Origin of the sequence: Sphingomonas sp. A2-49, assembly GCF_025548555.1 — a bacterium.
Taxonomy (GTDB): Bacteria; Pseudomonadota; Alphaproteobacteria; order Sphingomonadales; family Sphingomonadaceae; genus Sphingomonas.
Window position 1 is genome coordinate 1 of sequence record NZ_JAJLPA010000008.1, and the last position, 55,469, is coordinate 55,469.

58 protein-coding genes (1 of these 58 running past the window's edge) are annotated in these 55,469 nt (G+C 70.0%); 33 read left to right on the forward strand and 25 right to left on the reverse strand.

Features of this window, described 5'->3' with window-relative positions:
* The 5 genes from LPN01_RS08885 to LPN01_RS08905 form a co-directional block, all read left to right on the forward strand.
* Positions 1-429: DUF6504 family protein (locus LPN01_RS08885; protein ID WP_410482822.1), on the forward strand; the 429-nt coding region annotated here is incomplete at its 5' end.
* The gene (locus tag LPN01_RS08890; protein WP_262828028.1) at positions 426-3,755 is read left to right on the forward strand and encodes an error-prone DNA polymerase; all 3,330 of its coding nucleotides are present in this window, start codon (positions 426-428) and stop codon (positions 3,753-3,755) included. The genes LPN01_RS08885 and LPN01_RS08890, both read left to right, overlap by 4 nt.
* Before the next feature lie 115 nt (positions 3,756-3,870).
* The gene (locus LPN01_RS08895; protein WP_262828147.1) at positions 3,871-4,764 is read left to right on the forward strand and encodes a tetratricopeptide repeat protein; all 894 of its coding nucleotides are present in this window, start codon (positions 3,871-3,873) and stop codon (positions 4,762-4,764) included.
* Complete coding sequence (locus LPN01_RS08900; protein ID WP_262828029.1) at positions 4,761-5,387, forward strand: LON peptidase substrate-binding domain-containing protein; 627 nt, start codon at positions 4,761-4,763, stop codon at positions 5,385-5,387. Before LPN01_RS08895 ends, LPN01_RS08900 begins: the two co-directional genes overlap by 4 nt.
* A complete protein-coding gene (locus tag LPN01_RS08905) occupies positions 5,384-5,548 on the forward strand; it encodes a Trm112 family protein (protein ID WP_262828030.1) in 165 nt (54 codons plus the stop codon). Before LPN01_RS08900 ends, LPN01_RS08905 begins: the two co-directional genes overlap by 4 nt.
* Before the next feature lie 14 nt (positions 5,549-5,562).
* Here LPN01_RS08905 and LPN01_RS08910 read toward each other — a convergent pair whose 3' ends face one another.
* Both LPN01_RS08910 and LPN01_RS08915 read right to left on the reverse strand, forming a co-directional pair.
* The gene (locus LPN01_RS08910) at positions 5,563-6,105 is read right to left on the reverse strand and encodes a hypothetical protein (protein WP_262828031.1); all 543 of its coding nucleotides are present in this window, start codon (positions 6,103-6,105) and stop codon (positions 5,563-5,565) included.
* Complete coding sequence (locus LPN01_RS08915) at positions 6,102-7,316, reverse strand: UbiH/UbiF/VisC/COQ6 family ubiquinone biosynthesis hydroxylase (RefSeq protein WP_262828032.1); 1,215 nt, start codon at positions 7,314-7,316, stop codon at positions 6,102-6,104. The genes LPN01_RS08910 and LPN01_RS08915 overlap by 4 nt, the downstream gene beginning before the upstream one ends.
* A 179-nt stretch (positions 7,317-7,495) precedes the next feature.
* On the opposite strand from LPN01_RS08915, the gene LPN01_RS08920 reads away from it, so the two are divergent.
* The 4 genes from LPN01_RS08920 to ribA all read left to right on the forward strand — a co-directional run bounded on the left by LPN01_RS08920 (position 7,496) and on the right by ribA (position 12,661).
* The gene (locus tag LPN01_RS08920) at positions 7,496-9,805 is read left to right on the forward strand and encodes a DNA translocase FtsK (RefSeq protein ID WP_262828033.1); all 2,310 of its coding nucleotides are present in this window, start codon (positions 7,496-7,498) and stop codon (positions 9,803-9,805) included.
* Positions 9,806-9,936: 131 nt separating this feature from the next.
* Positions 9,937-10,542, forward strand: a complete 606-nt coding sequence (locus tag LPN01_RS08925) for a LolA family protein (protein WP_262828034.1) — start codon at positions 9,937-9,939, stop codon at positions 10,540-10,542.
* Between the two features lie 278 nt (positions 10,543-10,820).
* Positions 10,821-11,603 carry an exodeoxyribonuclease III gene (locus LPN01_RS08930; RefSeq protein WP_262828035.1) on the forward strand — a complete coding sequence of 261 codons (783 nt, stop codon included), beginning with the start codon at positions 10,821-10,823 and terminating at the stop codon, positions 11,601-11,603.
* Positions 11,600-12,661: a GTP cyclohydrolase II gene (gene ribA, locus LPN01_RS08935; RefSeq protein ID WP_262828036.1), complete on the forward strand. Its 1,062-nt coding sequence runs from the start codon at positions 11,600-11,602 to the stop codon at positions 12,659-12,661. The genes LPN01_RS08930 and ribA overlap by 4 nt, the downstream gene beginning before the upstream one ends.
* 7 nt (positions 12,662-12,668) lie before the next feature.
* Here the strand turns inward: ribA and LPN01_RS08940 are convergent, their stop codons facing one another.
* The 11 genes from LPN01_RS08940 to LPN01_RS08990 all read right to left on the reverse strand — a co-directional run bounded on the left by LPN01_RS08940 (position 12,669) and on the right by LPN01_RS08990 (position 19,549).
* Entirely contained in the window at positions 12,669-13,160 is a 492-nt protein-coding gene (locus LPN01_RS08940) for an MmcB family DNA repair protein (RefSeq protein WP_262828037.1), read from the reverse strand.
* A 49-nt stretch (positions 13,161-13,209) separates the two neighbouring features.
* Positions 13,210-13,890 carry a cell wall hydrolase gene (locus LPN01_RS08945; RefSeq protein WP_262828038.1) on the reverse strand — a complete coding sequence of 227 codons (681 nt, stop codon included), beginning with the start codon at positions 13,888-13,890 and terminating at the stop codon, positions 13,210-13,212.
* A gap of 152 nt (positions 13,891-14,042) precedes the next feature.
* A complete protein-coding gene (locus LPN01_RS08950; protein ID WP_262828039.1) occupies positions 14,043-14,369 on the reverse strand; it encodes a DUF1491 family protein in 327 nt (108 codons plus the stop codon).
* Positions 14,366-14,821: a PaaI family thioesterase gene (locus LPN01_RS08955; RefSeq protein WP_262828040.1), complete on the reverse strand. Its 456-nt coding sequence runs from the start codon at positions 14,819-14,821 to the stop codon at positions 14,366-14,368. Before LPN01_RS08955 ends, LPN01_RS08950 begins: the two co-directional genes overlap by 4 nt.
* A complete protein-coding gene (locus tag LPN01_RS08960) occupies positions 14,811-15,275 on the reverse strand; it encodes a PTS sugar transporter subunit IIA (protein ID WP_262828041.1) in 465 nt (154 codons plus the stop codon). Before LPN01_RS08960 ends, LPN01_RS08955 begins: the two co-directional genes overlap by 11 nt.
* Positions 15,276-15,340: 65 nt before the next feature.
* A complete protein-coding gene (hpf, locus tag LPN01_RS08965) occupies positions 15,341-15,961 on the reverse strand; it encodes a ribosome hibernation-promoting factor, HPF/YfiA family (RefSeq protein ID WP_262828042.1) in 621 nt (206 codons plus the stop codon).
* Between the two features lie 50 nt (positions 15,962-16,011).
* Positions 16,012-16,704 (reverse strand): DNA polymerase III subunit epsilon, encoded by a 693-nt coding sequence (gene dnaQ, locus LPN01_RS08970; protein ID WP_262828043.1) that lies wholly within the window; start codon positions 16,702-16,704, stop codon positions 16,012-16,014.
* Between the two features lie 7 nt (positions 16,705-16,711).
* Complete coding sequence (coaE, locus tag LPN01_RS08975) at positions 16,712-17,317, reverse strand: dephospho-CoA kinase (protein ID WP_262828044.1); 606 nt, start codon at positions 17,315-17,317, stop codon at positions 16,712-16,714.
* Positions 17,314-18,129: a shikimate dehydrogenase family protein gene (locus tag LPN01_RS08980; protein ID WP_262828045.1), complete on the reverse strand. Its 816-nt coding sequence runs from the start codon at positions 18,127-18,129 to the stop codon at positions 17,314-17,316. Before LPN01_RS08980 ends, coaE begins: the two co-directional genes overlap by 4 nt.
* Positions 18,126-18,719, reverse strand: a complete 594-nt coding sequence (locus LPN01_RS08985) for a Maf family protein (protein WP_262828046.1) — start codon at positions 18,717-18,719, stop codon at positions 18,126-18,128. Before LPN01_RS08985 ends, LPN01_RS08980 begins: the two co-directional genes overlap by 4 nt.
* Positions 18,716-19,549, reverse strand: a complete 834-nt coding sequence (locus LPN01_RS08990) for a pyruvate, water dikinase regulatory protein (RefSeq protein ID WP_262828047.1) — start codon at positions 19,547-19,549, stop codon at positions 18,716-18,718. The genes LPN01_RS08985 and LPN01_RS08990 overlap by 4 nt, the downstream gene beginning before the upstream one ends.
* Before the next feature lie 315 nt (positions 19,550-19,864).
* Here LPN01_RS08990 and hemE point away from each other — a divergent pair, with 315 nt between their 5' ends.
* The 4 genes from hemE to LPN01_RS09010 all read left to right on the forward strand — a co-directional run bounded on the left by hemE (position 19,865) and on the right by LPN01_RS09010 (position 23,732).
* Positions 19,865-20,905 (forward strand): uroporphyrinogen decarboxylase, encoded by a 1,041-nt coding sequence (gene hemE / locus LPN01_RS08995; protein ID WP_262828048.1) that lies wholly within the window; start codon positions 19,865-19,867, stop codon positions 20,903-20,905.
* Positions 20,905-21,351 carry a CopD family protein gene (locus LPN01_RS09000; protein WP_262828049.1) on the forward strand — a complete coding sequence of 149 codons (447 nt, stop codon included), beginning with the start codon at positions 20,905-20,907 and terminating at the stop codon, positions 21,349-21,351. Before hemE ends, LPN01_RS09000 begins: the two co-directional genes overlap by 1 nt.
* A gap of 186 nt (positions 21,352-21,537) precedes the next feature.
* Positions 21,538-22,794, forward strand: a complete 1,257-nt coding sequence (gene rho, locus LPN01_RS09005) for a transcription termination factor Rho (RefSeq protein WP_163957295.1) — start codon at positions 21,538-21,540, stop codon at positions 22,792-22,794.
* Between the two features lie 233 nt (positions 22,795-23,027).
* Entirely contained in the window at positions 23,028-23,732 is a 705-nt protein-coding gene (locus LPN01_RS09010) for a TerC family protein (protein WP_262828148.1), read from the forward strand.
* Between the two features lie 69 nt (positions 23,733-23,801).
* Here the strand turns inward: LPN01_RS09010 and LPN01_RS09015 are convergent, their stop codons facing one another.
* On the reverse strand, positions 23,802-24,524 hold the full coding sequence (locus LPN01_RS09015) for a dienelactone hydrolase family protein (RefSeq protein WP_262828050.1): 723 nt from the start codon (positions 24,522-24,524) through the stop codon (positions 23,802-23,804).
* 73 nt (positions 24,525-24,597) lie between these two features.
* Here LPN01_RS09015 and LPN01_RS09020 point away from each other — a divergent pair, with 73 nt between their 5' ends.
* Genes LPN01_RS09020 through LPN01_RS09050 form a run of 7 tightly spaced genes read left to right on the forward strand, consistent with a single transcriptional unit; the run spans position 24,598 to position 31,042 of the window.
* A complete protein-coding gene (locus tag LPN01_RS09020) occupies positions 24,598-24,843 on the forward strand; it encodes a DUF6489 family protein (RefSeq protein WP_262828149.1) in 246 nt (81 codons plus the stop codon).
* On the forward strand, positions 24,843-26,117 hold the full coding sequence (mnmE, locus tag LPN01_RS09025) for a tRNA uridine-5-carboxymethylaminomethyl(34) synthesis GTPase MnmE (protein WP_262828051.1): 1,275 nt from the start codon (positions 24,843-24,845) through the stop codon (positions 26,115-26,117). The genes LPN01_RS09020 and mnmE overlap by 1 nt, the downstream gene beginning before the upstream one ends.
* A 54-nt stretch (positions 26,118-26,171) precedes the next feature.
* Positions 26,172-28,004 carry a tRNA uridine-5-carboxymethylaminomethyl(34) synthesis enzyme MnmG gene (mnmG, locus tag LPN01_RS09030; protein ID WP_262828052.1) on the forward strand — a complete coding sequence of 611 codons (1,833 nt, stop codon included), beginning with the start codon at positions 26,172-26,174 and terminating at the stop codon, positions 28,002-28,004.
* Positions 28,001-28,615, forward strand: a complete 615-nt coding sequence (gene rsmG, locus LPN01_RS09035) for a 16S rRNA (guanine(527)-N(7))-methyltransferase RsmG (protein WP_262828053.1) — start codon at positions 28,001-28,003, stop codon at positions 28,613-28,615. The genes mnmG and rsmG overlap by 4 nt, the downstream gene beginning before the upstream one ends.
* A complete protein-coding gene (locus LPN01_RS09040; protein WP_262828054.1) occupies positions 28,612-29,394 on the forward strand; it encodes a ParA family protein in 783 nt (260 codons plus the stop codon). Before rsmG ends, LPN01_RS09040 begins: the two co-directional genes overlap by 4 nt.
* Entirely contained in the window at positions 29,391-30,302 is a 912-nt protein-coding gene (locus LPN01_RS09045; RefSeq protein ID WP_262828055.1) for a ParB/RepB/Spo0J family partition protein, read from the forward strand. Before LPN01_RS09040 ends, LPN01_RS09045 begins: the two co-directional genes overlap by 4 nt.
* Positions 30,302-31,042: a dienelactone hydrolase family protein gene (locus LPN01_RS09050; protein ID WP_262828056.1), complete on the forward strand. Its 741-nt coding sequence runs from the start codon at positions 30,302-30,304 to the stop codon at positions 31,040-31,042. The genes LPN01_RS09045 and LPN01_RS09050 overlap by 1 nt, the downstream gene beginning before the upstream one ends.
* A gap of 27 nt (positions 31,043-31,069) precedes the next feature.
* Here LPN01_RS09050 and holA read toward each other — a convergent pair whose 3' ends face one another.
* The 4 genes from holA to LPN01_RS09070 all read right to left on the reverse strand — a co-directional run bounded on the left by holA (position 31,070) and on the right by LPN01_RS09070 (position 35,624).
* The gene (gene holA, locus LPN01_RS09055; protein ID WP_262828057.1) at positions 31,070-32,089 is read right to left on the reverse strand and encodes a DNA polymerase III subunit delta; all 1,020 of its coding nucleotides are present in this window, start codon (positions 32,087-32,089) and stop codon (positions 31,070-31,072) included.
* Positions 32,090-32,111: 22 nt separating this feature from the next.
* The gene (gene lptE, locus LPN01_RS09060) at positions 32,112-32,615 is read right to left on the reverse strand and encodes an LPS assembly lipoprotein LptE (RefSeq protein ID WP_262828058.1); all 504 of its coding nucleotides are present in this window, start codon (positions 32,613-32,615) and stop codon (positions 32,112-32,114) included.
* Positions 32,612-35,113, reverse strand: a complete 2,502-nt coding sequence (leuS, locus tag LPN01_RS09065; protein ID WP_262828059.1) for a leucine--tRNA ligase — start codon at positions 35,111-35,113, stop codon at positions 32,612-32,614. Before leuS ends, lptE begins: the two co-directional genes overlap by 4 nt.
* A 67-nt stretch (positions 35,114-35,180) precedes the next feature.
* Positions 35,181-35,624: a DUF3576 domain-containing protein gene (locus LPN01_RS09070; protein WP_262828060.1), complete on the reverse strand. Its 444-nt coding sequence runs from the start codon at positions 35,622-35,624 to the stop codon at positions 35,181-35,183.
* A gap of 277 nt (positions 35,625-35,901) precedes the next feature.
* Between LPN01_RS09070 and LPN01_RS09075 the strand changes: the two genes are divergently transcribed.
* Positions 35,902-36,582: a hypothetical protein gene (locus LPN01_RS09075; protein ID WP_262828150.1), complete on the forward strand. Its 681-nt coding sequence runs from the start codon at positions 35,902-35,904 to the stop codon at positions 36,580-36,582.
* Here LPN01_RS09075 and LPN01_RS09080 read toward each other — a convergent pair.
* Positions 36,555-37,109: a thiamine phosphate synthase gene (locus LPN01_RS09080; RefSeq protein ID WP_262828061.1), complete on the reverse strand. Its 555-nt coding sequence runs from the start codon at positions 37,107-37,109 to the stop codon at positions 36,555-36,557. The two genes, LPN01_RS09075 and LPN01_RS09080, sit on opposite strands and share 28 nt — an antisense overlap.
* A gap of 21 nt (positions 37,110-37,130) precedes the next feature.
* Between LPN01_RS09080 and LPN01_RS09085 the strand changes: the two genes are divergently transcribed.
* Positions 37,131-37,820, forward strand: coding sequence for a YggS family pyridoxal phosphate-dependent enzyme (locus LPN01_RS09085; protein ID WP_262828062.1), 690 nt, complete (start codon positions 37,131-37,133; stop codon positions 37,818-37,820).
* Positions 37,817-38,488, forward strand: a complete 672-nt coding sequence (locus LPN01_RS09090) for an HAD family hydrolase (protein WP_262828063.1) — start codon at positions 37,817-37,819, stop codon at positions 38,486-38,488. The genes LPN01_RS09085 and LPN01_RS09090 overlap by 4 nt, the downstream gene beginning before the upstream one ends.
* Here LPN01_RS09090 and LPN01_RS09095 read toward each other — a convergent pair.
* Complete coding sequence (locus LPN01_RS09095; protein WP_262828064.1) at positions 38,485-39,081, reverse strand: ankyrin repeat domain-containing protein; 597 nt, start codon at positions 39,079-39,081, stop codon at positions 38,485-38,487. The genes LPN01_RS09090 and LPN01_RS09095 overlap by 4 nt on opposite strands.
* 63 nt (positions 39,082-39,144) lie before the next feature.
* On the opposite strand from LPN01_RS09095, the gene LPN01_RS09100 reads away from it, so the two are divergent.
* The 3 genes from LPN01_RS09100 to LPN01_RS09110 are packed head-to-tail and all read left to right on the forward strand — an operon-like array spanning position 39,145 to position 40,841.
* On the forward strand, positions 39,145-39,732 hold the full coding sequence (locus tag LPN01_RS09100) for an SCO family protein (protein WP_262828065.1): 588 nt from the start codon (positions 39,145-39,147) through the stop codon (positions 39,730-39,732).
* Positions 39,733-39,741: 9 nt separating this feature from the next.
* A complete protein-coding gene (locus LPN01_RS09105; RefSeq protein WP_262828066.1) occupies positions 39,742-40,170 on the forward strand; it encodes a YcgN family cysteine cluster protein in 429 nt (142 codons plus the stop codon).
* Complete coding sequence (locus LPN01_RS09110) at positions 40,167-40,841, forward strand: M48 family metallopeptidase (protein WP_262828067.1); 675 nt, start codon at positions 40,167-40,169, stop codon at positions 40,839-40,841. Before LPN01_RS09105 ends, LPN01_RS09110 begins: the two co-directional genes overlap by 4 nt.
* Here LPN01_RS09110 and LPN01_RS09115 read toward each other — a convergent pair.
* From LPN01_RS09115 to LPN01_RS09135, 5 genes are all read right to left on the reverse strand, one after another.
* The gene (locus LPN01_RS09115; RefSeq protein ID WP_262828068.1) at positions 40,817-42,997 is read right to left on the reverse strand and encodes a transglycosylase domain-containing protein; all 2,181 of its coding nucleotides are present in this window, start codon (positions 42,995-42,997) and stop codon (positions 40,817-40,819) included. The genes LPN01_RS09110 and LPN01_RS09115 overlap by 25 nt on opposite strands.
* Before the next feature lie 82 nt (positions 42,998-43,079).
* A complete protein-coding gene (gene msrB / locus LPN01_RS09120) occupies positions 43,080-43,478 on the reverse strand; it encodes a peptide-methionine (R)-S-oxide reductase MsrB (RefSeq protein ID WP_262828069.1) in 399 nt (132 codons plus the stop codon).
* Between the two features lie 38 nt (positions 43,479-43,516).
* A complete protein-coding gene (locus tag LPN01_RS09125; protein ID WP_262828070.1) occupies positions 43,517-44,599 on the reverse strand; it encodes an NAD(P)/FAD-dependent oxidoreductase in 1,083 nt (360 codons plus the stop codon).
* Positions 44,578-45,282, reverse strand: coding sequence for a methyltransferase domain-containing protein (locus tag LPN01_RS09130; protein WP_262828071.1), 705 nt, complete (start codon positions 45,280-45,282; stop codon positions 44,578-44,580). The genes LPN01_RS09125 and LPN01_RS09130 overlap by 22 nt, the downstream gene beginning before the upstream one ends.
* A complete protein-coding gene (locus tag LPN01_RS09135) occupies positions 45,279-46,349 on the reverse strand; it encodes a type III polyketide synthase (RefSeq protein WP_262828072.1) in 1,071 nt (356 codons plus the stop codon). Before LPN01_RS09135 ends, LPN01_RS09130 begins: the two co-directional genes overlap by 4 nt.
* A 190-nt stretch (positions 46,350-46,539) precedes the next feature.
* Here LPN01_RS09135 and LPN01_RS09140 point away from each other — a divergent pair, with 190 nt between their 5' ends.
* The 7 genes from LPN01_RS09140 to LPN01_RS09170 form a co-directional block, all read left to right on the forward strand.
* Positions 46,540-47,007 (forward strand): hypothetical protein, encoded by a 468-nt coding sequence (locus LPN01_RS09140; RefSeq protein ID WP_262828073.1) that lies wholly within the window; start codon positions 46,540-46,542, stop codon positions 47,005-47,007.
* Between the two features lie 268 nt (positions 47,008-47,275).
* On the forward strand, positions 47,276-48,268 hold the full coding sequence (locus LPN01_RS09145; RefSeq protein ID WP_262828074.1) for a hypothetical protein: 993 nt from the start codon (positions 47,276-47,278) through the stop codon (positions 48,266-48,268).
* An 11-nt stretch (positions 48,269-48,279) separates the two neighbouring features.
* Positions 48,280-48,774 carry a hypothetical protein gene (locus tag LPN01_RS09150; RefSeq protein ID WP_262828075.1) on the forward strand — a complete coding sequence of 165 codons (495 nt, stop codon included), beginning with the start codon at positions 48,280-48,282 and terminating at the stop codon, positions 48,772-48,774.
* A gap of 38 nt (positions 48,775-48,812) precedes the next feature.
* Complete coding sequence (locus LPN01_RS09155) at positions 48,813-49,931, forward strand: hypothetical protein (protein ID WP_262828076.1); 1,119 nt, start codon at positions 48,813-48,815, stop codon at positions 49,929-49,931.
* 69 nt (positions 49,932-50,000) lie between these two features.
* The gene (locus tag LPN01_RS09160; protein ID WP_262828077.1) at positions 50,001-55,004 is read left to right on the forward strand and encodes a hypothetical protein; all 5,004 of its coding nucleotides are present in this window, start codon (positions 50,001-50,003) and stop codon (positions 55,002-55,004) included.
* Positions 55,005-55,016: 12 nt separating this feature from the next.
* Positions 55,017-55,229, forward strand: a complete 213-nt coding sequence (locus LPN01_RS09165; protein ID WP_262828078.1) for a hypothetical protein — start codon at positions 55,017-55,019, stop codon at positions 55,227-55,229.
* 32 nt (positions 55,230-55,261) lie between these two features.
* Positions 55,262-55,469, forward strand: partial view of a PilZ domain-containing protein gene (locus LPN01_RS09170; RefSeq protein ID WP_262828079.1) — the beginning only. The gene runs 404 nt beyond the window's last position; 208 of the gene's 612 nt are visible here — the first part of the coding sequence; the start codon lies at positions 55,262-55,264; its stop codon lies beyond the right edge, outside the window.

Sequence of the window (55,469 nt, forward strand, 5' to 3'; positions counted from 1 at the left end):
CGGCTGGGACGCAACCGCGTCCGCCGCTTCGGCGCGCGCGACAGCCATATCCCCGAACAGGCGGAGCTGATGCTGCCCGCGACCGCCTATCCGCCCGCCGCGGCGTGGCCCGCGGTGGAGGCGGGCGAGCCGCCGCTGCGCCCGATCTATCTGTTCGATCCGCCACAGCCGATCGAGAGCGTCATGGCGGAGGTGCCGGACGGCCCCCCTGCTCGCTTCCGCTGGCGCCGCCGGGTGCACGAGATCGCGCGGTCGGAAGGGCCGGAGCGGATCGCGGGCGAATGGTGGCGGCGGCACGACGCGGTCATCCCGACGCGCGACTATTACCGGGTCGAGGACCGCCGCGGCCGCCGCTTCTGGATCTTTCGCCACGGCCTCTACAGCGAGGCGGAAACGCCCAACTGGTACATCCACGGCCTGTTCGCATGACCGGCTTCGCCGAACTCGTCGCGGCGACCAACTTCTCGTTCCTCGACGGCGCCAGCCATGCCGAGGACATGGTGCGCGAGGCGATATCGCTGGGCCATGCCGGAATCGGCATCGCCGATCGCAACACCGTCGCCGGCGTGGTGCGCGCGCATCGCGAGCTGCGGCTGATCCGTGAGCGGTTCGCCGAACAGGGCATCGCCGACATCGGTTTCCGGCTGGTGGTGGGCGCACGGCTGGTCTTCGCCGACGGGACGCCGGATATCGTCGCCTATCCGGTCGACCGCCATGGCTGGGGACGGCTGACGCGGCTGCTGACCACCGGCAACCTGCGCGCGCAGAAGGGCGATTGCATCCTCGGGCTGGGCGACCTGCTGCGCCATTGCGACGGCCTGATCGCGATCGTGCGGCCCCAATCGAGCGCGCGTCCGGCGACCGCCCGCCCCGATGCGCTGCTGCCGCCGATGCGTACCGACGCCGACCTGTCGACGACGCTCGAGCGCCTTGCGGCGGCAATGCCGGGGCGCGTCTGGCTGGGCGTGGACATGCCGCGTGGCGGGCGCGACCAGCGCCGGCTGGCGGGGCATGCGCGACAGGCGGCGGCGGCGGGCGTGCCGCTGCTCGCCACCTGCGACGCGCTCTATGCCGCGGCCGACGCGCGACCGCTGCACGACGTGCTCGCCTGCATCCGCCAGGGCACGACGATCCGCGCCGCCGGCCGGACGCTCGCCGCCAATGCCGAACGCCACCTGAAACCCGCCGGGGAGATGGCCCGCCTGTTCGCGGCGCAGCCGCAGGCGGTGGCGGCGAGCGGCGAGATCCTCGACCGGATCGGCTTCGCGCTGACCGACCTCGCCTACGAATATCCGCACGAGCCGGTGCCGGAGGGCTGGGACGCGCAGGGGTGGCTGGAGCACATCACCTATGCCGCGGCGCGGGACCGCTTTCCCGACGGGATTCCCGACCGGTTGCAGAAGCTGCTCGACGAGGAGCTGCCGCTGATCGCGGCGCGGCAATATGCCTATTACTTCCTGACCGTGCACGACATCGTCCGCTTCGCGCGCGAGGAATGCCGGCCGCCGATCCTGTGCCAGGGGCGCGGATCGGCGGCGAATTCGGCGGTCTGCTGGCTGCTCGGCGTCACCTCGGTCGATCCGATGCGCTACGACCTGCTCTTCTCGCGCTTCGTGTCGGCGGAGCGCGACGAGCCGCCCGACATCGACGTCGATTTCGAACACGAGCGGCGCGAGGAGGTGATGCAATACATCTATCGCCGCTACGGCCGCCATCGCGCGGCGATCGCGGCGACCGTCATCCATTACCGCCCGCGCAGCGCGGTGCGCGAGGCGGGCAAGGCGCTGGGCCTGAGCGAGGACGTGACGCAGCGACTGACCAGCACCGTCTGGGGCAGCTTTTCCGACCGGTTCGAGGAGCGGCGCTTTCACGAGACCGGGTTCAGCCTCGACAATCCGGAGATCGCGCGGCTGAAGACGACGGTCGATTCGCTGCTGCGCTTTCCGCGCCATTTGTCGCAGCACGTCGGCGGCTTCGTCCTGACCCACGGCCGCCTCGACGAAACGGTGCCGATCCATCACGGCGCGATGGAGGATCGCACCTTCATCGAATGGGACAAGGACGACATCGACGAACTGAAGATCATGAAGGTCGACATCCTGGCGCTCGGCATGCTGACCTGCATCCGCAAGGCGTTCGACCTGATGCGCGACCATGGCCTGGGGCAACACGACCTCGATTCGATCCCGCCCGACGATCCGCCCGTCTACGACATGCTGTGCAGGGGCGACAGCATCGGCGTGTTCCAGGTCGAGAGCCGGGCGCAGATCAACATGCTGCCGCGGCTGAAACCGCGCAAACTGTACGATCTGGTGGTGCAGGTCGCGATCGTCCGGCCGGGGCCGATCGAGGGCGACATGGTCCACCCCTATCTGCGCCGGCGGGCGGGCAAGGAGGTCGCCGAATTCCCCTCGCCCGCGCCGCCGCACGATCCCGACGAGCTGCGCAACCTGCTGAAGGAAACCTATGGCGTGCCGCTGTTCCAGGAACAGGCGATGAAGCTCGCCATCGTCGCGGCGGAATTCACGCCGGACGAGGCCAACCAGCTGCGCAAGTCGATGGCGACGTTCCGCAAGGTCGGCGGCATGGAGAATTTCGAGGCGAAGCTGATCGAGGGTATGGTCCGCCGCGGCTACCAGCGCGACTTCGCGATGCGCTGCTACAAGCAGATCGAGGGGTTCGGCAGCTATGGCTTTCCCGAAAGCCATGCGCTGTCGTTCGCGCGGCTGGTCTATGTGTCGTCGTGGATCAAATGCTTCCACCCGGCCGCGTTCGGCTGCGCGATCCTCAATTCGCAGCCGATGGGCTTCTATGCGCCCGCGCAGCTGGTGCAGGACGCGCGCGACCATGGCGTCGTGGTGCGGCCGATCGACGTCAATGCCAGCGTCTGGGACAATGCGCTCGAACCGCTCGACGACGGGAGCCTGGCGATCCGGCTGGGGTTTCGCCAGGTCGACGGCTTCCGCGAACACTGGGCCGCCGATCTGGTCGCGGCGCGCGGGGCGGTGCCGTTCGCGGGAATCGAGGCGGTGGCGGCGCGCGCGGGCCTGCCGACGCGCGGGCTCAACCTGCTCGCCGATGCCGACGCGTTCGGATCGATCGCGGTCGATCGCCGCGCGGCGCTGTGGGAGGTGCGGCGGACGCCGCCGAAGCAGCTCGCGCTGTTCGCCGCCGCCGACGCGCCCGAACTGGGCGAAGAGGCCGACGCGCGGCTGCCCGCGATGCCGCCGGCCGAACAGGTCGCGGCGGATTACCAGACGACGCGCCTGTCGCTGAAGGATCATCCGATGCGCTTCCTGCGCCCGGTGTTCGCCGCCGAGGGCGTATTGTCGAGCGCGCAGGCCAGCCGTGCGAAGGACGGGCGGCGCGCGAAGGTCGCCGGCGTGGTGCTGGTGCGGCAGCGGCCGGGCAAGGGCAACGCCATCTTCGTGACGATCGAGGACGAAACCGGCATCACCAACGCGCTGATGTGGGCGCGCGATTTCGAGGCGAACCGACGCGCGGTGATGGCGGCGCGGCTGCTGGTGATGGAAGGGGTGATCCAGCGCAGCGAGGAAGGCGTCGTGCATCTGATGGCGGTCCGCGCCCATGACCGCACCGCCGAGCTGCGCCGCCTGTCGTCCGATTACGACGCGCAGACGCCGCTGCTGCCGGTCGACGAGGTGATCCGCCCGAAACCGATCGCCAGCCGCGATCCGCGCGGCGGCCACCCGCGCGACGTGCGGGTCATGCCCAGATCGCGCGACTTCCATTGAGGGCGCGTCCGGCCCCTTCGATCGTGCCGGCGTGCAAAAGCCTTGGCGTCGGCGCGCCGCTGCCCCACATGGGCGGCAACCGAAACGCAAGGAGCATGACGTGGCCACGCTAGGAATGTCGCCAGCCGAGAAGCAGGCGGTCGAGGATTTCCGCCGCGACGTCGTCGAACCGTCGATGACCAGCCTGGTCATCATCGATTTCTGGGCGGAATGGTGCGGGCCGTGCAAGGCGCTGGGGCCGACGCTCGAAAAGGTCGCGGCCGCCTATGCGGATCGCGGCGTCGTGCTCGCCAAGATCGACACCGACAAGAATCCCTTCATCTCCGCGCAGTTCCAGATCAAGTCGATCCCCACCGTCTATGCGATGTTCCAGGGGCAGCTGGTCGCCGACCTGACCAGCGCGCGCACCGAATCGCAGCTGCGTACGATCCTCGACCAGCTGCTCAAGCAGCTGCCGATCGCGGCGCCCGGCGCCGATGCCGCCGCCGAGATCGCGCCGCTGATCGCGATGGGCGAGGAGGTGCTGGCGAGCGGCGACGGCGAGCGCGCGCTGTCGATCTTCGACCAGCTGGTCGAGATGGCGCCGGAGGATCCGGCGGTGCTGTCGGGCCGCATCCGCGCGCTGGTCGCGCTCGGCCTGACCGACGAGGCGCAGGCGGCGATCGACGCGCTGCCCGCCGACGTCCACGACGCCGGCATCGACCGGGCGAAGGCGGCACTGGCACTCGCGCGGAGCGCGCCGCCGGTCGACGATTTCGCCGGGCTTCAGGCCGAGGTGGCGGCCCATCCCGACGATCACGATCGCCGCTTCGCGCTCGCCAATGCGCAGATGGCGGCGGGCGACCGCGACGGCGCCGCCGACAATCTGCTCGCCATCGTCGCCGCCGACCGCGCGTGGAACGACGGCGCGGCGCGCCAGCAGTTGCTCAAGGTGTTCGAGGTCGTCGGACTGGAGGACCCCTGGGTATCGGCGCAGCGCCGCCGCCTGTCCGCGATCCTGTTCGGATGACCGCCGCCCCGGTCATCGGCCGCCTGTCGATCTTTCCGCTGCCGGGGGCGTTGCTGTTTCCCGGCATGCACCTGCCGCTGCACATCTTCGAGCCGCGCTATCGCGCGATGGTGAGCGACGCGATGGCGCGCGACCGGCGGATCGGCATGATCCAGCCGATGGGCACCGGCGGCGATGCGACCGCGCTCTACGACATCGGCTGCGTCGGCAAGATCGCGGAGGTCGAGGCGCTGGACGACGGGCGCTACAATCTGGTGCTGGAGGGCGTGGCGCTGTTCCGCGTGGTGCGCGAGCTCGACGTGACGACCCCGTTCCGCCAGGTCGAGGCGGTGATGCTGCCCGCCCCCGGCGACGACATGCTGTCGCTCGGCCGGCGATCCTCGCTCGAACTCGAATCGCGCCGCTTCGCCGACGCACAGGGCTATGCGGTGGATTGGGACGCGGTCGGCCGGCTCGACGACGAAAGCCTGGTCAACGGCATCGCCCAGATCGCCCCCTTCGATTCCGCAGCGAAACAGGCGCTGCTGGAGGCGCAGGACATCGAGACGCGCGCCGAGCTCATCATCCAGCTCATGCAGTTCTTCGGTCGCCACGACGGCGAGGACAAGGTCACGCTGCAATGATCGACCCGTGGCTGTTCGAACGCCTCGTCTGCCCGGTCACGCGCCAGCCGCTGCGCTATGACGAGGACGCGGGCGAACTGGTGTCCGACGCCGCCGGACTCGCCTATCCCGTCCGCGACGGCGTACCGGTGATGCTGGTCGAGCACGCGCGCCGGATCTGACCGGCGCGGCCTATCTAGGCCGTCGCGAGCGCGAACACCGCCATCAGCAACGCCGCGACGCTGGGGTAGAAGGTCAGCGCGAAGCCCAGGGCGCGCGCTTCGGCGCCGTCGCGATAGCCGGTCCAGAACAGCAGCCGCCCCGCCGAGAAACAGGCGACGAACAGCGCCACGGGCACGCGCGCATGGTCGCTGAGCAGCGTCAGCGCGGTATAGGCGAAACCGGCGAGCAGCACCTGTTCGGCGGTGTTGCGCAGGATGGCGTTGCCGGTGTCCACGCCGGGATCGACGCCGTCACGGCCGCCGATCGCGCCGTCCGACACGAAGCGGCGGCGCGCGACCGAACCGATCGCCGCGGCGAGCCAGAGGCCGAGCACCAGCGCGGCGATGCCGAGCGTCGCGAACCGGCTTTCGAGCGTCGCCGCGGCGCTGCGCCCGTAGCCGATCACCACCGCCGCGATCGTCAGCCCCAGGCCGATGCCGATACCGCGCGCGACGCCCTGCTGGACCCGGGCGACCGGCGACGGCGACGGCGACGGCGTCGCCGCCGGCCCGCTCATATGTGCAGCCCCTGCAAGAGCTTGGGTAGCGTGCCCGTCTCGCCGCGCGCTTCCGCCATGAACCGGTTCTTGAGCGGGGGCAGCCGGTCGACCGCACCGATGCCGAACCGGCGGATCGCGCTGGCCGCGGCGCCGGGCACGCCGAACAGCCGCGTCAGCGTGTCCGTCGCCGCCGCGACCATGAACGTGTCGAGCCCGCGCCAGCGCTGGTAGCGTTCGAGCAGCGCCGGATCGCCGAGATCGAGCCCCAGCCGCTTGCCGTCGACCAGCACCTCCGCCAGCGTCGCCGCGTCGCGCAGGCCGAGGTTGAGCCCCTGCCCCGCGATCGGATGGATGCCGTGCGCCGCATCGCCGACCAGCACCAGCCGCTCCGCAGTGATCCGCGCGGCATGGTGGAAACCGAGCGCGTAGCTGGCGCGGGGGCTGGCGTCGGTCAGTTCGCCGAGGAACCCGCCCATCCGCCGCGTCGCCTCCGCCAGGAAGGCGCGATCGCCCAGCTTCATCATCGCCGGGCCGTCGGCGCCCTTCACCGACCAGACGATCGCCGACCGGTGACCGGTCGCATCGTCGGGCAACGGCAGCAGCGCGAACGGGCCGGAGGGATAGAAGATCTCATAGGCGACGTCGTCGTGCGGGTATTCGTGATGGAACGCGCCGACGATCGCGGCATGGTCGTACTGCCAGCGCGCGACGGCGATCCCCGCCGCCTCGCGCGTGGGCGAATTGCGGCCTTCCGCGGCGATCAGCAGGGGCGCGCGGATCACGCTGCCGTCGTCGAGCGTCGCGACGACGCCATCGGCGCCGCGCGTCATGTCGGTCGCGCGCGTCCGCATCCGCAGGTCAACGTGCCGCGCGGCACGCGCCGCCTCGAACAATGTGCGGCGCAGCAGCTTGTTCTCGTACATCGTGCCGAGCGCGCCATCGCCTTCGGCCGGTCGGAAATCGAGCTTGCCGGGCGCCAGCCCGTCGCTCACCCGGATCTGGCGGATCGCGCAGCCCTGCCCTGCCAGCGCCGCCCCGATGCCGATCGCGTCGAGCATCCGCCCGGTCGCGCTGGCGATGGCGGAGGCACGTCCGTCGAAGCCGGGCGCCAGCATCACCGCCGGGTCGGCGGGGTCGATGACGATGCTGCGCACGCCGTGCACGTCGAGCGCGACCGCAAGCGTGGCGCCGACCAGCCCGCCGCCGAGGATGATGACATCTGTGTCCATATCCCCTCCTGTACGCGCGCGCGGCCGGTGTGCCAACGGCGTCGGGCGCCACCGGGGCGTGGATATTCGCGTTCGCATGCCTGCGCCGCGATACATCCCGCCCGTCGCAGTCGCCTTGACGTGACGCGCGCGCGGCCCGATGAATCCCGGGCATTTTCGCACATGGAAGGGATCGGGCGATGGCGAGCCGTGCGCAGCCAGGCTTGTTGCGTGAGACGGTGAAGGCGGGGGCGGTCCGCGGCGGTGCACTGGTCGCCGCGATCGCGCTGTTCCTCGCCACGCTGCTGATGGTGCTGGCGCTGGCCAGCTATCGGGCGAGCGACGCCGCGCTCAACACCGCATCGGGCGGCGCGGTCCAGAACCTGGCGGGTACGCCGGGCGCGTGGTTCGCCGATCTGGCGCTGACGCTGTTCGGGCCGACGGTGGCGCTGCTGCTGCCGGTCGCGCCGATCGTCGCCGCGCGGCTGTGGCGCGACCAGCCCCCCGGCCGCTGGCTGGCGATGCTGCGCAACGCGGCGCTGGGCGTCGCGCTGATGGCGGCGGCGCTGGCGTTCGTGTCCGATGCATCGGTGCTCGCCCTGCCCGCGGGTTGGGGCGGCGTCGTCGGCCTGTCGGTCGCGCACCTGGTCGAATGGGCGCTGCACGTCGTCGGCCAGCCCGGTGCCGAGCGCTGGGCGGCACGCGGCATCGGCCTGATCGCGGGCGTGGCGGGCATCATCGTCTGGGCGAAGAGCCTGGAGATCGACCTCGGCGAGCGCCGCTTCCGCCTGCCGCGCCGCCGCGCCGCCGGGGATGCCGGGGATGCCTACGACGTCGCGGACGAGGATGACGAAGAGCCGCTGCAACTCGCGCGCAAGGTGATCGAGCCGCGCGCGATCGCCGAACCCGATCCCCGCCCCGCACCCGTCATCGCCGATCGCGCCACCGCGCCATCCGCCGCAAGGCCCAAGCCGAAACAACAGAGCTTCGACCTCGGCCACAGCTTCACGTTGCCAGGCCTCGACCTGCTGACCCCGGCGCCGCCGGCGCCCAAGGGCACGATCGACAAGGCCGCGCTGGAGCGCAACGCGCGCCTGCTCGAAAACGTGCTCGACGATTTCAAGGTGCACGGCGTCATCAACGAGGTGCGCCCCGGCCCGGTCGTGACGATGTACGAGCTGGAACCCGCGCCGGGGATCAAGGCGAGCCGCGTCATCGCGCTCGCCGACGACATCGCGCGCAACATGTCGGCGGTGTCGGCGCGCGTCGCGGTGATCCCGGGCCGCAACGTCATCGGCATCGAACTGCCCAATACCCGGCGCGAATCGGTCAGCCTGCACGAACTGGTCGCCAGCCAGACGTTCGAGGACCAGGCCGCGCAGCTGCCGATCATCCTCGGCAAGAACATCGCCGGCGATCCCGTCATCGCCGACCTCGCGCCGATGCCGCACCTGCTCGTCGCGGGCACGACCGGGTCGGGCAAGTCGGTCGGTCTCAACTGCATGATCCTGTCGCTGCTCTACCGGCTGACGCCGGAACAGTGCCGGATGATCATGATCGATCCCAAGATGCTCGAACTGAGCATGTACGACGACATCCCGCACCTGCTGTCCCCCGTCGTCACCGATCCCGCCAAGGCGGTGCGCGCGCTCAAATGGGCGGTCGAGACGATGGAGGACCGCTATCGCCAGATGTCCTCGGTCGGCGTGCGCAGCCTTGCGGGCTTCAACGACAAGGTGCGCGCCGCCAAGGCCAAGGGCCAGCGGCTCGGCCGCCGCGTCCAGACCGGCTATCATCCGGAGACGGGACAACCCGTGTACGAGGAGGAGCAGCTCGACTACGAGCCGCTGCCGCAGATCGTCGTCATCGTCGACGAGCTCGCCGACCTGATGATGACCGCGGGCAAGGAGGTCGAGTTCCTGATCCAGCGGCTGGCGCAGAAGGCGCGCGCGGCGGGCATCCACCTCATCATGGCGACGCAGCGTCCCTCGGTGGACGTCATCACCGGCGTCATCAAGGCGAACCTGCCGACCCGGATCAGCTTCCACGTCACCAGCAAGATCGATTCGCGCACCATCCTGGGCGAACAGGGGGCCGAGCAGCTGCTGGGCAAGGGCGACATGCTCTACATGCCGGGCGGCAAGGGGATCGTGCGCGTCCACGGCCCGTTCGTCAGCGACGACGAGGTGCGCGCCATCGCCGATCATTGGCGCGCGCAGGGGCAGCCCGACTATATCACCTCCGTCACCGAGGAGCCCGAGGACGGCTTCACGCTGGAAGGATCGCCGGAGGGCGAGGATTCGGCGGAGGATCAGCAATATCGCAGCGCGATCCAGCTGGTGTGCGAATCGCAGAAGGCGTCGACGAGCTGGCTCCAGCGCCAGCTGCGCATCGGCTACAATTCCGCCGCGCGGCTCATCGAGAAGATGGAGAAGGACGGGATCGTCAGCCGCCCGGACCATGTCGGCCGCCGCGAGGTGCTGCGCGATACCGAAGGACATGCGATCTGACGCGCCCGTCCCCCGCCCACACCTGAGGACGGCTTCCCCGGACCGCCGGCGGACGACGGAACGCCGCGTGGCGCCGGCCGGAACCTGCCCGGTTCAGCAGGCATTCAATGCGCACATTCCACGGGACACCCATGATCCGATACGCTTTCGCCCTCGCCGCCGTCGTCGCCCCCGCCGTCCTGCCCGCGCAGGCGACCGGCGACCTGGCCGCGGTGCAGCGCCACCTCCAGGCGGTCGAGACCATGACCGCCGACTTCAGCCAGGCCGACCGCAACGGCAAGGTGCTGACCGGCACGTTCACGCTCAAGAAGCCCGGCAAGCTGCGCTTCCAGTACGAAAAGGGGGTGCCGATCCTGATCGTCGCGGAGGGCGGCGCGCTGACCTTCATCGACTATTCGGTGCGGCAGGTGCAGCGCTGGCCGATCCGGAATTCGCCGCTGGGCGTGCTGCTCGATCCCTCGCGCGACATCACCCGCTACGCGCGGCTGGTGCAGACCGGCAACGACGCCGTCGTCTCGGTCGAGGCGAACGATCCCAAACACCCCGAATATGGCAAGATCACCCTGATCTTCGCGCGGAGCGCCGCGGCGCCGGGCGGGCTGGCCTTGCAGGGCTGGGTCGCGCTCGACAGCCAGAACAACCGGACGACGATTCGCCTGACCAACCAGCGATTCGGCGTGCCGGTGAGCGACCAGACGTTCAAATGGAACGACCCGCGGCGGTCGAGCCCGCGATAAAACGGTAATTATCCGGACCCATTCATCCGGGCGACAGGTTCGAGCGCCTAGAACGGTCCTCGCGGATGTGGGGCGTTCGGGATTTTTCCCCCTGTTGCCCGGACGATCAACCACCACTTCCCGCCTGCGTGACGAACGCCAGGTCGGCCCTCGCTCCATGCCCCCGGAGCGGGGGCCTTTCCGTTTGGACCCGCCGCCTGTCGCCGCGGCCCTGCCGGTGGCAACCACGCCCTCCGCCAACCTTGCCGGCCCCTTCCCCCCCGCCTAGATGCGTCCCGGTGAAGATCGTCTCCTGGAACATCAATTCGGTCCGCTTCCGGATCGCCATCGTCGAGCAGTTCCTGCGCGAGGCCGAACCCGACATCCTGTGTCTGCAGGAAACCAAGGTGATCGACGCGGACTTCCCGTTCGATACGTTCCGGTCGCTCGGCTACGACCATATCGTCATCCACGGCCAGCGCATGCACCATGGCGTCGCGATCCTGAGCCGCGTGCCGATCGCCGCCGACGACCGGTTCGACTGGCAGGCGAACCGCGAGGCGCGCCATGTCGGTGTCCGCCTGCCCAACGGCGTGCGGCTGGAGAACGTCTACGTTCCCGCCGGCGGCGACGTACCGGATCGCGACGTCAACCCGAAATTCGGGCAGAAACTCGATTTCGTCGAGCGGATGACCCAATGGTCGCGGACGCTCGTCGGGCCGACGATCCTGACCGGCGATTTCAACATCGCGCCGTTGCCTGCCGACGTATGGAGCCACAAGGCGCTGCTGAAGGTCGTCAGCCACACGCCGGTCGAGGTCGAGGCGCTGGACCGGTTGCAGGGATCGAACGACTGGGTCGATCTCGGCCGGCATTTCCATCCCGCGCCGGCGCGACTCCACACCTGGTGGAGCTATCGCTCGTCCGACTGGACGAAGAACGACCGCGGCCGGCGCCTCGATCACATGTGGGCGACGGGCGACGTCGCCGCCGCCGCGGTCGGCCACACCGTGTTCGAGGATTGCCGCAGCTGGCTGAAGCCGTCCGATCACGTCCCCATCATGACCGAGTTCGCGTTTTGAACGACGCCCGCGCCGTGTCGCGCGCGATCGACGCGCTGCGCCGCGGCTGGCCGATCGCGATCCACGCGCCGGGCGAAGGCCCCCTGCCCCTGCTCGCGGTCGAGACCGCCGACGCGGCCGCACTCGCCGCCTTTGCGCCGGACGGGGCGTGGCCCCTGCTGATTTCGAGCGGGCGGGCGGCGACGCTGAACCTGACCAACCAGCGCGCCGCCGCCGACCCGGATACACCCGTCGTCGTCGCCCCCGCGCCCTGGCTCGACCTCGACACCGCGGTGGCGCTGGCCGATCCGCAATTCGACCTCGCGACGCCGATGAAGGGCCCGTTCCGCACCATTGCGGTCGATCGCCCGCGCGCCAGCCTCGCCGCGATCCGGCTCGCGCGGATCGCCGGGCTGATGCCCGCCTTCGTCATCGACGGGATCGATCCGGAGGTCACGATCGCCCCCGATGCGATCGACCGCCATCAGGACGCCGGATCGCTGCGCCTCGCGACGCGCGCGCGGCTGCCGGTCGAGGGTGCCGAGGATGCCGAGATCGTCGCATTCCGCGCGCCCGATTCGAGCGACGAGCATGTCGCGCTGCTGATCGGTCAGCCCGGTGGCGGCCCGCCGCTGGTCCGGCTGCACAGCGAATGCCTGACGGGCGATGTGCTCGGCAGCCTGAAATGCGACTGCGGACCGCAATTGCGCGCCGCGATCGCCGCGATCCGTGCCAGCGGCTGGGGCATCCTGCTGTACCTGCGGCAGGAGGGACGCGGGATCGGGCTGGTCAACAAGCTGCGTGCCTATGCCTTGCAGGACCAGGGATACGACACCGTCGACGCCAACGTGCGGCTGGGCTTTGCGGTGGATGCGCGCGATTTCGGCGTCGCGGCGCGGATGCTCGACCTGCTCGGCCAGCGCGCGGTGCGGCTGCTGACCAACAATCCCGCCAAGGTGGCGGGCCTGGAGGCCGCCGGCGTCCGCGTCGTCGAGCGCGTGCCCCACGCCCTGCCCGCCAACCCCCACAATGCGCGCTATCTGGCCACGAAGCGCGACCGGACGGGGCATCAGCTATAGCGGCGACCTACAGCGCCAGTGCCTCGGGATCGGCCAGCGCGGTCAGCCGCCGCGCGGCCCGACGTGCGAACCCCAGGGTGCAGCGCTTGCGGACGTGCGCGGGCAGGGGAACCGTATGCGCCTCGCGCACGATCGCCGCATCGTAGCGATCGGCGACGATCACGCCGGTGCGTTCGGGCAGAAAGGCGGCGCCGTCCAGCGGCGCTATGTCGAACCCGGCGGGAACCGCCCAGTAATAGCGGTCGCAATGCCCCAGATAATCGGGCCATTTGCCGTCGCCGAGCAGGTCGGCGCGCGACACCTTGATCTCGACGATCACCAATTGCCCGCGGGCGTCGATCGCCATCAGGTCGGCGCGCCGACCGCCGTCGAGCGGGACTTCGGCGATGGTGGTGAGGTCGTGGCGGAGCAGCATCCGCGTCACGCCGCGCGCCACGTCGGCGGCGCAGATCGCGGGATCGCCACCATCCAGACACGAAGCGGGGGCCATGTCGAGCATGACCCCCGCTTAGGAACATTCCACGAACGGGGCAAGCGCCCCGTCGGTATCAGCGATAGAAGACGTGGTTGCCGATCATCGCGATCTTGGTGAGGTTGCCGCCCGGGCGGCGATCGGCGGTGTTGAAGAACAGCGCCTTGGGGGCGGGGCTGTCCCACGCCGCGGCGAGGGCGATCTTGGCGACCGCGAGTGCGGTGCGCCACGACGACCGGCCCTCGTCCACCGACGGAATCTCGCCGCCGCGCACGAAGCTGAACTGCCCGCGCTGCTTGACGACCGAGCAGACGTCGGCGGGGAAGCGGCCCGACTTCGACCGGTTGATGATGACGTTGGCGACCGCGAGCTGGCCGGCGAGCGGCTCGCCCTTCGATTCGAAATAGATCGCGCCGGCGAGGCAGCGCTGCGTCGAATCGACGGCGTCGGCGTCCTGCGCGGCGACGGCTTCGGCGAGGGAATTGTATTCGTCATCCTCGGCGGCATCGCTCGAGGGGATCGGCTGCACCATCTCGACGGCGGCCTGCGGCGTGATGCTCGCGGGGGCGGAGACGGGAACCGATGCGGGGGCAGCGGGGTTGGTGGTCTGAATGCGGACCGCCGGGGCGGTAACGGCCGGGGCGGGGATCGCGGTGCGATCCAGGTTCGATGCCCGGACAGGCGAGCTGTGGCTAACCAGCCCCGCCAGAGAGAAAGTCATCGCCGCGATGGCCGCGGCGCGTTGCATGATCGTCATTAACGTATTCGATATGCGGTTGGACCACGGACCCGATCGTCAACCGACCGTCCGGGCATCCCCCCGACTGCGTCACCGACCCGGATCGCACCCAGGCGCGGCACAACGCGCTTTCACTGTGCGCGGGTCCTTCGCGATCGGGCGTCGTCGAGTCAATTCGCCGAGATCGTTTCAGCGGCGAACCGTTCGGCTTCCGGGATGTCCAGTTCGACGACCCACAGATCGGGGTCGCGTTCGCGGCGTCGGCGCCAATAGGATTCGGCGCCGTCTGCTGGAGTCGACTCAGTCAGCGTCACTGACCCGTCGAATCCGATCGTGCGTTCCAGAACCCGTACGGGACCTGAACGGCTCTCGATCAACACAAGGATCGCGCCACCCTGCGCATCCCCTTTCGCACGCACCATGGCGATCCCGCCGGCGTCGTTGACCCGGCGCAGCAAGGCGCCGACCGCGATGTGCGTCGGCAGCCGGTCGCTCACGCCGCGCGATAACCGGGCAGGCCCGACAACGGGATCTGGGATCGCATGAACGTGCCGGTGCCGCGCGCCGCTTCCTCGCCATCGGCGTCGATCAGCCGGGCGTCGGCGACGTAGACGCGGCGCTTGCCGCTGATCCAGCGTCCCTCGGCGACCACCGGCCCCGCCTTCAACGGGCGGGTGAGCAGCAGGTTGAACGCGGTGGTCAGCAGGAAGCGATCGGTGACGAGGCTGTTCGCGGCATAGAAAGCCGCATCGTCGAGCATCTTGAAATAGCTGGTTCCGTGCACCGCCCCCGCGGCGTGGAAATGGCGTTCGTCGAGGCTGAAGTGGATGTGCGCCACCCCGGCCTCGACGATCTCGAGCCGGGATTCGAACAGCCGGTTGATCGGCGCGGCGGCGTAGAGGGCTTCGAGCGCGCGAAAATGCGCGGCCGCGCCGGCGTCAGGCGGCATCGCGCGCGGCGTCGGCGGTGAACAGCGCATAGAGCGCGTCGGGCGATCCCGCACCGCGCAGCTTGGCGAGGAACGTCCGGTCGCGCAGCCGGCGCGACACCCGCGCCAGCGCCTTCAGATGATCGGCACCGGCATCCTCCGGCGACACCAGCATGAAGACGAGGTCGACCGGCAGGTCGTCGACCGCGTCGAATTCGATCGGCTGCGCCAGGCGCATGAACACGCCGGTCACCGCGTCGAGGCCGGGCAGCCGCGCGTGCGGGATCGCGACCCCGCCGCCGAAACCGGTCGAGCCGATCTTCTCGCGCGCGGTCAGCCGTTCGGCGGTGAGCCGGCCGTCGAGCCCCAGCGCGTCGACCGCGGTGGCGAGCTGGACGAACAGCGCCTTCTTATGGGCGACCGGCACGTCCTTGTAGACCGCCTCCGGTCGCAGGAGGTCGCTGAAGTCGTTCATGGTACACTCGGCAATGATGAAGGCCCCGCCGGGCCCTGTAGCGCGCCCGGCGGGGAGAAGGAAGTTCAGCCGGCGGCGGGCTGCGTCGCGGCCTGTGCGACCGCCTGGCGCTGCGGTTCGACCCAGCCGATCGTGCCGTCGCCGCGGCGGTAGACCATGTTGTAGGCGCCGGTGCCCGCGTTGCGGAACAGCAGCGCGGCGGTGTCGCGCAGGTCGAGCATCATCACCGCGTCCGACACGCTGGCGTCGGGGATGTCGACGCGCGTCTCGGCGATGATGAGCGGGGCGTCGCCGACGTCCTCCTCGGTCGGTGCCGTCTCCTGGAACAACGTATAGCCGGCGTTGTCGTAGCCCATGTCCTCCTGGATCGCGGCGGCCTCTCCCGCGTGACGATCCTTCAGGCGACGCATGTAGCGGCGCAGCTGCGTCTCGATCTTGCCCGCCGCGCCGTCGAACGCGGGGTGGGCGTCGTGCGCCTCGTGACGGCCCTTGAGCACCAGCCCCTTCATGACGTGGACGACGATGTCGCACTTGAAGCCGACGTCGTGCGGCCCCTTGCCGAAGGTCACCTCGGCCGAGATGGCGCGGGCGAAATATTTCGTGGCGATACCCTGAAGCCGGTCGCTCACATGATCCTTGAGCGCGTCGCCGGTAGCGACCTGATGACCAGAGATCCGGATATCCATGTTCTTCTCCATTGATGTGGGCCGGCCTGTTGGCCTTTGCCCGGTTGGCGCTAATCGAACGCCGCGACCCCCCAAAGCGGATCCTGCAACTTGGCAACAAATGCGGCATGCGCCGCAAGTTCCGCGTCCGACGCCCGGAACGTGCGCGGCGGGCGCACCGTGACGGGCCGCCGGACGGTGACCTGGATCGTTTCGACGCGAGACGCGTCGCTGACCAGCCCCAGTCCGATCTGTCGCCCGCCGAGCAGTTCGACATAGACCTGTGCCAGCAGCTGCGCGTCGAGCAGCGCGCCGTGCAGCACGCGATGCGAGCGATCGACGCCGAAGCGCGAACACAGAGCGTCGAGCGTGTGCTTGGCGCCGGGATGGCGGCTGCGCGCGATCTGGAGCGTGTCGACCATCCGGTCGACGTGGACGATCCGGCGCCCGCAGCGGCTCAATTCGCCGTTGAGGAAGGAAAAATCGAAGCCTGCGTTGTGTGCGATCAGCGGCGCCTCGCCGAGGAAATCGATCAGCGCCTCGCACGCCTCGGCGAATTTCGGCTTGTCGCGGAGGAAGGCGTCGCTGATCCCGTGCACCGCCTGCGCCTCGGCGGGCATGACGCGCTCCGGATGGTAATAAGCGTGGAAGGTCCGACCCGTCTCGACGCGGTTGACCATCTCGACGCAGCCGATCTCCACGAGCCGGTCGCCGCCGGCGAAACTGAGGCCGGTGGTTTCGGTATCGAAGACGATCTCGCGCATGACACCTCTATCCGCCTGTGGACGGCACCATGCAAGCGATGACGCGGCGGACCGCGTCGCGCGTGACGTCGAGCGGCACATCGGTGGGGATGACGACATCGGCACGCGCGCGCTTGTCGGCATCGGGCAGCTGGCGCGCGAGGATCGCGTCGAGCCGCGCGGGCGTCATGCCCGGCCGCGCCAGCGTGCGGGCGCGCTGGACGGCGGGCGCGGCGGACACCACCGCGACCCTGTCGACACCGCGCTCGCCACCGGTCTCGAACAGCAGCGGGACGTCGAACACGACCAGCGGCGCATCGGCATGCGCGGCGAGGAAGGCGGCGCGGTCCTCGGCCACGGCGGGGTGGACGATTCCTTCCAGCCGTCGCATCGCCGAATCGTCGCCCAGGACCGCGGCGGACAGGGCAGGGCGGTCCACCCCCGCCGCGCCGGTCGTGCCGGGAAAGGCCGCCTCGATCGCCGCGACGAGCCGGCCGCCGGGACCCTGCAGCCGATGCACGGCGGCATCGGCATCGAAGACGGGCACGCCCGCATCGGCGAACATCGCCGCGACGGTCGACTTGCCCATGCCGATCGAGCCGGTGAGGCCAAGCACCAGCGGCCGTCGCGTCATCCCAGCAGCAGCGCGCGCAGATCGTCGTCGCCATCGCGCGGCGGCGCGACGCCGAAGAACAGCTCGAACGCGAGCGCCGCCTGTCCGACCAGCATCTCCAGCCCGTCGACGGTATCGAGCCCGCGCGCGCGCGCCGCGGCGAGCAGCGGCGTTTCGAGCGGCGCATAGACGATGTCGTAGACGACCGCGTCCTCGCCCAGCACGTCGAGGTCCATCTCGAGCGGGGGCTGGCCCGCCATGCCGAGCGTGCTGGCGTTGACGAGCAGCGCGGTGTCGGGCGCGAGCGGCGCGCCCAGCGGCAATGCCTGGCCCTTCAGTCCGAAGGACGACAGCAGCACGCCCGCTTTCAGCACGTTGCGGTTGAGCAAGGTGACCGGTCCGACGTCCATCCGGGCGAGCGCGAACAGGATCGCGCGCGCCGCGCCGCCGGCACCGACGACCGTGACGGGCCGACCGGCGAAATCGAAGCCGGCGAGCGGCGCATAGAAGCCGCCGGCGTCGGTATTGGTGCCGACCGGCACGCCGTCGTCGGCACGGAACACGGTGTTGATCGCGCCGATGCCGCCGCGCACGTCGCCGCGATCGTCGACATGGTCGAGCGCGGCGAGCTTGTGCGGCATGGTGATGTTGCAGCCGCGCCAGTCGGGATCCTCGCGCCGTTCGGCGAAGAAGCGCGGCAGGTCGTCCGCGCCCACCAGCGTCTTGCGGTATTCGGCGTCGAGGCCCAGGCGGTCGAGCCAGAAGCCGTGGATCACGGGCGACTTCGACTGCACGATCGGATCGCCGATCACCTCGGCATAGGGGCGGGTCATGCGGGGATCACTCCACGGATACGCAAATAGTCGAGGACATTGAGCAGCGGCAGTCCGAGGACGGTGAACTGGCTGCCCTCGATCCGGGTGAACAGCTGCGCGCCGGGCCCCTCTATCCGGTAGCAGCCGACGCAGCCTGCGATCGCCGGCCACTCGCGATCGAGATAGGATTCGATGAAGGCCGGCGAAAGCGGGCGGACGTGCATCCGCGCCGCCTCGACATGCCGCCACACCGGCCGCCCCGCTTCCGCCACGACCGCGGCGCTCCACAGTTCGTGGCGGGCGCCAGCCATGCGCGCGAGATGCTCGGCGGCCTGTGCGCGGCTTTCGGGCTTGTCGAGCAACGTGCCGTCGGCGAGCGCGACGACGCTGTCGCTGCCCAGCACCAGCCGGTCGGGGTGGCGCAGGCTGACCTTCACCGCCTTCAGTTCGGCGAGCGCATCGGCGAGGTCGCGCGGCCGGGTGCCCGCGAGCGACGCCTTGGCGGCATCCTCGTCCACCCCGGCGGCGGTGGCGTCGAAGGGCACGCCCGCGGCGGTGAGCATCGCGCGCCGCGAGGCGCTCTGCGAGGCGAGGAGGAGCGGGGTCATTCGGCCGTCGCCTTCGTCAGTCCTGCCTTGCGCTCGTTCGCCAGCGCGATGATCGCGGCGGCGGTTTCCTCGATCGAGCGGCGGGTGACGTCGATCACCGGCCAGCCGTTGTCGGCGAACATCCGCCGGGCATAGGCGATCTCGCGCGTCACCGCTTCCTCCTCGACATAGGGTGTGTCGGGCATCTGGTTGAGCGAGAGCAGGCGATTGCGACGGATCTGGATCAGCCGGTCGGCGCTGGTTGTCAGGCCGACGACGAGCGGATTCCTCAGCCCGAACAGGATGCGCGGCGGCGGGCTTTCGACGACGATCGGGATGTTCGCGGTCTTCCAGCCACGATTGGCGAGGTAGATGGAGGTCGGCGTCTTCGACGAACGCGACACGCCGGCGAGCACGATCTCCGCCTCTTCCCAATCCTCCGACGCGATGCCGTCGTCGTGCGCGATCGTCCACTGGATCGCATCGACGCGCGCGAAATAGGCGGCGTCGAGCGCGTGCTGGCGGCCGGGACGCGCCTTCGCCTGCTGGCCGAGCAAGCCCGACAACGCGTCGTTGACCGGATCGAGCGGCGCGACCGCGGGCAGGCCGAGCGCGAGGCAGCGCTGTTCGAGGATGCGGCGGGTGGCCACGTTGACGAGGGTGAAGATCACCAGCCCCGGATTCTGCGCGATCTCCTGAAGGATGCGCTCCAGATGCGCCTCGGTCCGCACCATCGGCCAGAAGTGACGGACGGTCTCGACATCGTCATATTGCGCGAGCGCGGCCTTGGCGATGTTCTCCAGCGTCTCGCCGGTCGAGTCCGACAGCAGGTGGAGGTGGAGGCGCATCATCGCGCGGGACTCCGGGGCCGAACTGTGGACAACATGGGCATAAGCGATAGGGCAAGTCGGCACCCTCGCCAAGCGACCCGCGCGGCGTGGACAACCCGCATATTGTCCACATTTGCACGCACAGGGCATGGACTTGTCCACAGGCTGTGGATGACGGGGACGGGCGATCCCGAATCCCCGCGGAATCGCCGATCCTTGCCGGTCAACCTGTTGGCGGTTACGGGACGAAAGCGCTTATCCCGTTATCCACGCGCCAACCACTTCATCATCCTTTCTCAAGATTCTATTATAGGAAGAAGGACGCTGGCCGATCCTGTGAACAAGCCGCTGCTCGCCACCCTGCGCGGGGCGAAACCGCCGGTGCCGCCGATCTGGCTGATGCGTCAGGCGGGGCGATATCTGCCCGAATATCGCGCGCTGCGGGCGGAGAAGGGCGGCTTCCTGGCGCTCGCCACCGATCCCGACGCCGCCGCCGAGGTGACGGTGCAGCCGATCCGGCGCTTCGGCTTCGACGGCGCGATCCTGTTCTCCGACATCCTGATGGTGCCATGGGCGCTGGGGCAGGACCTGACGTTCGGGCCGGGCGAGGGGCCACGGCTCAGCCCGCCGCTGGTCGATACCGCGCTGGCGGCGCTGGCACGGGTGCCGGCGCGCCTGGAGCCCGTCTACGGCACCTGCGAGCGCGTGGCGGCGGTCCTGCCTCCGGAAACGACGTTCCTGGGCTTCGCGGGGTCTCCCTGGACGGTGGCGACCTATATGGTCGCGGGTGCGGGGTCGAAGGACCAGGGCGAGACGCGCGCCTTCGCCTATGCCGATCCCGATGCGTTCCAGGCGATCGTCGATGCGATCGTCGCGATGACCATCGACTATCTCGCCCGCCAGATCGCCGCGGGCGTCGAGGCGGTGCAGCTGTTCGACAGTTGGGCGGGATCGCTGTCGCCGGCGCAGTACGAACGCTGGGTGATCGCGCCCAATGCGGCGATCGTCGCGGGATTGCGCGCGCGCTGTCCGGACGCGTGCATCATCGGCTTTCCGAAGGGCGCGGGCGGCAAACTTCCCGCCTATGCCCGCGAGACGGGGGTCGACGCGATCGGGCTGGACGAGACGGTCGACCCGCTCTGGGCCGACGCGATGCTGCCGCCGGGGATGCCGGTGCAGGGCAACCTCGATCCGCTCGCGCTGCTCGCCGGGGGCGTCGCGCTCGACGACGGCATCGACCGGGTGCTGGCCGCGTTCCCCGAGCGTCCGCACGTCTTCAACCTGGGTCATGGCATCGGCCAGTTCACACCGATCGCGCACGTCGAGCATCTGGTCGCCCGTGTCCGCGGCGCGGACCAAACGAGGGAAAATCGCTGATGGACTGGCTGGCCGGCGCCTATCTGTGGATCGTCGCGGCGCATGTGATCTTCGTCATCTTCTGGATGGCGGGGCTGTTCATGCTGCCGCGCTACCTCGTCTATCATCAGGAGGCGCTGGTGGCGGGGCGCGACGGCGAGGCGGCCGAATGGGTGGTGCGCGAAGGCAAGATCCGGTCGATCATCCTCACCCCCGCGATGATCGTCGTCTGGGTGCTGGGGCTGACGCTGGCGACGGTGGGGCAGCATTGGGGCGAGGGATGGCTGCACGCCAAGCTGCTGCTCGTGCTGGCGCTGTCGGGCTATCACGGCTGGGCGGTGGGCTATGCGAAGCGGCTGGCGAAGGGCGTGATGCGGCTCGACGGGCGGCGGCTGCGCATGCTCAACGAGGTCCCGGCGCTGCTCGCCACCGTCATCGTCGTGCTGGTGTTCGTCAAGCCGTTCTGATCCGCCATGCGGGGTGGCGGATCGGCCGGGCCGCCAATCCGCTTGACGAACCCGTATCGGCCGCTTACCTCCTGAACACGCGTAGAGCCGCCGTCCGGTGGTTCCGCGTTCCTCCTCCAGCTTTTCGTCGCTGCGGTTCCTTCGCCGACCAGGCTATCTCCCCCGACTACGCATTCGGATCATTCCATGCATCTCAAAGACTTGAAGAAAAAGACGCCCGCCGAACTGGTCAGCATGGCCGAGGAACTGGGGGTCGAGGGCGCATCGACGCTGCGCAAGCAGGACCTGCTGTTCGCGATCCTGAAGGTGCAGGCCGAAAACGGCGACCAGATCATGGGCCTGGGCACGATCGAGGTGTTGCAGGACGGCTTCGGTTTCCTGCGCAGCCCGGAGGCGAATTACCTCGCCGGGCCGGACGACATCTACATTTCGCCCAACCAGGTCCGCAAGCACGGCCTGCGCACCGGCGACACCGTCGAGGGCGAGATCCGCGCGCCCAAGGACGGCGAGCGCTATTTCGCGCTGGTGAAGCTGACATCCGTCAATTTCGACGACCCCGATGCGGTCCGCCATCGCGTCAATTTCGACAACCTCACGCCGCTGTATCCGGAATCGAAGCTGACGCTCGATCCTGCGGATCCGACGCAGAAGGACAAGTCGGCGCGGGTCATCGACATCGTCTCGCCGCAGGGAAAGGGCCAGCGCACGCTGATCGTCGCGCCGCCCCGCGTCGGCAAGACGGTGATGCTTCAGAACATCGCGCGCGCGATCTCGGACAACCATCCCGAGGTGTTCCTGATCGTGCTGCTGATCGACGAGCGGCCCGAGGAAGTCACCGACATGCAGCGGTCGGTAAAGGGCGAGGTCGTGTCCTCGACCTTCGACGAACCCGCACAGCGCCACGTCCAGGTCGCCGAGATGGTGATCGAAAAGGCCAAGCGGCTCGTCGAGCACAAGAAGGACGTCGTGATCCTGCTCGACAGCATCACCCGCCTCGGCCGGGCCTACAACACCGTCGTGCCCTCGTCGGGCAAGGTGCTGACCGGCGGCGTCGACGCCAATGCGTTGCAGCGGCCCAAGCGATTCTTCGGCGCGGCGCGTAATATCGAGGAGGGCGGGTCGCTCTCGATCATCGCCACGGCGCTGATCGACACCGGCAGCCGCATGGACGAGGTCATCTTCGAAGAATTCAAGGGCACCGGCAATTCGGAAATCGTGCTCGACCGCAAGGTCGCCGACAAGCGCGTCTTCCCGGCGCTCGACGTCGGCAAGTCGGGCACCCGCAAGGAAGAGCTGCTGGTCGACAAGGACAAGCTCAGCAAGCAGTGGGTGTTGCGCCGTATTCTCATGCAGATGGGCACGATCGACGCGATGGAATTCCTGCTCGACAAGATGAAGAATTCCAAGACCAACGAAGATTTCTTCGACAGCATGAATCAATAACGCGCAGGGCGGCAGCCGGCCACGTCCGGCTGACTCGCCGCAGCGCGGCCGGCGGGTGCCGCAAGGCAACCCGTCCGACGACACGGGCTTGCCCGCGTCCGCACTACACCGACACGCGTCGACAGCAATAAAACGTTACACATCATGCAGCGCGCGGGAGCCATGGCTTTCGCGCGCTGCTGCGTTATGCCGATGCGCATCAACCGGGAGTGTGAATCGTGTCCATCATCGCCATGCTGAGCGCGGCCGCCGCCAGCGGGCCGGGATCTCCGGCCGAGATCTGGCAGCATATCGTCAACGACTTTTCGAACATCACCAGCCCGACCGCGCTCGCCGCGTTCGTCCAGGTGCTGATGATCGACATCGTGCTGGCGGGCGACAATGCGATCGTCGTCGGCGCGCTCGCCGCGGGCCTGCCGATCGACCAGCGCAAGAAGGTGATCCTGATCGGTATCATGGCGGCGCTCGTCCTGCGCATCGTCTTCGCGCTCGCGGTCAGCTGGCTGCTCGGCGTGATCGGGCTGATCTTCGCGGGTGGCATCCTGCTGCTGTGGGTCGCGTGGAAGATGTGGCGCGAGCTGCGCGAAACGCAAAATGCCGGATCGGCCGAGGTCGACGGCGACGAGCATTCGGGCCTGCGTCCGGCCAAGAGCTTCGCGGCCGCCGCCTGGGCGGTCGCCGTCGCGGACGTGTCGATGAGCCTCGACAACGTGCTGGCCGTCGCCGGCGCCGCGCGCGACCATCCCGGCATCCTCATCATCGGCCTGCTGCTGTCGGTGGCGCTGATGGGGATCGCGGCGAACCTGATCGCCAAATATATCGAGCGCTATCGCTGGATCGCCTATGTCGGGTTGCTGGTGATCCTCTACGTCGCGGGCAAGATGATCTACGAAGGGGTCGTCGACCCCAGCGTCGGCGTGCTGACGCTGTTCGGATAACGAAAGGGGGGCCACCGGGCCCCCCTTTCTTTTGCAGGACGCCCCGGTCGGCCGGGGCGATGCCGCGGATCAGCCGAGATGGTCGGCGAAGAAGGCGGCGGTGCGGGCATCGGCCTCGCGCGCGGCGGCGTCCGAGCGGCGGTCGCCGAACTCGGTCGCAAAGCCGTGATCCTCGCCCGGATAGTCGTACAGCGTGACCTTGGGGTGATCGTCGAGCCCCGCGTGCATCGCGGCCTGCGCCGCGGGATCGACGAAATGATCGTCCTGCGGAATGTGCAGCAGCACCGGGTGCGCGATCGCATGCTTCTCGCCCAGCAGGCCATCGATCCCGACGCCGTAATAGCCGACAGAGGCATCGACGTCGGTCCGTGCCGCGGTCATGAACGCCAGACGCCCGCCGAGGCAATAGCCGACGACGCCGACCTTGCCGGCGAGACCGGTGCCGCCCTGGCCGTCGGCAAGCAGCGACCGCGCGGTGCGGATCGTCGCTTCGATATCGCGGACGCCGGCATCCTGATTGAACTTGCCCATCAGGCCCAGCGCCTGCTGCATCTGGTCGGGGACGTCGGGATCGAGCTGGATGCCGGGCGCGATCTGCCAGAACAGGTCGGGGGCGAGTGCCAGATAGCCGGCCGCCGCCAGCGCGTCGCACTTGCTGCGGATGCCGGCATTGACGCCGAAAATCTCCTGGATGACGACGATCGCCGCGCGCGGCGTGCCGGCGGGTTCGGCGACGTACACGTCGAAACCGCCGCGGTCGTCCAGTGTCTCGATCTGAATGGTCTTGGTCATGGGGGTCCTCTCGCGCGTTGCGGGCCGCTGGGCTATGCAGCGGGTCACAGGGCTGCTCAAGGGGCGACGCGCGATGAAGGTGACCGTGGATATCGATCTGACGCCCGAGGAGGCGCGCCGCGCGATGGGGCTGCCCGACCTGACGCCGCTGCACGACCGGTACGTCGCATCTTTGCTGGAAACGATGAGCGGGCAGGTGCGTCCCGAATTGCTCGAAAACATGATGAAGAGCTGGGCGCCGATGAGCGAGGCGGGCTTTACGATGTGGCGCCAGATGTTCGAGCAGGCGACCAAGCCGGGCGGCGTTACGAACGGCTGATGGACACGATCTTCGCGCTGTCGAGCGGTACGGCGCCGGCGGGGATCGGCGTGATCCGGATCAGCGGGCCGGGGGCCATCGCTGCGGTCGCGCGACTCGCGGGACCCTTGCCGCCGCCGCGGACCGCGCGGGTGCGGGCGCTGCGGGACGAGGGCGGCGCGCTGCTCGATCGTGCATTGGTGTTGATCTTTCCGGGACCGGCGACCGCCACGGGCGAGGATCTGGCGGAGCTGCATTGTCACGGCGGGCGGGCGGTGCTCGCCGCGGTTTGCGCCGCGCTGGGTCGACAGCGCGGACTGCGCCCGGCGACCGCGGGCGAATTCACGCGCCGGTCGCTGGCGAACGGGCGCATCGACCTGGCCGAGGCGGCGGGGCTCGCCGACCTGCTGTCGGCGGATACCGAACGGCAGCGTGTCGCCGCGCTGTCGGCGGCGGAAGGGCTGGTCAGCCAGCGGGTGCGCGGCTGGCTCGACCGGTTGGCGACGCTCGGCGCGCTGGTCGAGGCGCAACTCGACTTTGCCGACGAGGACGATGTCGATGCGGACGACGTTGCCATGGCGACGGTACGGTCCGGGATCGCCGCGTTGGCGGCGGACCTCGCCACGGTGCTGGCGATGCCGCCGGTCGAGCGGTTGCGCGACGGTGTGCGGGTCGTCCTCGCCGGGCCGCCGAACAGCGGAAAATCGACATTGGTCAATCTGCTGAGCCAGCGCGATCTCGCGATCGTCTCGCCGATCGCGGGGACGACGCGCGACCGGATCGAGGCGACGGTGACGCGCGACGGGCTGGTCTACGTCCTCACCGATACCGCCGGGCTGACCGACAGCGACGATCCGATCGAGCGGATCGGGGTGACGCGCGCGACGGATGCGATCGCGCGCGCGGACGTACTCCTGTGGCTCGGGGATACGCCGCCGCCGCGTGACGACGCGCTGTGGGTAAGGGCGCGTGCCGACGCCACCGGTCGGATCGCGCTCCCCGATGCGGACGTCTCGGTCGCGCAATCCGATGACGCCAGCGTCGCCGCCGTATGGCGGCACATCGCCGCGCGTGCGGAGGCGATGGTCCCGCGCGGCGATGCAATCGCGTTTCGCGACAGCGAGCGGCAGGCATGCAGCGCGGCGCTGGCCGTGCTCGATCCGGACGAACACGATGCCTTGCTGCTCGGCGAGCAATTGCGGCTGGCGACGCGGTCGCTCGCCGTCATTTTGGGGATCGATGCGACGGAGGCGATGCTCGACATGCTGTTCGGCCGGTTCTGCATCGGCAAGTGATGTTCCACGTGGAACAGTTTTGACGGCGACGGCGTCGTGGCATAGGCGCGGCACATGTATGACGTGATCGTCGTCGGCGGGGGCCATGCCGGCACCGAAGCCGCCGCCGCCGCCGCGAGGCGCGGCGCCCGTACCCTTCTCATCAGCCACGACCGTCGCCAGATCGGCGCGATGTCGTGCAATCCCGCCATCGGCGGATTGGGCAAGGGGCATATCGTCCGCGAGGTCGACGCGTTCGATGGACTGATCGGACGTGCAGCGGACGCGGCGGCGATCCACTATCGCATGCTCAATCGCAGCAAGGGCGCTGCGGTGCAGGGGCCGCGTGTCCAGGCCGATCGTGGACGCTATGCCATGGCGATCCAGCGAATGCTCGCGACCTTGCCGACGTTGACGATCGTCGAGGGCGACGTCGACGCGTTGCTACTCGATCATGGCCGCGCGACCGGCGTGGTGCTTGGCGACGGCAGCCGGATCGCGGGACGGACGACGGTGCTCGCCACCGGGACCTTCCTCGGCGGCAGGATGTTTCGTGGCGACGAGCGATACGAGGGCGGGCGCATCGGGGAACGTCCCGCGCGACGGCTGGCGGACCAGCTGCGTGCGCTGTCGCTGCCGCTCGAACGGTTGAAGACGGGAACGCCGCCGCGGATCGACGGTCGTACGATCGACTGGGCGCGGCTCGAGGAGCAGGCGTCGGATGTCGAGGCGTGGACGATGTCGCCGATGACGCCGCGCCGTTTGCTGCCGCAGGTCGCTTGCGCGGTAACGCGGACCAGCGCTGCGACGCATGACGCGATCCGCGCAGGGCTCGATCGGTCGCCGCTGTTCGGCGGCGCGATCGGCGGGCAGGGGCCGCGCTATTGCCCGTCGATCGAGGACAAGGTCCACCGCTTCGGCGATCGCGACGGGCATCAGGTGTTCCTGGAGCCCGAGGGGCTGGAGGATCATGCGGTCTATCCCAACGGACTGTCGACCTCGTTGTCGGCGGACGTGCAGGACGCGATGATCCGCAGCATCGCCGGCCTCGAGCGCGCGCGGATCAGCGTCTACGGCTATGCGGTCGAATACGACTATCTCGACCCGCGCGCGCTCGACGCGACGCTGGCGCTGGGTGCGATCCCCGGCGTCTATTGCGCGGGACAGTTGAACGGCACCACCGGCTATGAGGAAGCGGCGGGGCAGGGGCTGATCGCCGGATTGAACGCGGCGGCCGACGCCTGTGGGTTGACGCCGTGCGTCCTCGATCGCGCGTCGAGCTACATCGGGGTGATGATCGACGATCTGGTGTTGCAGGGCGTCACCGAACCCTATCGCATGCTGACCGCGCGCGCCGAATACCGGCTGTCGTTGCGTGCCGATAACGCCGAAACCCGGCTGGGTGCGATTGCGGAGGCGACCGGCTGTCTCGGCGTCGAACGGCGCGGGCACCAGCAGCGGCGGGGCTCCGAACACCGCCATATCCACGCGGGGCTGGAGCACACGCTGACCGCGTCGCAGGTCAATATGACCGAGGCGAGGGTGGCGCAGGATGGCAGCCGCCGGAGCGCGTATGACTGGCTGCGGATGCCATCGGTGTCGGTAGCGATCGTGGCGCCCGACCTCGTCGATCGCGATCCGGCTATCCTGGCGGAGGTCGTCGAGGATGCCCGCTACGCCCCCTATCTGAAACGACAGGCCGAAGAGGTCGCGCGGATGCGCCGTGACGAGGCAGTGCCGTTGCCGGGGGGAATCGATTTCGCTGCGATACCGGGCCTCTCGAACGAGATGATCGAGCGACTCCGGCTCGCCCGGCCGATGTCGCTGGGCGCGGCGTCGCGCGTCCGTGGCGTGACCCCGGCGGCGGTTTCGGCGATCTATCTATATGCGCAGCGGCGCGCGGCATGACCGAAGACGATGCCCGCGCAATCGTGACCGAACGGTTCGGTAGTGCCAGAACCGACCGTCTTGCCGCCTTTCTCGAATTGGTTGCGGACGAGAACGGACGGCAGAATCTGGTGTCGCCATCGACGCTACCCACGATCTGGGTACGGCACGGGCTCGATTCGGCGCAGCTTTTGTTTCACGTGAAACATAGCGGCCCGTGGCTGGATATCGGGACGGGAGGCGGCTTCCCGGGGCTCGTCATCGGTTTGCTCGGCGATGCGCCCGTCACATTGGTCGAGCCGCGCAAGAAGCGGGCGACGTTCCTTGAGCAATGCGTCGACCGGTTCGGACTGGGCCACGTTGTTGTGGAAGCGCGCAAGGTCGAGTCCGTCACCGGGTCGTTCGCAACGATATCGGCCCGCGCGGTCGCGTCGGTCGAAAAGCTTTTGCCAGCGGCCGAGCATTGCGCCACACCGGCGACGCGCTGGATCCTGCCGCGCGGTCAGCTCGACGATACCTATCTTGCCGTCCTACGCCGCGATCGCAGCAGAGTGTTTCACGTGGAACAAAGTTTGACCGATCCCCAATCCTCGATCCTGATCGTGGACCGCAAGACTGGAACCGGGCGATGACGACAATTGCCGTAGCGAATCAGAAGGGTGGGGTGGGCAAGACCACCAGCGCGATCAACCTCGCCACCGCGATGTCGGCGACGGGCAAGCGCGTCCTGCTGATCGATCTCGATCCTCAGGGCAATGCGTCGACCGGTCTTGGCGTCGGCCATGCGCAGCGCGGGCGGTCGAGTTATCACGTCCTCGTCGGTGAAGCGGACATCGCCGATGCGGTCATCACTACGCGCGTCCCCCGCCTCGACCTCGTGCCCGCGACGCAGGACCTGTCGGGCGCCGAGATCGAGCTGGTCGAATTCGACCATCGCACGCATCGTCTCGATCGCGCGCTGGCGCCGGTCAAGGGTCGATGGGATATCATCCTGATCGACTGCCCGCCGTCGCTCGGACTGCTGACGATCAACGCCATGGTGGCGGCGGACAAGCTGCTGGTGCCGCTGCAATGCGAATTCTTCGCGCTGGAAGGCCTGTCGCAATTGCTGACGACGGTGGAGCGGATCCGCGAACGGTTCAATCCCGGCCTCGCCATCCTCGGCGTCGCGCTGACGATGTACGATCGGCGCAATCGCCTGACCGATCAGGTCGCGGCCGATGTGCGCGCGGTCCTTGGCCGCGTGGTGTTCGAGACGGTGATCCCGCGCAACGTCCGCCTTTCCGAAGCGCCCAGCCATGGCCTGCCCGCGCTGATCTACGATCACCGCTGTTCGGGATCGCAGGCCTATATCGATCTGGCGCGCGAGATGATCGCCCGCCTGCCCCAGGCGACGGCGGTGGCGGCATGAGCGATGCGGGCAAACGCGGCCGTCCCGGAGGCCTGGGGCGTGGCCTGAGCGCGTTGCTGGGCGAGATGGCAGCCGAAGCGCCGGTCGCACCGGGCGCCAACGGGCAGGGACCGACCGGCGTGCGGATGCTGCCGGTCAGCGCGCTGACGCCGCATCCCGATCAGCCTCGGCGACATTTCGACGACGCCCTGCTCGACGAACTGGCCGCGTCGATCGCGTCGCGTGGCCTGATCCAGCCGATCGTCGTCCGGCCGCATGGACACGATTACCAGATCGTCGCCGGTGAACGACGCTGGCGTGCGGCGCAGCGGGCGCGCCTGCACGAGGTCCCCGTCGTCGTCCGGGAATTCGACGACGCGCAGACGCTCGAGATCGCGCTGATCGAGAACATCCAGCGCCAGGATCTCAACGCGATCGAGGAAGCGCAGGCCTATCAACGGCTCGCGGGCGAATATGGCCACACGCAGGAAGCATTGGCCAAGATTGTCCATAAGTCGCGGAGCCATGTTGCCAACCTGTTGAGATTGCTGGAACTTCCAGCGGCCGTCCAGGATCGGGTGACCGATGGGTCCTTGTCGATGGGGCATGCACGCGCGCTGTTGGGATCGCGCGATGTCGAGGCGCTGGCCGAGCAGGTCGTGCAGCGTGGCCTGTCGGTGCGGGAAACCGAAAAGCTCGCCAAGGGCGCAAAGCCGGCGCGGGCAGGGGCCGCGCGCGATCGCGGCCATGCCTATGCGCCGGCACCGGATGCCGACATCGCCGCGCTCGAACGGCAGCTGTCCGACCTGCTGGGACTCCACGTCCGCGTCGCGCATGGCGACAAGGGGGGCGGCACCCTGACGCTGACCTATTCGACGCTCGACCAGCTCGACATGGTCTGCCAGCGGCTGACCGGCGATACGATCTGATGATCCTGCGGTCGGACGCGTTCGACGACCTGCCGACGGCCACCGGCGCTATGCGGGTACACTGGTTCCGGCCGGTGGCGGACGGGCGCTACCCCGGGCTGGTGCTCTATTCCGAAATCTATCAGGTCACGGCACCGATCCGGCGGCTCGCCGCCTTCCTCGCCGGGCACGGCTATGTCGTGGCCGTACCGGAAGTGTATCACGAGTTCGAGGCACCGGGGACGGTGCTCGCCTATGACCCGGCCGGGACCGACCGGGGCAACGCGCTGAAGATCACCAAGCCCGTCGCGGCGTTCGATGCGGATGCCGTCCAGGTGCTGGGCGCGCTGGCGGCGCATCCGGCGTGCTGCGGTCGGCTGGGCACGATCGGCGTCTGTCTGGGCGGGCATCTTGCCTATCGTGCCGCGCTCGATCCGCGGGTCATGGCGGCGGCGTTCTTCTACCCCACCGATATCCATTCGGGGACGCTCGGCGCGGGGCGGGCCGACGATTCGCTGGCGCGGATTGCGGAGCTGCGCGCGGAAACGCTGTTCGTCTTCGGACGACAGGATCCGCACGTGCCGTTCGCAGGGCGCGAGGCGATCCGACGACGTCTGGAGGCGGTGGGCGCGAGCTATGCGTGGCATGAGGTGAACGCCCAGCATGCGTTCCTGCGCGACGAGGGACCGCGGTACGATCCCGCCCTGTTCGTCGCCGCGACGGGCTGGGCGCTCGCGCTGTTCGACCGCGTCCTCCGGTAGCGCGCGGCACGGCCGCGATCCCGCCGGTCAGCCGCGTCGCTCGACGCCCCGTGTCAGCTCGGTAAGCGCATGGTTCGCCAGCACGCTGCCGGCATTGCCGCTGGCCATCACCGCACGCTCGGCGTGGCGAACCCGCGTCAGCGCGGTGGACAGCATCGCCGGGGTCCAGCGACGCAGTGCCTGGGCAGTGCTCGCCTCCTCGCGAAAGAACACGCGGTGGCGTTTGAAGACGGTGTCCTGCGTCGCGCCCGCGTCGATCTCCGCCTTCATCTCCGCAAGCGTCATCAGCCGCCGGGCGAGCAGCCGCAGCCAGGGGATGGGCGACGTGCCGGCATCGCCGAGCCGCGCCAGCTCGGCGCCAAGGATCGCGGTGTGCCCGGTCACGACGGCATCGACGACGCGCGTCATCTCCGCTTCGCCCAGATCGGCACCGACCGCGTCGAGTGCGTCGTCGTCGAGGTCGTGCGGCCGCTCCGGCGCGGCGTCGAGGAACAGCGCCAGCTTCTCGATCTCGCGCGCGAGCACGGCGCGATCGCCGCCGCACGTCGCCGCCAGCCGCGCCGCGGCGGTGTTGCTCGGTCGCAACCCGTGCTCGCGGGCCATCGTCGCGGCGATCCGTTCGAAGTCGGCGGCGCTCGGTTCGTAGGCGGCGAACGCCATCGCCCGGCGCGAATCGATCGCGAGCTTGACGATCTTCGCGGTCGATTTGACCGTCGGTGCCAGTGCGACGACCGGATTGCCCGCGTGATCGGCGGCGAGCAGCGTCGTGAACGCGTCCAGGCATTCCTCCCCTGCGGGCGAAACGCGGATATGCCGCGCGCCCCCGAACAGCGACAGCGAGGCGGCCTCGTCGGCCAGGCGCGCGGGGTCGCCGCGAAGCGTCGCGCCGTCCAGGTCGACGCGCTCGGCGTCCGGGCCCATCGCCTTCGCCAGCACGTGCGCCAGCTCCTGCGCCGCCGATCCGTCGGGGCCGTGGAGCAGGTACAGGCGGATATCGGGCGAGGGCTGTTCGAGCGCGGACCGGATGTCGCGCGCATTGGCCTTCACGGCCCGGGCTCCCGCACCGGGATCATCGTGCCGGGCGGCGCTGCGCGTAGAGCGCGACGCGGGCGACGATCTGGTCGGCGACGATGCCGGCGAGCCGTTCCAGCGCGGTATTCTCCGCCGCGATCGTCGCATATTCGGACTGGACGACGTCGATGCCGGCATCCGACCCGGCGGTCGCATCGATCAATACGCTGCCGTCGGCAAGGTTCACCAGCTGGAACCGTGCGCGCAGGGTGCGGCGTTCGCGCGTCACGCTGTCGTCGCGCCGCACGCCGAAGCCGGCGATCCTGTCGTCGAGCCGGACGTCGAGGCGGTAGCGCGGGGCGCCCGATGCGGCCAGGCGGTCGCGCAGCGCATTGGTCATCAGCCATCCCGACTTGCCGTCGATCGGCGCGACCTCGACATCGGCGAGCGTCGTCGCGACGGCGCCGCCGGCGCCCCCGCCGTAGAGCGGCTTGAGGCCGCAGCCCGACGCCAGCAGCGCAAGCGGTGCCAGCATCAGCAGGCGTGGCGCGAGCCGGCTCATGCGACGATGTTCACGAGGCGTCCGGGCACGACGATCACCTTCTTCGGGGCCTTGCCATCGAGGATACGCGCGATCTTGTCCGATGCCAGCGCCATCGCCTCCAGCTCGTCGCGCGCGATGTCCTTCGCGACGGTCAGCGTATCGCGCAGCTTGCCGTTGACCTGCACCGCGATCGTCACCTCGTCCTCGACCAGCAGCGCCGGATCGACCGCCGGCCAGGCCGCGTCCGCGATCAGGCCGGCGAAGCCATGCTGCGACCACGCCTCCTCGGCGACGTGCGGGACCATCGGCGCAACGAGGCGCATCAGCGTCACGACCGCATCGTCGCGCGACCGCGACGGTCCCGCCCGCTCGATCGCGGTGCACAATTCGTAGATCTTCGCGACCGCCTTGTTGAAGGCGAGCGCCTCGATATCCTGCTCGACGCCGCGGATGGTCTGGTGGAGCTTGCGGTCGAGCGCGGCATCCGCCGCGTCGCCACCGGCGGCGGCGCCGTCGAGGTCGAACAGCCGCCACAATCGCTGGACGAAGCGCCACGCGCCCTCGATCCCCGATTCGCTCCACGGCAGGTCGCGCTCGGGTGGCGAATCGGACAGCATGAACCAGCGGGTGGCGTCCGCGCCGTAACGGTCGACGATCGGTTCGGGGTCGACGGTGTTCTTCTTCGACTTCGACATCTTTTCGATGCGACCGACGGTGACCGGGTTGCCGGTGGCGATCTCCACGCCGTCGCGGACATCGTCGGGCGACAGCCAGCGGTTGTCGGCGGATCTGTACGTCTCGTGCGTCACCATGCCCTGCGTGAACAGGCCGGTGAACGGCTCGGCGACGTCTAGCTGGCCCATGTGCCTCAGCGCGCGCGTCCAGAAGCGGGCGTAGAGCAGGTGCAGGATCGCATGCTCGACCCCGCCGATATACTGGCCGACCGGCAGCCAGCGCTCGACGACCGCGCGGTCGAACGGCCGGTCCTGCGGCTGGCTGGCGAAGCGGATGAAATACCAGCTCGAATCGGCGAAGGTGTCGAGCGTGTCGGTTTCGCGCACCGCGGGCTTGCCACAGGCGGGACAGGCGACGTGCTTCCACGTCGGATGGCGATCGAGCGGGTTGCCGGGGATCGCGAAGGACACGTCCTCGGGCAATACGACGGGCAGCTGGTCCTTGGGGACCGGCTGGACGCCGCAGGCCTCGCAATGGATGACGGGGATCGGCGTGCCCCAGTACCGCTGGCGGCTGACGCCCCAGTCGCGCAGGCGGAACACGGTCGATCCCTTGCCCCAGCCGCCGGCCTCGGCGCGGGCGATGACGGCGCGCTTGGCGTCCTCCACGTCGAGCCCGTCGAGGAAGTGCGAATTCACCAGCGCGCCCGGGCCGGTATAGGCGTCGGTGCCCGCGAAGACGGGATCGATCGCCTCGCCGTCGGCGACGACCCGGCGGACCTCGAGGCCGTATTTCCGCGCGAAATCGAGGTCGCGCTGGTCGTGCGCGGGCACGCCCATGACGGCGCCGGTGCCATAGTCCATCAGCACGAAATTGGCGATGTAGACGGGCAGGCGGCGTTCGGGGTCGAACGGGTGTGCGGCGGTCAGGCCGGTGTCGAAGCCCAGCTTTTCCTGCGTTTCCAGCTCGGCAGCGGTGGTGCCGCCCTGCTTGCAGCGTTCGATGAACGCCGCGACCCCGGGCCGGTCGGCGATGCCTTGCGCGATCGGGTGATCGGCGGCGACCGCGACGAAGCTCGCCCCGAAGATCGTGTCCGGCCGCGTCGAGAAGACCTCGACCATGCCGCCGTCCGATACGGCGAAGCCGAAGGTCAGCCCCTGGCTCTTGCCGATCCAGTTTTCCTGCATCAGCTTGACCTTGTCGGGCCAGTGTTCGAGGCGGCCCAGCCCCTCGATCAGTTCGTCGGCGAAGTCGGTGATCTTCAGGAACCATTGCGACAGCTTGCGCTTCTCGACCAGTGCGCCCGATCGCCAGCCACGGCCGTCGATCACCTGTTCGTTGGCGAGCACGGTCATGTCGACCGGGTCCCAGTTGACCGCCGATTCCTTGCGATAGACGAGGCCCGCGGCGAGCATGTCGAGGAACAGCGCCTGTTCGTGGCCGTAATAATCGGGTTCGCACGTCGCCAGTTCGCGCGACCAGTCGAGCGCGAAGCCGAGCCGCTTCAGCTGCGCCTTCATCGTCTGGATATTGGCGCGGGTCCAAGTGCCGGGATGGACCTGCTTTTCCATCGCCGCATTCTCGGCCGGCATGCCGAACGCGTCCCAGCCCATCGGGTGGAGCACCTCATAGCCGCGCATCCGCCGGAACCGCGCGAGCACGTCGCCCATCGTATAGTTGCGGACGTGCCCCATGTGGATGCGCCCCGAGGGATAGGGGAACATCTCGAGCACGTAGCTGTGCGGTTTGCCGCTGTCGTCGCGGGCCGCGAAGGTCTGGCGATCGTCCCAGACCTTCTGCCATGCGGCATCGGCCGTCAGCGCGTTGAAACGCGTTACCATTCTCGTATTCCGTTCGAAATGCGGCGCGGCCCGGCATCCGGCGATGGCGTGCGGCGCCGCACCGGCATCAGCCGGCGATAGAGGCGCGGCGCAGGTCGCGGGCGCGGGTGAGGATGACGTCCTCGAGCTTCTGCGTCGTGGCGGCGGCGACGGGGGCGGAAACCCACTGGCCACCGCGGTTCACCTCGCGCAGCGTCGCGACGCGGACCGCGTCGGCGCGCAGGTCCTGGTCCAGGATCGACACGGTGACCTTCATCCGCTCGGTCGGGACCTGCGGATTGACGTACCAGTCGGTGACGATGACGCCGCCGTTCGAATCGGTCTGGAGCAGCGGCATGAACGACAGCGTGTCGAGGCTGGCGCGCCACAGATAGGCGTTGACGCCGATCGTCGTGACCTTCGACGCGGCGAGGTCGGTCTTGGCGACGGCATTGCCGCCGCGGCCACCGCATGCGGCAAGCGGCAGGGCGATGACGGCGACCATGAGGGCGGTGCGCAACGAGCGGATCATGGGCGAAACTGTCCTGCGATAAAAAGGGCGCCTTCGCTCTATAGATGCGGCGGTGCACCCGCAAGCGACGCTTGGACGGCCCCGAATCGGCGATTGCCTCGGCGGTAGCGGTCCCAAAACCTGTGTGCCGATTGCAACAGTCAGACAAAATGATGCACCGGGCAGCAAAGCTTCCATATTGGCGCGGCCCGGAATCGTGTTAGGCGCGTTGCAGCGGGTCTAAAGGGGACTGCAAGTGTTCGTGAAGCGTGCCGATCGGCGTGCGATGGCTGGAGTGATGGCGGGGGCATTGGTTGCCGCCGGCGTCCTCGTCGCGCCCGCCTTCGGGGCCAGCGAACGCGCCCAGCCCGCCCGGCGGACGACACCGGTGCGCTTCGCCGGTTCCTTCACCCCCGCCGCTGCCGATCCCCGCCTTGCTGCGGCGATCGCGCGTGGCGGCCTCGACGACGCCGAATTCCGCTTCACGCCGGCAGAGGCGCGACTCGACAAGCGCGCGGTGACCGTCGCGGTCCGCGCCCGGTCGAACCGCGCCGCGCTCGTCGACAACGTCCGCTCGGGCGTGGTGCAGGCGCCGACGGTCGGGATCCAGCCGATCGCGTACAATCTGGGCGTGTCGCTCGGGTGGAAGCGGTTCGCCGTCTCCGGCGCGGTCAACCGCATCGACCTGGGGCCGATCCCGGGCAGCCGCGAATCGACCGATGTCGCGGTCACCTATCGCGCCGGCCGTGCGAGCAGCCGCGTGATCGCGGTCGCCGATCGGCCGATCGAAACGGCACCCAAGCTGACGCAGGAAATGGCGAGCTATTCGGTCGACGTCAGCAGTTCCTACTCGCTGACCCGCAATCTCGATGTGACCGCGGGCATGCGCTATCGCTCGGATCGCGAACGGCTTATGCGGCTCGACGACGACCGGCGCGACAGCCAGTCGGTCTATGTAGGCACCGCCTTCCGCTTCTGATCCGACGGGCGTCGCTGCGTCAGCCCGTCGATCGCCGCCCAGCCGTCGAACCCGAGATCGCGTGACGCGAGCCACCGTGCGGCGGTCATCCCGCCCAGCGCGACCCGGTTCGCCGCCAGCCCCCTCGCGATCGTCGACGCGCGGCGCAGCCCCAGCGGCGCCGCGCCGGGATGCGATCGCGTCGCATGGACCGGCGACACGAACAGCCACGCCGCACCGGCCCGGACGCCGGCGATGGCCTGACGCCGGTCGTGCGCGGCATAAGTCAGCGCGCGGGGGCCGCTGTGCGATGGCGCGCCCGGCAACGCACCGGCGGCGCTGATCCGCAACCGCCGGGCGTGGGCGATCCGGCGGATGCGCAGGACCAGCCGGTGCCGCTCGACGGCCGACAGGTGATGATGGCGGACCACCACCCCCGCGCCCGGCGGCAGCCGGCGGAGCGTCGCGAACAGCACCGCGTCGATGCGCGCGTCGGTCATCAGCCAGGCGTGGCGGCGCGGATCGCAATTGCGGTTCAGATTGGCCACCGCATCGCTATAGCGGCGCGCATGACCGCTGCCACTCCCTCTGCCGCCCGGACGCCGCTCGACACGATCGTCGCCGGCATCGCGCATGCGGCGCGACTCGCCGGACGCGAGGCCGCCGACGTGACGCTGATCGCCGTGTCCAAGACCCATCCGGCGGAGGCGATCCGGCCGCTGCTCGACGCCGGGCACCGCGTCTTCGGTGAAAATCGCGTGCAGGAGGCGGAGGCGAAATGGCCCGCGCTGCGGACCGACTATCCCGGCGTGGCGCTCCACCTGATCGGCCAGTTGCAGTCCAACAAGGCGGACGATGCGGTGGCGCTGTTCGACGCCATCCATGCGGTCGACCGCCCGTCGCTGGTCGACGCGCTGGGCAAGGCGATGGCGCGGACCGGGCGGCGGCCGGACTGTTTCGTCCAGGTCAACATCGGCGCGGAGGAGCAGAAGGGTGGCTGTGGGATCGCCGACGTTCCCGCCCTGATCGCGCGGGCACGCGCCGCCGGCCTGCCCGTCGCCGGGCTGATGTGCATCCCCCCCGCCGACGTCGAACCCGCCCCCTATTTCGCGCTGCTCGCCAAGCTGGCGCGCGAGGCCGGGCTGCCGGCGCTCAGCATGGGGATGTCGTCGGATTACGAGACCGCGGTGACGCTCGGCGCCACCCACGTCCGGGTCGGCAGCGCGCTGTTCGGCGCGCGCGGGAGCGCGGCGGCATGACCGTCGCGGGATTGCTGTTCGACTTCGACGGCGTGCTGATCGAAAGCGAATATGCCGGCAACCGCCAGATCGCCGAATGGCTGACCGCGGCGGGGCATCCGACCACGCCCGAGGATTCGATGGCGAATTTCATGGGGCTCGCCGGCAAGGACTTCCGCGCCGCGATCGAACGCTGGATCGGCGGGCCGTTGCCCGCCAGCTTCGAGGCGGCGCGCGAGGCGGAGGATGCGCGCGCGATGGCGGCGGGGATCGACGCGGTCGCGGGCGCGGTGGCGTTCGTCCGCGCTCTGCCCGCCGACCTGCCGCGCGCGGTGGTATCGTCCAGCCCGACGCGCTGGATCCGCCGCCACCTGGACCATATCGGCCTGTCCGATGCGTTCGGCGACCATGTCTACAGCGGGCGCGAACATGTCGCCAACGGCAAGCCCGCCCCGGACCTGTACTGGCATGGCGCGCAGGCGATCGGCGTCGCCATCGCCGATTGCGCGATCATCGAGGATTCGCCGGTGGGCGCGACCGGCGCAGTGGCGTCGGGGGGCTATGTCATCGGGCTGTGCGCGGGCACGCATTGCGGCATCGGCCACGACGCCCGGTTGCACGCGCTGGGGGTCGATGCGGTCGCGTCGGACTTTGCCGAGGTCGCGCGTCTGGTCGGGCTGGCGCGCTAGAGCTTGGGTCCCGCCACCTGCGCGCGCACCTTCTTGGGGGTGTCCTTGAACAGGGCGACCATCGCCGGGTTGCGCGAATCGCGCAGCGCATAGGCGCGGGCCGACAGGCCGGCCATGTTGTCGGTCTGGTCGGGATCGGCGCCCTTGGCCAGCAGGGTGCGCGCGATCGCTTCGTTGCGCGCGTTGACCGCGAGGATCAGCGCGCTCTGCCCCGACGAATTGGCGAGGTTTGGATTGGCCTTGTAGGTCAGCAGCAGGTCGACGAGGTCGTCGCGCCCCGCCAGCGCCGCGAGCATCAGCGGCGTGTTGCCCTTCGAATCGCGGATGTTGGGATCGGCTTTGTGCTGGAGCAGATACTGCATGTACAGGCTGCCCGAATGGCCGGTCAGGATGTGGAGCGCGCCCTTGCCGGTCGTCACCGCCTTGGTGTTGATGATCGTGCTGCCCGGCGTCTCAATCATCGTGGTGACGACCTTGCCGTCCTCCTTCTCGATCGCCGACAGGAACTTGTAGCTTTCCGACTGCTGCTGCGCGGCGGCGGGTACCGCGGCCGCAGCCATGACGAGGGCGATCGGGAGGTACGGGCGGATCATGGACGGTTCCCTGAAGACGAGAGCTTGCGGGGCCGGCGGTAACAGATCACAGCTGGAATGGTCATGAACATTCTGCGTTTGCTCCCCGTCGCGGCGCTGGCCGTCGTCGCCTGCCAGCCCGCCGCGACCCCGCGCGAGGCACCGCCGCTGGCGGGCGCGACGATCGGCGGCCCGTTCGCGCTCGTCGACCAGGACGCGCGGCCGGTGACGGACCGCACGTTCGCGGGCAAATACCGGATCATGTACTTCGGCTACACCTTCTGCCCGGACGTCTGCCCGACCGACGCGGCGGCGATCGGCAAGGGGCTGGCGATCCTCGACAGGAGCGACCCCGCGCTCGCCCGCCGGATCGTGCCGGTGTTCGTCAGCGTCGATCCGGAGCGCGACACCCCCGCGGTGCTGAAAAGCTTCGTCGCCAACTTCCACCCGCGGATGGTCGGGCTGACCGGCACGCCGGCGCAGATCGCGGCGGTGGCGAAGGCCTATGCCGTGTTCGCGGGCAAGGGCGACCGGCAGCCGGGCGGCGGCTATCTGGTGAACCACAGCCGCACCACCTACCTGATGGATCCCGACGGCAAGCCGCTGGCGATCCTGCCGTCCGACAAGGGCGCGCAGGCGGTGGCGGACGAGATAAGGCGATGGGCGGCGTGACCGGCGATCATGGATAGGTTCTGGGAACGGCCGATCGAACAGCTCGATCGCGGCCAGTGGGAAGCGCTCTGCGACGGCTGCGGCAAATGCTGCGTCCACAAACTCGAGGACGAGGACACGGGCGAGGTGGTGGCGACCAACGTCGCCTGCCGCCTGCTCGACCGGCGCACCGGCTTCTGTTCGGACTACAAGCACCGACGTGCCTATGTGCCCGAATGCGTGCGGCTGACCGCGGGCAACGTGCGCGGCATCGACTGGCTGCCGTCGACCTGCGCCTATCGGCTGCGCGCCGCGGGCGAACCGCTGCGCGACTGGCACTACCTCATCAGCGGCGATCGCGAATCGGTGCATCGCGCCGGCGTGTCGGTACGCGGCTGGACGGTCAGCGAGGACGACGTCGGCGACCTCGAAAACCATATCGTCGACCGGGAGCTGTGAGCGACCCCTTCGACGTCGTCCGCCACCCCACCGCGCGGCGGATCCGGCTAAGCCTCGATCCCGCCAGCGGGCGCGCCCGGCTGGTGGTGCCGAAACGCGCGGCGCTGAAGCCCGCGCTCGCCTGGGCGCGGGGCAAGGCGGACTGGATCGCCGAACAGCGCGCGCGGCTGCCGCGGCCGATGCCCTACGAACCGGGCATGGTGCTGACCGTCGCCGACGTGCCGCTGACGCTCGCCTGGGAAGCGGGCACCCGTCGCCGGATCGAGGTCGCCGGGGACAGGCTGTCGGTGTCGGGTCCGATCGAGACGCTGCCGCGCCGCGTCGAGGCGTGGCTGCGGCGGCAGGCGCTCGACCTGTTGACCGCGGAGACCGCGCATTACGCCGCGGCGGCCGGCGTCACCGTCGCGACGGTGGCGATCGGCGATGCGCGCGGACGCTGGGGCAGCTGCGCGCACGACGGCGCGATCCGCTACAGCTGGCGGCTGATCCTCGCGCCCGGCTGGGTGCGGCGGGCGACGGTCGCGCACGAGGTGGCGCATCGCGTCCACATGAACCACGCACCCGCCTTCCATGCGCTCGTCGAGCACCTGTACGGGAGCGATCCCCACCCCGCACGCGCATGGCTGCGCGCGCACGGCGCGGGGCTTCACTGGGTCGGGCGTTCGTCCTGAAGCGGACGTTGCAGCGGCTGGCGGTTCGCCGGCGCGCCGTCCCGGGGTAGCGGCCGCGCCGTCGCCGGATCGCGGCGCTCGTCGCGGGCCGGTGCCTCGCGCGGCGCATCGCGGCCGGTGACGCGCTCGATCAGGTCGTCGAGCTGCTGCTGCGCGGGCTGGCCGGGGGGCGCCGGCGGCGGCGGCGGCGTGCCGTCGTCGCCGGGCTGCTGCGGCTGCTGGTCCTCGGCCTGCGGCTGGGGGATCGGGTTGCCGTTCTCGTCGACCATCTGGCCTCCCGTCTCGGCATCGGGCTGGCCGAAATAGGTCTCCTCGTCGGGTTCCAGCTGCCATTCGGGCAGCGTCACCTGCGTCTCGAACTGTTCGATCGGGCGGCTGGCGGTCGCGGGCTTCATGAACGCCGCGAAGGCGCGCGCCGGCGCCGTGCCGCCGTGCAGGCCCGCGATCGGGCGCGCATCGTCGCGGCCCATCCACACGCCGGTGGTCAGCCCGCTCGAAAAGCCCAGGAACCAGCCGTCCTTGGACGATGTGGTGGTGCCGGTCTTGCCGGCCACCGGGCGTCCGATCTGCGCGGCGCGGCCGGTGCCGGTGTTGACCGCGGTCTGAAGCAGGTCGGTCATCTCGGCAGCGACATAGGGCGCGACCAGCACGCGGCTGCGGTCCACCTCGTGGCGATAGATTTCCTGCCCGTTCGCCGTGACGCGGGTGATGCCATAGGGGGTGACCGCCACGCCCTTCGCCGCGACGCTGGCGAAGGCGCGGGTCATGTCGATCAGCCGGACGTCGGACGTGCCGAGCACCATCGACGGGTGCGTGTTGACCGGCGTCGTGATGCCGAACCGGCGCGCCATGTCGGCGACGGTGGTGAAGCCGACCTCCTGACCCAGCTTGGCGGCGATCGTGTTGAGCGAATAGGCAAAGGCGGTGCGCAGCGTCACCGCACCGGAATTGCGCCGCGAATCGTTGCGCGGGCTCCAGCCGTCGATCGTCACCGGCTCGTCGACCACCGAATCCTCGGGCTTGTGGCCCGCTTCCAGCGCGGCGAGATAGACGAACAGCTTGAACGACGATCCCGGCTGCCGCTGCGCCTGCGTCGCGCGATTGTAGATCGACGAGACGTAATCCTTGCCGCCGACCATCGCGCGCACCGCGCCGTCACGGTCGAGGCTGACCAGCGCGCCCTGCGCCCCGGCGGGTGCGTTCGCCCGGATCGCCGCATCGGCATCGCGCTGCATGCCGAGGTCGAGCGTCGTCCACACGTCGAGCGGCGCCTCTGTCTCGTCGATCAGCGTGTCGAGCTGCGGCAGCGCCCAGTCGGTGAAGTAGCGCGCGCTGTTCTGGCGCGGTTCGGGCGCGAGCTTCAGCGTCTTGGGATCGGCGTCGTCCGCCTGCGCCTGCGTGATCGCGCCGTAGCGGACCATCGAATCGAGCACGACGCCGGCGCGGCCGACCGCGGCCTGCGCGTCGGCGGTCGGCGAATAGTTGGAGGGCGCCTTGACGAGGCCCGCGATCACCGCCGCCTCGGCGAGGCTGAGGTCGCCGGCACCGTGGCCGAAGAACTTGCGGCTCGCGGCATCGATGCCATAGGCGCCGCCGCCGTAATAGACCTTGTTGAGGTACAGTTCGAGCACCTGCGCCTTGCTGAACTTGCGTTCCAGCGCCAGCGCCAGGATCCATTCGCGGAACTTGCGGCCGAACTTCTTCTGGTTGTTGAGGAAGACGTTGCGCGCGAGCTGTTGCGTGATCGTCGATCCGCCCTGGATCCAGCGGCCGCGTTCGTAGCGGATCATCACCGAGCGCAGGATGCCGACCGGGTCGACGCCGGGATGCTGGTAGAATCGCCGGTCCTCGACCGCGACGGTGGCGTCGCGCATCACCCGCGGGATACGGCCATAGGGCAGCCATTCGCCATAGCTTGGCCCCATCGACACGATCACGCTGCCGTCGGCGGCGTGGACGCGGATCATCTGGCCGTTGGGCGAGGATTTCAGCTCGTCGAAGCTCGGCAGCTGCGACCGCGCGACATAGACCGCGATGGCGAGGCCGGCGAGCGCCAGGACGCCGAGCCCGATCAGGATCTGGAGGGTGACGACGATCCGGCGGCGCCAGCGAGAGCGGGGAGCGGGAGCGGAGCGGGATGTACGCGCACGGGCCATGAAGACCGTTGCGATTACCGGTTAACGCCACCCCCGACAAGCCGCGAACCGCGCGGGCGCGCGACCGGCCGGCGGGACCCGGTCACGCCTTGCGCGGGCGGAACTCCAGCGCGATCGAATTCATGCAATAGCGCAGGCCGGTCGGCGGCGGGCCATCGGGGAAGACGTGGCCCATATGGCTGTCGCAGCGGGCGCAGCGCGTCTCGGTACGGGTCATGCCGTGGCTGGTGTCGCTGTGGTCGGCGACGCGATCGGCCGCGATCGGCTGCGTGAAGCTCGGCCAGCCCGAGCCGCTGTCGTATTTGTCGGCGCTGTCGAACAGGTCGAGGTGGCAGGCGGCGCAATGGTACAGGCCGTCCGCCTTGTTGTCGGTCAGCGCGCCAGCGAAGGCGCGTTCGGTCCCCGCCTCGCGCAGGACGTGATATTGCGCCGGTGTCAGCCGCTTGCGCCACTCGGTTTCCGAAAGGTTCATGTGATCCATGGCGCCAATCTCGGGAGGGCGGGGCGCCACGTCAACCGTCAGCGGGTCAATCGCGTCGCATGCGCCATCATCCGGATCAGCCCCGGCGGCATCATCGCCACTGCGGCGGCCGACCAGCCGCCTTCGGCGACCCGCCGCACCGCGCCCGCGACCGCCAGCGGCCGGGCCAGCCGGCGGCCGAACCGCGCCTGCCACGCGGCGGCGGCGGCGGGCCCGCCGGCGTGCCAGGCGTCGGCCGCATCCATGCCGCTGCCCAGTGCGATGCCCATGCCCTCGCCGGCCAGGCTGGGGATGACGCCGGCCTGGTCGCCGAGCCGGAACAGGCCCGGCACGCCGCGGCGCTGGCGCCAGCCATAGGGGACGTTGGCGATGGCATCGACCGGTTCGCCGGGGGCGAGGTGCGCCAGCCGCTCGGCGAGCTGCGGCTGGGCGCGCCCGAGTGCGGCGAGCAGGTCGTGCGGACTGCCCGCCGCGTGCAGCCGCGACCGGTGCACCGCCATGCACAGATTGGCGCTGCCATCCTCCTGCAACGCGATCCCCGCATAGCCGCGGTCGAACAGGTACAGTTCGATCCGCCCCGCGAGTGCGGCGGTCAGGGCGGGGGATGCCGCCAGCCGCACGCGAATGCCGAGCGTCGGGTCGTCGCCGCGCGCCGCGGCGGGCCGCGCGAGTCCGCGCAGGTCGTGCTTGCCGGTCGCGAGGAACAGGGCGTCGCCGCTCAGCACCGCGCCGTCGGCGAGGTGCGCGGCAAGCCCGTCGACGTGGCGGACGGTGACGCCGGTCTCGACCGCGGCGCCGCTGCGCACCGCCGCGGCGCGCAGCACGCGGTCGAGGTGGCGGCGCGATACGCCGAGCGCCGGTCGCGGCAGCGCCGCCTCGCGCACCCGATCGCCGGCGAACAGCGTCACGCGGGTCAGCCGGTCGCGGTTGAGCGTATCGGCGTCCACGCCCAACCCGGCGAGCCGGTCGATCGTCCGCCAGCTGACGAAGCCGCCGCACAGCGCATCGGCATCGGCGTGCCGCTCGACCAGCAGCGGCCGCGCGCCATGCGCCGCGAGCCGGATCGCCGCGGCGGAGCCCGCGGGGCCGCCGCCGACGATCAGCGCGGCGACGTGGCGCACAGGCGTTCGACGCAGAGGCGGAAGGGAAAGGCGCGATAGACGCGCGCGTCGCTGATACCCGCCGCGGCGAGCAGCGGTGGCCATTCGGCGGGGCGATAGGACCGCGCGATCGACAGCGTGCCGTCGTGCCGGACGATCGGATGCCAGCGGGCGAGGCGGGCGAGCAGCGGGAAGCCGGCATGCGCGAAACCGTGGCGGTGGAGGTCGTTGACCAGCCAGCCGCGCGCCGCCTCCGCCTGCATGAACCGCAGGAAGCCGATGAGCTGCCGGGTCGTCATGTGATGCGCGACCAGGCTGGAGATGACGATGTCCCAGCCCTCCCCGGCAAGGTCGGCGTAATCCCCCGTCCGCCATGCGATCGGCAGACCCGGCGGGGTATGCAGGCGCGCCGCGGCCTCGCTGCGCGGGTTGAGATCGATGCCGACCAGATCGGCGGCGATCCCCCGCTTCGCGCACCAGCGCGCGATCCGGCGGAGCATGTCCCCGTCGCCGAAGCCGACGTCGAGCAGGCGGAGCGACCGGGTGCCGGCGGTGGCGCGGGCGAGGAAGTCGAGCGTCGGCCGCGCCGCCATCGTCACCGTATTGACCCGCGCGAGGTCGGCGACGACCGCGGCATAGGTGTCCGCCGGCAGGTCGTCGGCGTCCATCAGCTCCTCGGCCTGCGCGCGCACCGTCAGGCTCATGGCGCGAACCGCAGCGCCAGCCCCTCGGCGGCGAGGCCGGGACCGAAGGCGAGCGCGACGCCGTCGCGCGCCGCGGGCGGATCGGCGAGCAGCCGTGCGAGCACGAACATCAGCGTCGCCGAGGACATGTTGCCGTTGTCCGCGAGGACGCGGCGCGACGGCGCCAGCGCATCGGGCGGCAGGTGCAGCGCGGCCTGCACCGCGTCGAGGATCGATCGCCCGCCGGCATGGACCGCCCAGAACAGCTCTGCGGGGTCTGCGCCGCCGGTGATCCGCCCGGCGAACGCCGCCTCGCCCAGCGCCACGCCGATCCGCGCCGGCACCGCGCCGTCGAGGTGCATCGCGAAGCCGGTGTCGGTGATCGCCCAGCGGATCAGTTCGGCGCTGTCGGGCAGGCTCGCGGCGAAAGGCTGTCCCAGCGCGATGCCGTGGGGGTCCGCGGTGACCAGCGCCGCGGCGGCACCGTCGCCGAACTGGAGCATGGCGAGCAGCGGCTCGACCGCGCTTTCCTCCTGAAGGTGCAGCGACGACAGCTCGACCGTCACCACCAGCACGCGCGCCGCCGGGTCCGAGCGGACGATATGGCGCGCGCTGCGCAGCGCGACGACCGCGGCATAGCAGCCCATGAACCCGATCAGCAGCCGCTCCGTCCCGGCATCGAGCCCCAGCCGCGCGGCGAGGATCTGGTCGATGCCCGGTGCGACGAAGCCGGTGCAGCTCGCCACGACCAGATGCGTGACGCCTGCGAGGTCGACCCGTTCGGCGAGCGACGCGACCGCCGCCAGCGCCAGCGGGGGCGCTTCGGCGGCATAGACCGCCATGCGTGCCGCGGTGCCGGGTGAGGCGTCCGCATAGAAGCCGCCGGCATCCACCGCGCTCGCACCGTCGACGCCCGGCAGCACCGACCAGCGCCGGTCGATCCCGGCCCGCGCGGCCATGCGCGCGAACACCGCGCGGGCGCGCGGCTCGACCCGGGCGCTCGCCCAGGCGATGAAAGCATCGTGGATATCGTGGGCCGGCACCGCGGTGCCGACAGCATTGCAGTACGCTATGGGAGGAACGGGCACCGGGATCCTTTTGGCACGCAGCGGGTGCCGACCGTGTAACCAGAAACGTTTCGGCAACAACAAGGATGCAACGTCGCCCACTTCACTGAACAGGATATGACCCATTACGTCATAGCACGGAGATACTTGTTTTTTTCGGCGGGCCGGTGAAAGGTCGAGGCCGTGCTGACGACGCTACGGGGAGTGCGACGTGCCAAATGAGTCCATCGCGGTTCTGGTCAAGGACCTGACGACGCAGCTCTCGGCGATCGCTATCGAGTTCGGCACGCGTGCGGACAGGCTGGCGACGGAGGACGAGGCACCGGACGAGGCCGGCCCGGGCCAGCTCGATCCGCGCGAACTGGCGAAGCAGTTGCTGGCGCAGCGTATGGCCCGGTTCGATCACTTTCCGGCCGAACTCTTCCACGAACCCGCCTGGGACATGCTGCTGGCGCTGTTCGTCGCGCACGAGGAGCGGCGCACGATGAACGTCAAGACGCTGGTGGCGAGCGCGCACGCGCCGGTGACCACGTCGCAACGCTGGATCGATCATCTGCACAAGCTGAAGCTGATCGATCGCGTGATCGATCCGATCGACCGGCGCCGGATGGAAATATCCCTGAGCGACCATGGCTTCGTCGCGGTGACGGCGTATCTGCGGCGGCTCGGCGCGGTCTGACCGCGCGTCCGATTCGCCGCTGATGCGCAGCCGTCGATCGCCGGAACCGGTATAGGTCAGTACCGCGGCACCATTCGCATCGACGATGTATCCACGCGCGGCCGGGCAATCCCTGCCCGACACGCCGGTGCGCGATCGCAATTCCGCATGAAATCCAAAACGGGTGCGACCAAACAATCGACGCCCGATTCGGTTCCGTAAATTTTGTTTAAGCACCACCGTCGATTTTCATCCCGGGTCAAAGAACTCGGGACGGACTTTGCGGGCGATGGCATTCTTGGGCGGACACAGGGGGAAGGGCGGGCGCCATCGCGTCGCGCTGCTCGTCCCCCTGCTCGTCCCCTCGCTCGTCGGCATGCCGATGCTCGCGATGTCCGGCAGTGCCGGTGCGCAGACGCGGGCCGGCGTGCGCGTGGTCAACGTCGCGACGCTGTCGGTACGCGACGGCGACGGCGAGCGCACGCTGCCATCCAACCCGGCATCGCTGACCGTCGCCGAGCGGCTCGACCTGACGCTCGATCCCGGCAACGACGCACGCGTCGACATCGGTAGCGGCGGCGGTGCGGTCGCGGTGGTGCTGGTCAATCGCGGCAACGGGTCGGAGGCGTTCGATCTTGCCGCGCAACCGTCGGACGCCACCGTCACGATCCGCGGCGTGGCGATCGACCGCGACGGCGACGGCCGGTTCGATGCCGCGACCGATGCGCTGCTGACCGACGGGCGCACGCCGGCGCTCGATCCGGGCGCGACGCTGCGGCTGCTCGTGCTGGTCGATCCCGCTGCGACGCCCGTCACGGTCGCGACGATCGACGTGACCGCGCGCGCCGTCACCGGCACCGGCCCCGCCGGCACCGTCTTCGCCGGGCAGGGCGACGGCGGCGGCGATGCGGTGACGGGTGCGACCACGGCGCGCGCGACGCTGGCGGTGGCGATCGGCGCCGCGCCGCCGCCCGCGGCACAGCTCGTCAAGTCGCAGAGCGTCCGCGCCCCGGACGGGTCGGACCGCCCGGTCAACGGCGCGATCATCACCTATCGGCTGGAGGCGCGCATCCTGCGTGCCGCCGCCGCCGTCCGGATCGACGATCCGATCCCGCAGGGCACGCTCTACGTCCCCGGCAGCCTGACGCTCGACGGCGCGCCGCTCAGCGACGCGGCCGGCGACGACGCGGGCCGCGCCGACGACGCCGGCATCGCGGTGACGCTGGGCGATGTCGCCGGTGCCACGACGCGCATCGTCCAGTTCAAGGTTTCGATCCAGTGAGGAGTGTTGCGATGAGAGTCCGTCTGTCAGCCCATGTCGCGATCGCGGCGCTTGCGATCGCCGCGGCGGCGCCGGCCGTCGCCGTCGCCGCCGCCGCAGGCCCGCTGACGATCGCCAGCCGGATGATGGTCGAACGGCGGACCACCGCCGCCGACGGTTCGACCCGCGCGACGCTGGTTCCCGCGGTGCGCGTGATGCCGGGCGACCGGATCACCGTCGTCCTCGCCTATCGCAACACCGGCACCGCGCCGATCCGCGACCTCGTGCTCGCCAACCCGGTGCCGCGCAACGTCGTCTTCCGCCGCGCGGCGGCGACGCCCGCCGCGCCGGAGGTGTCGGTCGACGGCCGGACCTTCGGCGACCTGGCGACGCTGCGGGTGGCGATGCCCGACGGCACGCTGCGCCCCGCCGTCGCCGACGATGTCACCCACGTCCGGTGGCGCCTGCCCAGCCCGGTGACGGCCGGGCAGGCAGGTGAACTCGCGTTCCAGGCCGTCCTGAAATGACCAATCCCCCCATTTCGCATTCACGAGGAGAAGCACGCATGTCCGCCACAGGGGCGCGGCGCTGGTTGCTGGCCGGAACGGCCACGCTCGCGTCGATCGGGACCGCGCACGCGCAGTCCACCACCGGCACCGCCGCCGGGACGACGATCACCAACACCGCCAACGCGACCTATACGGTGAACGGCACGCCCGGCACCGCGCAGTCGAACACCGCGACCTTCGTCGTCGACAAGAAGGTCAATCTGACGGTCATCTCGAACCAGTCGAGCCCGACGCAGATCAACCTCGGCCAGTCCGGCGCGGTGACGACGTTCCAGGTCACCAACAACACCAACAGCGTCCAGGATTTCCAGCTGACCGCGAGCCAGACGATCCTGACCGGCATCCTGACCGGCAGCGACACGTTCGACCTGACCGGCCTCAAGATCTACGTCGATGCGAACAACAACGGCACCTACGAACCGGGTACCGACACCGTCGAATTCATCGACGAACTGGCGCCCGACGCGCATGCGACGGTGTTCGTCGTCGGCAACGTGCCCGCATCCCCGACGGGTACGATGGCGCAGGTCGGTCTGAAGGCGACGGTCGCCGCAGGCGGCGCCAGCGGCACGCTCGGCACGGGGCTGATCCCGACGCCGCTCAACACCGTCAACCAGGACAATCAGGTCGACGTGGTCTTCGCCGACACCGACAACGACGGTCTGCTCGGCTACGACACGATCGCCAACGGCGCGGGCTGGGCCTATGCCGCCTACGAGATCGGCGTGACCAGCGTGAACCTGTCGGTGGTCAAGACCGCGACGGTCATCTCGGACGGCGTCAGCCTGACCAACCCGCGCGCGCTGCCGGGGGCGATCGTGCAATATTGCCTGACCGCGACCAACGCAACGCTGCTGACCCCGGCCACCGGCGTCAACCTGACCGACGTGATCCCGGCGAACACCACCTACGTGCCCGGATCGATCACGATCGGCGGGATCGGAGCGGGCGGCGTGTGCCTGATAAACGGCTACGTCCAGAACGACGACGGCAGCCAGGCGGCAGGGCCCTATGTCGGATCGTTCAACGCGGGCACCAAGACGGTGACCGCGACGATCCCGACGCTGCTCGGGGGCACCGCGGTCGCCGCCAGCTTCCGCGTGACGATCAACTAGTCCTCCACCCCGCGAAGGAGTGTTTCGGATCCCGGCGCGGCCCTCCCCGCGCCGGGAAACGGTCCCCCCATGTCTATCGTCCGGCCTTTCCTCCGCATGCTCGCGCTCGCCGCCGGCCTCGGCACCTGCGTGCCGGCCGTCGCGCAGACGCATGTCGAGAACGTGGCCACGCTGACCTATCGCGCGGGCGACGGCGACCGGATCGTGCGCTCGAACGCCGTCGGCATCGACACGCAGCGCGCCAAGCGCCCGACCAGCTTCACCTTCCGCCTGCTGCCGCAGGGCTATGTGCCGACCGGCATGCGCTGCGAGGGCACGCCGCCGATGTTCACTCCCGCGCCGATCGATGCCGCGATGCTGGCCGCGGCACCGCCGCTCGCCGCGATCGACATCACCTCGCCGCTCATCATGGTGATCGACGCCGACGGCCACAATCGCGATGCCCGGGTGCGCGAGACGATCATGGTCGATTTCGACACCGGCCGCGTCGCCGGCAAGCTGCCGCTGTTGGAAACCGGACCCGATACCGGCGTGTTCGCCGGCGCCGTGCCCGCGGCCAACGATTCGAGCGACCCCAAGCTGTCCGCCTGCGCGCTGCGCCTGCGCCGCGGCGACCGGTTGCGGCTGAGCTTCACCGAAGACGAATTCAGTTTCGGCTCGACGATCGACCTGCTGATCGATCCCGCCGGCTACGTCTTCGATTCGCGCACCGGCGACGTCGTCGACGGCGCGCAGGTGACCCTGCTCGACGAGGCGGGATTGCCCGCGATCGTGTTCGGCGACGACGGGGTCAGCCGCTATCCCTCGACCGTCACCAGCGGCGCCGCAGTCGTCGATGCCTCGGGACGGCGCTATCTGCCCATGCCGGGCCGCTTCCGCTTCCCCTTCGCGCGCGCCGGCCGCTACACGCTGAAGATCGTGCCGCCGGGCGATTATATGGCGCCCTCGGTCGTCGATCGCATCACGCTGTCGGCGCTGAAGGATCCCGCGGGCGATCCGTTCATCATCGCCGATGCGAGCTACGGCGGGTTCCTGACGCTGGCGGACCAGGACCCGGTCTATGTCGACGTGCCGCTCGACCGCCCCGGCAACGGCACGCTGCTGCTCACGAAGACCGCGTCGGTGCGCGAGGCGTCGCCGGGCGATTTCATCCAGTACCGGCTCCAGGTCTCGAACCGCGACGCCATCCCCGCGACCGGACTGGTCGTGTCCGACTATCTGCCCGCCGGTTTGCGCTACGAACGCGGTTCGACGCGCGGCGGTGGCGAGCCGACCGTGTCCGCCGACGGCCGCAACCTCAGCTTCGCCATCCCGGCGCTCGCCGCGCGCGGATCGGCCGACATCCGCTACGTCGTCAGCGTGACGCCGGGCGCGCCGTCGGGCGAGGCGCTCAACCGGGCGCAGATCGCCGGCGACGCCCGCGTCACCAGCAACCAGGCGGCAGCGTCGGTGCGATTGCGCCCGTTGCTGTTCACCGACGCGATGACGGTGATCGGGCGCGTGACGCAGGGCGATTGCGGCGACCCGGTCGCGCGGCGCAAGGGGATCGCCGGCATCCGCCTGCTGCTGGAGGACGGCACCTATGTCGTCACCGATCGCGATGGCCTGTACCATTTCGAGGGGGTCCGGCCGGGCCGCCACGTCGTCCAGCTCGATACGGGCAGCATCCCGGCGAGCTACGAACCCGTCGCCTGCGACGTCGACACGCGCCAGGCGCGCAGCCCGATCTCGCGCTTCGTCGAAACCGACGCAGGCGCGGGCGGCGGCGTGCTGAAGCGCGTCGATTTCCAGCTGCGCTCCACCGGCAGGGTCACCGCCGACACCGACACGCTGCCGATCGCGATCCCCGACGATGCCGCCGCGGCGGGCAATCGCGACTGGCTGCACGGCCAGGCACCGGGCACCGGCTGGCTGTTCCCCGGCATCGATCACAATCCCCGCGCGCCGGTGCTGCGCGTCGCGATCAAACATGCCCCGGACCAGCGCATCGCGCTGAGCGTCAACGGCCGCGTCACCGATCCGCTCGCCTTCGACGGCAGCGACGCGAACGGCCCGGTCGCGGTGTCGCGCTGGAGCGCGCTGCCGCTGGTGCCGGGGGACAACCGCCTGTCCGCCCGCATCCTCGCCGCCGATGGCCGCGTCGTCGAGACGCTGGAGCGCGTCGTCCATTACGCCGGTGTGCCGGTCCGCGCGGTGTTCGATCCGGGCAAGAGCCGGCTGAAGGCCGACGGCCTGACCCGCCCGCTGATCGCGGTGCGCGTCACCGACCGCGACGGCCGTCCGGTCCGCGCCGGCACGCTGGTGCCGTTCCGCGTCGACCAGCCCTATCAGGCGGCGATCGAGGCGGCGTTGCTGCAGGGTCGCCAACTCGCCGGCCGCGAGCGCGCCGCGACCACCGCGCGCGTCGTCGGCGACGACGGCTATGCCTTCATCGCGCTCCAGCCGACGACGCAGGCAGGCGCGGTGCACGCCGTCGTCTCGCTCGCCGACGACCGGCAGGTCCGCACCAGCGAGATCCGCGCCTGGCTCGATGCCGCGCAGAAGGACTGGACGATCGTCGGCTTCGGCGCGGGCAGCATCGGCTACGACCTGCTCAGCCGGCACGGCAGCGCGCTGCCCCGGGCGCAGCGCGGCGGGGTCGTCACCGACGGCCAGCTCGCTTTCTATGCCAAGGGCCGGATCAAGGGATCGTGGCTGATGACGATCGCCTACGATAGCGACCGTGCCTATGATCCGACGCGCGGGCTGCTGGGTACGATCGATCCCGACCGCTATTACACCGTATACGGCGACGGCAGCGCGCAGGGCTATGACGCGGCGACCCGGCGCAAGCTCTACCTGCGGCTGGAGCGCCGCGAATTCTACGCGCTGTTCGGCGATTTCGAGACGGGCTTCACCGACACCCAGCTGACCCGCTACAGCCGCACGCTGACCGGCGTGAAGGCGGCGTATCAGGGGCGCAGGCTGGCGGCGCAGGGTTTCGCGGCCAAGACCGACACGCTGTACGCGCGCGACGAGATCCAGGGCAACGGCCTCAGCGGCCCCTACCGGCTGCGCGCGCGCGGCATCGTGCCCAACAGCGACAAGCTGCGCATCGAGGTGCGCGACCGCTTCCGGTCCGAGCTGATCGTGTCGTCGACGCAGCTGACCCGCCACATCGATTACGACATCGACGTCCGGCTCGGCACGGTCCGCTTCCGCAACCCGGTGCTCAGCCGCGATCCGGCGCTCAATCCCATCTTCATCGTCGCCGATTACGAGGTCGAGGGCGGTCGCACCGAACGGCTCGCCGCGGGCGCACGGCTCGCCGCGACGCTCGGCCGCGTCGTGCTGGGCGCCAGCGTGATCCGCGACGAGACCGCGGGCGACGCGACCGTCGCCGGCGCCGACGTCAAGGCGCGGATCGGCAGCGCCACCGAGCTGCGCGGCGAAGTCGCGATCGGCGGCAGGCAGGGGCCGGGGCGCGACGTCGCCTTCCTGGCCGAGGCGGAGCATCACGGCGGCGGCGTCGACCTGCTCGGCTACGTCCGCCAGCAGGATGCGGGTTTCGGCGTGGGGCAGCAGAATCTGGTCGAGGCGGGGACGCGCAAGATCGGGCTCGACGGCCGGGTCGCGCTCACCGACCGGCTGAGCGTCACCGCCACCGCCTGGTATCAGGACATGCTGGCGACCGCGGCGACGCGGACCGCGGGCGAGGCGCGGCTGGAATATCGCCGTGCCAGCGGTACGGTCTTCGTCGGCGGCCAGGTGTCCGCCGACCGCGGCCTCGACGGCGGCGACCGCGATTCGCGGCTGCTGACGCTCGGTGGCAGCCAGGTGCTGTTCGGCGGCCGGCTGACGCTCGCCGGCCAGACCCAGTTCGCCCCCGGCGGCGACAAGGCTTCGGTCGACTTCCCCGTCCGCCACCAGCTGACCGCCGCATGGAAGGTGAAGGACGGCGTGCGCCTGCTCACCGGCTACGAGATCGCCAGCGGCAAGGACTACACCGCGCGCACCGCGCAGGTCGGGTTCGACGTCGCGCCCTGGACCGGCGCCAAGCTGATGAGCACGCTCAACCAGCAGGCCGCCGACATGACGGCGCGCGGCGAGAACGGCGGGCGGACCTATGCGCAATACGGGCTCGCCCAGTCGCTGCCGCTCGGCAGGCGCTGGACGGTCGATGCGACGCTGGATGCGACCAGTACGGTGCGCGGGCGCATCCCCGCGGGCGCGGTCATCAACGCGTTCCAGCCGGTCGCATCGGGCGGCACGATCGGAACCGTCGGCAGCGGCACCGCCGACGGCGACTATACCGCCGCGACGCTGGGCGCGACCTATCGCGCCGCCCGCTGGTCGTGGACCGGCCGGATCGAATATCGCGACGGCCGCAACGACGACCGGTTCGGGATCGTCGCCAGCCTGTTGCGGACGCTCGGCGAGGGCCGGACGATCGCGTCGGGCCTGCGCGCGTTCCGCATCCGCAACGCCGCCGGCGCGATGGCGACGCAGGCGAGCGCCGATTTGGCGCTCGCCTGGCGTCCGCTCGACAGCCGCTGGTCGCTGCTCGACCGGCTCGAATACCGGCACGAGAGCGCCGATGGCAGCTTTGGCGACGGCAACGTGCTCGGCGTTCCCGCCTATGGCGCCCGCGACCAGGTGACGTCGCGCGTCGTCAACAACCTGGCGCTCAACTATCGCAGCGGTCCCGAAGGGCTCGGCCACGGGTTCGAGGGCACCGTCTATTATGGCGCGAAATACGTCGCCGGCCGCTACGCCGACGACCGCTACGACGGTTTCATCGATGTCGTCGGGTTCGACCTGCGCCAGGACGTCGGCACGCGGTTCGACATCGGCGTTGCCGGGTCGGTCCAGCATGCATGGAACCGCCACGTCTGGTCGTGGAGCGGCGGCCCCTCCGCCGGCGTCTCGCCCGCGGCCAATGTGTGGCTCAGCGCCGGCTACAACATCGCCGGCTATCGCGACCGCGACTTCGAGGCGGACCGCTACACCCGCCAGGGGCCGTACGTGACGATGCGCCTGAAGTTCGACCAGCACTCGCTCGGCGGCGCCACCCGCGCCCTGTTCGGAAGATAGAGGATGCCCCTTATGCCTGCCGTGATCGCCACCGCCTCGCCGCTGCTCATCGGGCTGGAAGCCGCCGCCCGCCGCTTTGCCGCCATGGACCGGCTGGAGGCGGATGCGGCGATCGACGCGCACGTCGCGACCGCGATCCGCGAATGGCGCGTCGCCGACGCCACGCTGTGGCAACGCGTCCGGTTCCGGTCGCGGATGATCCGCTCCACCGACGGCCGGTCGTAACCGCCACCATCCCGCAGCAGGAGAGCCACGCGATGTTCCATGGTCCGATCATTCCCGCGCACGATCCGGTGCCGCAGCATGCCGACCAGCGGCGACCGGGCCAGCGGCACGCGACCGTGCTGCTGGTCGGGCGCATCCGCCACGCCGATGGTGAATCGGCCTGTCTCGTCCATGACATATCGAGCCATGGCCTGATGGCGCGCTTCACCACCGCGCCGGTGGTGGGCGAGCGCATGCTGT

Excerpts from the sequence above, each read along its gene's own strand:
- LPN01_RS08890 (WP_262828028.1), top strand. The coding sequence starts at position 426 with ATGACCGGCTTCGCCGAACTCGTCGCGGCGACCAACTTCTCGTTCCTC.
- LPN01_RS08895 (WP_262828147.1), top strand. The coding sequence starts at position 3,871 with ATGTCGCCAGCCGAGAAGCAGGCGGTCGAGGATTTCCGCCGCGACGTC.
- LPN01_RS08900 (WP_262828029.1), top strand. The coding sequence starts at position 4,761 with ATGACCGCCGCCCCGGTCATCGGCCGCCTGTCGATCTTTCCGCTGCCG.
- LPN01_RS08905 (WP_262828030.1), top strand. The coding sequence starts at position 5,384 with ATGATCGACCCGTGGCTGTTCGAACGCCTCGTCTGCCCGGTCACGCGC.
- LPN01_RS08910 (WP_262828031.1), bottom strand. The coding sequence starts at position 6,105 with ATGAGCGGGCCGGCGGCGACGCCGTCGCCGTCGCCGTCGCCGGTCGCC.
- LPN01_RS08915 (WP_262828032.1), bottom strand. The coding sequence starts at position 7,316 with ATGGACACAGATGTCATCATCCTCGGCGGCGGGCTGGTCGGCGCCACG.
- LPN01_RS08920 (WP_262828033.1), top strand. The coding sequence starts at position 7,496 with ATGGCGAGCCGTGCGCAGCCAGGCTTGTTGCGTGAGACGGTGAAGGCG.
- LPN01_RS08925 (WP_262828034.1), top strand. The coding sequence starts at position 9,937 with ATGATCCGATACGCTTTCGCCCTCGCCGCCGTCGTCGCCCCCGCCGTC.
- LPN01_RS08940 (WP_262828037.1), bottom strand. The coding sequence starts at position 13,160 with ATGCTCGACATGGCCCCCGCTTCGTGTCTGGATGGTGGCGATCCCGCG.
- LPN01_RS08945 (WP_262828038.1), bottom strand. The coding sequence starts at position 13,890 with ATGACGATCATGCAACGCGCCGCGGCCATCGCGGCGATGACTTTCTCT.
- LPN01_RS08955 (WP_262828040.1), bottom strand. The coding sequence starts at position 14,821 with ATGCCGCCTGACGCCGGCGCGGCCGCGCATTTTCGCGCGCTCGAAGCC.
- LPN01_RS08960 (WP_262828041.1), bottom strand. The coding sequence starts at position 15,275 with ATGAACGACTTCAGCGACCTCCTGCGACCGGAGGCGGTCTACAAGGAC.
- hpf (WP_262828042.1), bottom strand. The coding sequence starts at position 15,961 with ATGGATATCCGGATCTCTGGTCATCAGGTCGCTACCGGCGACGCGCTC.
- dnaQ (WP_262828043.1), bottom strand. The coding sequence starts at position 16,704 with ATGCGCGAGATCGTCTTCGATACCGAAACCACCGGCCTCAGTTTCGCC.
- coaE (WP_262828044.1), bottom strand. The coding sequence starts at position 17,317 with ATGACGCGACGGCCGCTGGTGCTTGGCCTCACCGGCTCGATCGGCATG.
- LPN01_RS08980 (WP_262828045.1), bottom strand. The coding sequence starts at position 18,129 with ATGACCCGCCCCTATGCCGAGGTGATCGGCGATCCGATCGTGCAGTCG.
- LPN01_RS08985 (WP_262828046.1), bottom strand. The coding sequence starts at position 18,719 with ATGACCCCGCTCCTCCTCGCCTCGCAGAGCGCCTCGCGGCGCGCGATG.
- LPN01_RS08990 (WP_262828047.1), bottom strand. The coding sequence starts at position 19,549 with ATGATGCGCCTCCACCTCCACCTGCTGTCGGACTCGACCGGCGAGACG.
- LPN01_RS09000 (WP_262828049.1), top strand. The coding sequence starts at position 20,905 with ATGGACTGGCTGGCCGGCGCCTATCTGTGGATCGTCGCGGCGCATGTG.
- rho (WP_163957295.1), top strand. The coding sequence starts at position 21,538 with ATGCATCTCAAAGACTTGAAGAAAAAGACGCCCGCCGAACTGGTCAGC.
- LPN01_RS09010 (WP_262828148.1), top strand. The coding sequence starts at position 23,028 with ATGCTGAGCGCGGCCGCCGCCAGCGGGCCGGGATCTCCGGCCGAGATC.
- LPN01_RS09015 (WP_262828050.1), bottom strand. The coding sequence starts at position 24,524 with ATGACCAAGACCATTCAGATCGAGACACTGGACGACCGCGGCGGTTTC.
- LPN01_RS09020 (WP_262828149.1), top strand. The coding sequence starts at position 24,598 with ATGAAGGTGACCGTGGATATCGATCTGACGCCCGAGGAGGCGCGCCGC.
- mnmE (WP_262828051.1), top strand. The coding sequence starts at position 24,843 with ATGGACACGATCTTCGCGCTGTCGAGCGGTACGGCGCCGGCGGGGATC.
- mnmG (WP_262828052.1), top strand. The coding sequence starts at position 26,172 with ATGTATGACGTGATCGTCGTCGGCGGGGGCCATGCCGGCACCGAAGCC.
- rsmG (WP_262828053.1), top strand. The coding sequence starts at position 28,001 with ATGACCGAAGACGATGCCCGCGCAATCGTGACCGAACGGTTCGGTAGT.
- LPN01_RS09040 (WP_262828054.1), top strand. The coding sequence starts at position 28,612 with ATGACGACAATTGCCGTAGCGAATCAGAAGGGTGGGGTGGGCAAGACC.
- LPN01_RS09045 (WP_262828055.1), top strand. The coding sequence starts at position 29,391 with ATGAGCGATGCGGGCAAACGCGGCCGTCCCGGAGGCCTGGGGCGTGGC.
- LPN01_RS09050 (WP_262828056.1), top strand. The coding sequence starts at position 30,302 with ATGATCCTGCGGTCGGACGCGTTCGACGACCTGCCGACGGCCACCGGC.
- lptE (WP_262828058.1), bottom strand. The coding sequence starts at position 32,615 with ATGAGCCGGCTCGCGCCACGCCTGCTGATGCTGGCACCGCTTGCGCTG.
- leuS (WP_262828059.1), bottom strand. The coding sequence starts at position 35,113 with ATGGTAACGCGTTTCAACGCGCTGACGGCCGATGCCGCATGGCAGAAG.
- LPN01_RS09070 (WP_262828060.1), bottom strand. The coding sequence starts at position 35,624 with ATGATCCGCTCGTTGCGCACCGCCCTCATGGTCGCCGTCATCGCCCTG.
- LPN01_RS09075 (WP_262828150.1), top strand. The coding sequence starts at position 35,902 with ATGGCGGGGGCATTGGTTGCCGCCGGCGTCCTCGTCGCGCCCGCCTTC.
- LPN01_RS09085 (WP_262828062.1), top strand. The coding sequence starts at position 37,131 with ATGACCGCTGCCACTCCCTCTGCCGCCCGGACGCCGCTCGACACGATC.
- LPN01_RS09090 (WP_262828063.1), top strand. The coding sequence starts at position 37,817 with ATGACCGTCGCGGGATTGCTGTTCGACTTCGACGGCGTGCTGATCGAA.
- LPN01_RS09095 (WP_262828064.1), bottom strand. The coding sequence starts at position 39,081 with ATGATCCGCCCGTACCTCCCGATCGCCCTCGTCATGGCTGCGGCCGCG.
- LPN01_RS09100 (WP_262828065.1), top strand. The coding sequence starts at position 39,145 with ATGAACATTCTGCGTTTGCTCCCCGTCGCGGCGCTGGCCGTCGTCGCC.
- LPN01_RS09105 (WP_262828066.1), top strand. The coding sequence starts at position 39,742 with ATGGATAGGTTCTGGGAACGGCCGATCGAACAGCTCGATCGCGGCCAG.
- LPN01_RS09115 (WP_262828068.1), bottom strand. The coding sequence starts at position 42,997 with ATGGCCCGTGCGCGTACATCCCGCTCCGCTCCCGCTCCCCGCTCTCGC.
- msrB (WP_262828069.1), bottom strand. The coding sequence starts at position 43,478 with ATGGATCACATGAACCTTTCGGAAACCGAGTGGCGCAAGCGGCTGACA.
- LPN01_RS09130 (WP_262828071.1), bottom strand. The coding sequence starts at position 45,282 with ATGAGCCTGACGGTGCGCGCGCAGGCCGAGGAGCTGATGGACGCCGAC.
- LPN01_RS09145 (WP_262828074.1), top strand. The coding sequence starts at position 47,276 with ATGGCATTCTTGGGCGGACACAGGGGGAAGGGCGGGCGCCATCGCGTC.
- LPN01_RS09150 (WP_262828075.1), top strand. The coding sequence starts at position 48,280 with ATGAGAGTCCGTCTGTCAGCCCATGTCGCGATCGCGGCGCTTGCGATC.
- LPN01_RS09155 (WP_262828076.1), top strand. The coding sequence starts at position 48,813 with ATGTCCGCCACAGGGGCGCGGCGCTGGTTGCTGGCCGGAACGGCCACG.
- LPN01_RS09160 (WP_262828077.1), top strand. The coding sequence starts at position 50,001 with ATGTCTATCGTCCGGCCTTTCCTCCGCATGCTCGCGCTCGCCGCCGGC.
- LPN01_RS09165 (WP_262828078.1), top strand. The coding sequence starts at position 55,017 with ATGCCTGCCGTGATCGCCACCGCCTCGCCGCTGCTCATCGGGCTGGAA.